We start from the raw sequence: 57671 nt of genomic DNA on the forward strand, positions 1-57671 counted from the left end.
TCCGGACACGTTGTTGTACATTAATCGTAGTGCATCCGTCTTCGAGATTTTTGCCCGATCTCGCTCTGTCGCCTACCTTCAAAGGATCCTTCCTATTTTAGGTTTGGGTTCGAAGGCCGACCTGGAAGAAGTGCTTTTAGCGTTCAAAGAACAGAAGCTTTGGCTGCCTCGCTGGAACGTCAATTCGTTCTCACCTTCATACTTGATGGGATTCGATCAATTGGGGTCCACGAAGTAACGAAGGACCGACGGAGATAAAGGCACGCAGTCCAAAGACATCAAGACCGCACTGCGCCTTGCGAGAAACGTTTCGGAGGAATTTCATGCCAAAAACAAAAACAACCCAATACGATGTCGCGGAACACCTCCGCACCCCCGAGGAAATGGCCGCCTATCTCGAGGCTTGCTTCGAAGAGGCCGATGGAGATGCCGCGTTCATCGCCAAGGCCCTGAGCGATATAGCCCGCGCCAAAGGTATGACCCAGGTCGCACACGACGCTGGACTGTCCCGCGAGAGCCTCTACCGGGCGCTGTCCGGGGACCATAGCCCCAGCTTCGACACGATTCTGAAGGTTGTCGAGGCACTGGGACTGAAGCTCCACGCAGAAGCACCAGAAGACTGAACGCGCCCGATCTCGTATGGAGTATCGATAGTCGCAAGCAGCCGATTGCTCGGTATCGTTGTGCGACGACCTACGGTTCCGCTTGTCCTGCGGACGGTTGCAGCAACTACCTGACGGGCTTCCGGTGCGTGAAGGATGTGAAATAGCCCCAACGCATGTTCCCTTCGCGTCTTCGCGCCTTTGCGTGAATCAAGAGCACTGTCACACAATGGTGTCGCTATGCAAAGCAACCTACTCCAGAACATGTGGAGAAAGCATGTTGCCCCCTCCCGCCCCGCTGTGCCACCATGAGTCTGTCCGGGGGGGACCGGACACCGCTCCCCCCGGGAAAGGAGGCCGCCATGCGCGCCAAGTCTTTTCTCTCTATTGCCCTGCTCCTCGCGACTCCCGCGTTGGCCGATCCCTGGCAGGACGCCGATCAGAACGGCGAGCAGGCGCGCCAGGCGTTTCTGGCCTGTTCCCGCTTTGTCGATGGCTGGCTGCAGCACGCCGACCCGGTTTCGGGGCTGATCCCGCGCAACCTCGCGAAGGACTTCTATTGGAACGCGCGGGACGCGGCGGCGGACAACTATCCGTTCATGGTGCTGTCGGCGTTTTACACCAACCGCGCGCTTTTCGACGGGCGCATGCACGACATGCTGCGCGCCGAGCAGCGGCTGACGAACCGCGTGGGCGCGCTGCCAGACGATTTCGTCTTTGCGACCCAGTCCTTCCGGACGGAAGAGCCGGACATGGCCGCGGTCATTTTCGGCGCGAGCGAATACGTGAAGGACGGGCTCCTGCCACTGAACGAACTCCTCGGGCCGAGTCCGTGGACGGACCGGATGATCGAATTGCTGGACGGCATCTGGGAGCACGCGGAAATCGACACGGAAGTCGGGAAGCTGCCGTCCACATCGCACGAGGTGTGCGGGGAACTGATGCAGGGCTACGCGCGGGTCTACTGGATGACCGGCGAGGAAAGATACCGCGACCGGGCGTTCCAACTTGCCGCCTACTTCCTCGATCACCACTCCCCCATCGAGGCGGAAGCGCTGCGCCTCGATGATCACGGCTGTGAGGTGATTGGCGGGCTCTCCGAGGTGTATTACATCGCCTCGAAGGAAGATGCCGAGCGCCACGCGCGCTGGAAACCCGAGATGCACCGGATCCTCGACCGCATCCTGGAGGTCGGACGCGATGCGCACGGGCTGCTCTACAACCGCATCGACCCGCGTGACGGGAAAATTCTGGACGAGGACCGCACGGATAACTGGGGCTACAACTACAACGCCTTTCTGGTCGTCGCGCAGGTCGATGATGCGCCGCGCTTCGAGGAGGCGGTGCGCTTCACGCTGCAGAACCTTATGGCGAACAAAGATTTCCCCTGGGAGGGCGACATCGCCGACGGCATCGCGGATTCGCTGGAAGGCGGGCTGAACCTGATGAACCGCCTGCCGGAACCCGCCGCGGCCGAGTGGGCGGACTACATGGCCGTCCGGCTGCTGGCGAAGCAACGCGACACCGGCGTGGTGGCCGGCTGGCACGGCGACGGCAATTTCGCGCGCACGGCGCTGATGTGGGCGCTGTGGAAGACGCAAGGTTGCTACCTGGAGCCCTGGCGCAATGATTTGCGTATTGGCGCGGTACCGGATGAAAACGGCGGCCTGTACCTCGCGGTCTCCGCCGACTGGCCCTGGGAGGGAACGATACGCTTCGATATCCCGCGCCACAGCGAATACTTCGAGATGCCAGACGACTACCCGCGCCTCAATCAGTTTCCCGAATGGTTCACGGTGGCGGAGGACGCCCAGTATACGGTGGATGGGGCCGCCACGACCGGCGCCGAACTACGCGCCGGTTTGCCGGTGACCGTGGACGGCCAGACGCCGGTGCATATTGCCATCGCGCGCCAGCCATAGGCGTTACAGGGACGGCAGGGACATCAGCGACGGCAGGGACGGAATCGGACAGCGCGCTGTTAACATTGCGTTGGGAGCCGGATACGTCCCTGTTGTCCCTGTTGTCTCTGCTGTCTCTGAAACCCCAGCCGTCCCTGCTGTGCTGGACAGGCGGGACGCCCGCCCTACTCCTTCACGGCGAAGTAGAATCCCCAGCCGCCGCCGATCTGGTCTATCTTGAGCAACACCGTGTTCTTCCCCTTCTTCAGCGGCAGCGTCACGTGCTCATCGCCGGGCCGCGCGGTGCGGCTGGCTTTGTTCTCGAGGAGCAACGCGCCGTTCAGCCAGAGCTTGATGCCGTCGTTGCTGCCGAGCGCCACTTTCAGCGCGGTATCCTCCTCGACGATGAATTCGCGGTAGGCGTAGGCGACGCCATCCTCGCTGGGCTGCATGATGCGCGCCAGATCGACGTATCCCGTGCGGCCGGGCTTTAGCGGTTGCCAGCGGACGGTCTGGCCGCCCACACCGGTGTACGTCTTTTCCAGGGCGATTTCCATCTCCGGCGGATAGGCGGTGTCGAAGCCCGCGCGGTCCTGGTTGTCGAAGGGGCCGATCACCCGCCAGTCCGTGATGTATTCCGGCGCTTTTTCCACCTCGGCGATGAACGCGGCAATCGTCTCGGCGCCGAATTGTTCGCCGAACTGCCCGATCTCGTGCTCCGCCATAACGCGCTTGAAGGTCGCCAGGGTCCCGGGCATGGCGTCGCGGCTCAGGTAGTCCGCACCGCCGACCGCGTAAAACTGGAGTCGCGCGTAGTGGATCGGCAGGTGGGCCAGCTCCACGCGCTTGAGCAGCGCGGGATCGCCCTGGGCCGCATCCAGCGCCTTCGCAAAGTGCGCGTCGGCGCTATCCAGGAAGGCGGGCGTGAGGTAGGCCATCTGATCGAGGCTCGCGAAGATGCTGAAGCGCATGTCCGCAGGCTTCACGGCTTCGTGCGCCTCGCGGATGTAAGCCGCAATGTGCGGCGCCGCCGGGCCGTAGACGTTGGTGACAAATTCGTCGATCAGCGCGCGGCCATCCTCGTACGGGTCCCACATGAGCTGCGCAAAGATCCACGCGCGCAGCGCGGAGAACTCCCCGCCGCCGTGCGGGCGCACGTTGTTGCCCTGCGCAAAGAGCCCGATGCAGTTGCGCTCGGCGTAGAAACGCGGGTGCGCAATGACCGATTCCAGATTCGGATAGGGCATCAGGTAGTGGCGGAAGTTGGTGAAGTAATCCCAGATGGTGATGGAGTCCGTGATTCTGCTCCAGCCTTCGAGCCGCTCCACGAACACCTCGTGGTCGTCGCACTGCCCGATCGGATGCGCCTGGCAATACTCGTAGTGGCACATGCGGATCGTGACATTGTCCCGTGGCCGCACGTGCTTCGGCGGAATCTCGGAGTAGACATAGGCCAGGGTCTGGAGCTCCACCCCCGGATGCTTCTCCGCCACCACGTCCGCGATCTGGTTCACGAAATGCAACAGCGTGCCGGCGTGGCTGCCCTCCGCCTCGTCGATCGCCGCGCAGTTGTCGCACTCGCAGTAGCCGTAACCGTCGTTCTGGTCGACGGAAAACAAATCGGCCTCGGGATGTTCCGCAATCCACTGAAGCACCCGCTCCGTCGCGATGCGCAGCACATCGGGATTCGTCAGACACAGCTGCACCCGGTTGCCCTCGCGCTGCCGCTCGCCGTCCACGAGCGAGAAGTACTCGGGGTGCGCGTCGAAGTACTCCTCCGGCGGAACGAGCTGATTAAAGGTGTGCACGAAGGGATAGATGACGTAGCGACCGCCTTTTTCCTCAGGAATGGGAACCATCGAGGGGTTGATCCGGTTGAACACCGCAAAATCCACGTCGTGAACTTCGCGGTACCATGGCTCGCGGTTGACGAAAGCCGGTTTCTGGCGGTCGGGAAGCCCGTCCACCCGCAAGGTCATCATCTCGGGAACCTTCGTCACGTCGCGCGTGTACCACCGGCATCCAAAATGGTCCCGCAGCAACCCGATCACGCCGTAGAGCGTGCCGCGCGGTGCGCCCCCGGCGATGAGCAGGGCATCACCCACCTGTTGGATGATGTACTCCTCCTTGCCGAAGCTGGCGGGGTCCAGATCGCCGATAAGCGATGCGGGCGCGCCGTCAAAACCCACGTAGATGACCTTGCCCGCGTCATCCGCCTCGCGTACGAGAGGCAGGCGCGCGCCGCTCATGCGCTCCACGTAGTCCCGGAGCACGGTGGCCGCGTACTGTTCCGGCGCGCTCGCGGCGGGCGACGAGTAGATCGCGTAGCCGCTCTTGCCGCCGTCCACCAGCACCAGCGGCGCCGAGGCAGCCTGAAGCCCGCCCACACACGCCAGAAAACACACCACCCCGTACCGTCCCATGCGAAACATGGCGTCCCGCTCCTTTCCGAGAAAACTTACAGCCCCCAAAAAATAATCGCACCGCGTTCGCGCCGACTCCATCAGTCCTTCCGGACGTAGATCTCTCCGATCGGATAGTCCGGCGAGGGCGTCAGGGCCTCGTCCATGTAGGAAAGCAGCTGCCGGACCACTTCCGGGTGCTTCGCCGCGAGATCGTTGGTCTCGCCGGGGTCCTTCGCCAGGTCGTACAGTTCCAGGGCATTGTCCACGCCGTTGCGGACGCCCTTCCAATCCCCCGCGCGCACGGCCTGCATGAAGACCTCGCGGCAATGGCCGTAATCCCAGTACAGGTAGGTATGTTGCGCAACCTGCTCCTCGCCGCGCAGGGCGGGCAGCATCGACAGGCCATCCACGTCCGCGGTTGGCTCCAGGCCGGCCAGTTCGGCCAGGGTCGGCAGGATGTCGTAGTGCGCCCAGATCTGATCGCTCACCCGGCCCGCGGGCACCTGGCCCGGCCAGTGCGCAATCATGGGCACGCGGATCCCGCCTTCATAGTTCTGGCGCTTGTGCCCGCGAAAGACGCCATTGCTGTCGAAGAACTCCTCGTCGTGGCTATCCGTGGGATCCGGGCCGTTGTCGCTCGTAAACAGGATCAGGGTGTTACTCTCCAGGCCCAGTTCCTTCACATGCGCGGCGATACGGCCGACATCGCGATCGAGCATGGTGACCATCGCCGCGAAGTTCTTTTCCGTCTGCGGCCAGTCCCGGTCGCTGTAGGGCGCGTCGGACGGCACGATCTGCGATTCCGGCGTGTCCTTCGGGAAGTCGGACCAGTGCGGCAGGGTGTAGGGAAGATACAGGAAGAAGGGATTGTCGCGGTTGGTCTCGATAAACTCGAGCGCCTTTTCCGTAAATAGATCCTGCGTGTACTGCCCGCGCTTCTCGGCGCGGTTTCCGAAGAGCAACACCACCCGGTCGTTCTCCATCAGGTGATCCGGATAGTAAAAATGCGCCTGGTCCTGGTCCAGGTGGCCGTAGAAGTAGTCGAAACCCTGCAGGTGGGCCATGCCCCACGAACCCGGGTTGCCCAGGCTCCACTTGCCGATCGCGGCCGTGGCGTACCCCGCCTGTTTCAGCACCTCCGCCACCGTCACGTCGTCCGGCCGCAGAAAAACATAGTGCGGGATGTTGTCGCGGACCCGATTGTTCCCGTTGTGCATCCCGGTCATGATCGACGAACGGCTCGGCGCGCATACCGATGCGCCGGCGTAGCACTGGGTGAAGCGCGTGCCCTCCGCCGCGAGCCGGTCGAGGTGCGGCGTCTGGATCACTTTCTGGCCGTAGCTCCCCAGATCGCCGTAGCCCAGGTCGTCCGCCATAATCAGGATGATATTGGGCCGGGCGCCGGGCCCCGGGAAGGACGCCGCTTCGGCCAGGGCCGCGGGCAAGATCGCCGCCAGGACAACGGGCAACATCAAACAGGAACGCATGACACATCCTCCCGGATTGCGGTTCGTTAATCTCGGGAGTATGGCAGTGGCGGGCGGCGCCGGTCAACGGGCGAATCGCCTGCTTGTCACGCGCGGGCGTTGGTGTTACCATGCCCGCATCTACCCCCAACCACCCACGACCGGATGCGCGCCGCCATGGATCACATCGAACTGCTTGCCAGCCCGTCCGTTGCATCCGCCGTGCGGCTGGGCGATCCCTGGGAGACGTGGAACCTGGTGGTGGAGTCTGTCTCGGGCCCGCCGGATCCCCACGTGGTGTTTCAGCGCGCCGATAGCGCGCGGCCGGGCAACCTCGTCCAGCGCTGCGCCACGCCCCGCCTCGATCCGTACGACCGCTTCGTTGTGGCGGTGGAGTTGCGCGCATCGGGCGGGGGCGCGGCGGGCCTCAATGTCTACCTCCACCCCGACGCGGCGGAGGAGGCCCCGCACCAGGTGTTTCAGTTGGCCCACCCGGGCGACGGTGACTGGCATGTGCTCACCCGGGAGATTCCCATCCCCGAGCCCCGGCCCGATCACGTGCGGCTGATGATTGTGCTGCGCGCCGGCGAGGCGCCGATCGCCGTCCGAACGCTTTCACTGCGGCGCGAGCGCGCGGCCACCGCACCCGCTCCCGATCTCGACGCGCTGCACATTACGCCCGCGTACCATGCGGCGGTGCGCGATTTGGTTGACCGGCACCCCGCCTCGGGCGACCCGGTCTTCCGCGATCATTTGTTCCGATCATTGATCGGCGGCAACCGCAAGGGCATCCGCACGGTTCAGGCGATCGCCGACCGCCTGCGCGGCGCGGGCAAGAACATCGCGGGCGGGCGATTTCTGGATCTCGGGTGCGGCACGGGCGGCGCGCTGGTTGGCGCGCGCAGGCTCGGGGCGGCGTGGTGCGAGGGCTGGGAGATCAACGCGGAAAAAAGGGCGCTGGCGCGGCTCAACCTCTCCAGCCTCTTCGGCGAGGATGCGGTGACCGCGGTCCGCGACATGAATATGGAAGATACCGACGCTACCGCGCCGCCGTTCGAGCCGTATGGTCTGGTGTTCTGCGAAGAGGTACTGGAGCATGTAAAGGACCTTGATGCGGCCCTGGCCACGCTGGCGCGGTGTATCGATCCCGATTGTGGCGCCGCCCACGTCACCATTCCCGCCGGGTACGCCCTGGCGCACGTGCTGCGGGATCCGCACTTGCAGCTGTTCGGCATCACGCTGTTGGATCGTTTCGAGGCGCAGCCCATCGCAACCGCGCTGAAGAACCACACGCACTACGCCGCGATGATGGGCGCGTACCACCCCTGGAGCGTCTATCTCGCGATCTTCGCGCGCCACGGGCTCGCCTGCATACCGGTCGAGCCGCCGGACGTGTCCAACCGCGCGATCCGGGCCGCCGCGAACCAACTCGCGGAGATCCGGAAGCAACGGGAGGCGCTTGTGGACGCGTGGAGCGCCAGGGTGGACAGCGCAACCATCGCGCTCGTTGCGGAACGGGTGGACGGCTACGTGGCGGGCGCGGAAACCGCCCTCGAACAGGCCCGCGCCGCCGCGAGCGACGCCCCGGAGCGCCGGCAGTTCGTCGAGGACTACGCGACCTCCCACATCGATCTAATCGTCGCTCCGGCGGGAAGCCCCGTGCTGGCGCGATGATATGACGCGGTTTGGCGCGGCCGGCTGGCGGCGTTGGACCGCTCCAGTCCATAATACGGGCATATTCGCCATTTCCCGCCGAACCTGAGGGTTGTTTCCCATGTTCCGAATTCTCCTGCCGCTCTACCTGCTCGCCATTGTCTCCAGCACAGCCCAGACCACGATCGGCATTCCGCTGAAGCCGGATCCGCCCATTGCCGTGGACGCCGCGCTCGGGGATTGGTCCGCCGTGCCGGGCGCGATCACCATTGACCAGCCGGAGCAGGTCGCGCACGGCGTAGGGGCGTGGGCCGGCCCGGAAGACCTCAGCGGCGTTGTGCGCCTCGCGTGGCGCGCGGAATATCTGTTTCTCGCCGCCGAGGTGACGGATGACGCGATCGTGCAGGGCCAGCGCGCGTCCGGCATCTGGCAGGGCGACCATATCGAACTATACATCGATGTAACGCCCGACGCCGAACCGGATCGCCCGGACTTCGGCGCGGGGCAGTTTCACCTGGCGCTCAGCCCGGGCAACTTCCAGAGCACCGGCGACGCCCTCCTGGACACGCGTCCGGAGGCCTTCTGCTACACGCCGCGCGGTCTCGATACCGGCGGCGTCCTGGTGGCCTCGGCCCAGACGGCGACCGGGTGGATACTCGAGGCGGCCATTCCCTGGGCACTCCTTGGCCTGCCCCCGGAGGCGGGCGCGCCCCTGGGGATCGAGATCGGCCTGAGCGACACCGATGGCGGCGAGGCCCGGCAGGAGACCATGCTGACGATAGGCAGCGCGGCCTGGTCCCACGCGCGAGACCGTCTCCAGCCGATGGCGCTGGCCGGGACCGATGGCGTCGCGGCGGAGCGCGCGGTGTCCTTTCCTGTTTTCGAGGCGATCGAGCTCGCGCAGGGCCAGTCCGAGACGATTATGTTTGAGGCGCCGCTCGTTCCGGAGGGGCGTCAGGCGGTCCTTCGCCTCCTGGCCCGGCTCCACTTCGATCAGGTCGCCGGATACACCCAGGCCCTTCGGCTCGTGCTCAACGATCAGCCGATCGCGGGCAATCGCCTGATGAACAAGGATCTCCGCGAGACCTCGCGCGGGGGCGCGGTCTATTCGATGTATGCGGGCGACCAGTTCTCCACGTACTACAGCCCCGATTTCGACGCGCCCAACACCAACGACTTCTATGGGCTCCAGGGCGGCGTTGTACCCTGCCTGTTCGAGCTGGATGTCACCGATCTGTTGAAAGATGGCGCGAACACGCTCGCCGTGCGGCACAGCGCCGATGAACGCATTCAGCAGGTGCTCCACGCCGCAAACGGCTCCCTCGTGTTCCAGACCCCGCCGCCGCCGGAACAGGCCAAGGCCGGCCCCCCGACCGGCCCCCTTCCCAATATCGCGCCGCGGCGGGATTTGCGCGTCGCCTACACCGCCGAGGCCGGTCCCGACGCCACCATCGCCCTGGCCTTCGGCGAAGCGCGCGTCACCGTGCAGAGCCGCTTCTCCACGCCCGCGCCGGCCTGGGTCCACGGTTCGAACGACTACTTCCGACACCACCGCCGTATCGAGCAGCGGGGCGAAGGCGTCGCCGTGTTTGACACGTTCACCAACCTCACCGAGGAAAACCTGGGGATCATGCACCGGCACGAAGCGTCCCTCGGCGACAATCTGAAACGCCTCTGGATCGCCGGCCTCGAACAGCCGGGCGGAAGCGGGAGCACACACACCCCGGCGAACTGCACGACCTTCGCCGCGGCCGGCGGCTGGGGACTGGGCCTTATCGCGGCGGACGACGTCTTCCGCGTGCACAGTACAAACTACGGCATCGACGGCGTCATCGGCGTGGCGGACAACCAACTCGTGCTGCCGCCGGGCGAAAGCTACACCGCCGAGTGGCGCATCGTTCCGGTGGACGCGCCGGATTACTACACGTTTATTAACAGCGCGCGGCGCTTGATGGACGCGAACTTCACCATTGACGGCGGCTTCGCCTTCCTGCGCTCCGGACCGCTGACGGACGCCTGGTCCGACGAACAGGTGAAGAATTTTCTCGAGTGGAAGGACCCGGAGTACGTCTGCGCCACGATTTTCTCCAACTACCAGGGCCGCTACGCGCACGGCACCGCATTCCAGCAGGTCGAGCACGACTCCTACGTGACCTCCTTCGCGCGCTGGCGCGGGATGTACGACGCCACGTACATGATCTATTTCCACTGCTTCCTCGACGTCACGGACGAGGGGCCGGAACGCTTTGCGGACGCGCGCATCCTGCGGCCCGACGGCAAGCAGGCGGACTACGGCAAGGAGGACCAGCGGCTGTACCTGCCCATGACCGGCAACCGCTACGGGGCGGAGGTTCAGAAGAACGTCGATGTCATCCTCGACAAAATCGGCGCGGACGGCGTCTACTGGGACGAGCACCAGTACAGCAGCGCGCAGTACCACTACGGAGAGCCGTGGGACCGCTTCACCGGCGACATCGACCCGAGGACGATGCAAGTACGGCGTCTGAAGTCCTCGGTCACCCTGCTCACGGAGGACTGGCGGGTGCGCCTCGCGAAGTACATCCAGTCTCGCGGCCCCCTCGTTGGCAACGGCGCGCCGTACACCCGCGCGATGGCCGAGCTGAACTTTCCCTGCTTCGTCGAAACGGGCAGCATCACCAACTGCACCCTGTCGCACCTGTATTCGCCCATCGCCCTCGGCGACCACCTGACCGAACACAGCCAGCAGGACGCCTATGAAACCATGCTCGCCGCGCTGGACTACGGCTGCGTGTACCACTGGTACAACGACATGACCGTAACCCCGACGCACAAGACGATCACCTCCTGGATGTTCCCGATCACGCCCCTCGAGCTGCACGCGGGATACATCATCGGCGAGGAACGGATTATCACGAAGGTCAGCGGCAAATTCGGCTGGGGCGACGCGTCGCAACACGAAGTCCACGTCTTCAATGATCGCGGCGAGGAGGTCGCCGATTTCGATGCGCCCTTCACCACGGAAAATGGCCAGACCTGGACCGAACTCCGCCTCGCGGAGGACTGGTGCGCCGCCATCGTGCGGCGATAGATCCACCCAGCCGCCGCCCCATTTCCCGCAAGGCTGTAAATGCTCATCTACACGGTTGTCTTCATAGCCCTGTTCCTTGGCTGCATGGCGCAGTCCGCGGTCGGTTTCGGCTCGATGCTGATCGCCATGCCGCTGCTGACCTTTGTGCTTCCGCTCCAGGTAGCCGCGCCTGTTCTTGCGCTGATCGGGCCGCCCACCACGATCTACATCTTCCACCTCAACCGCCACGGCGTGGATTGGCGCGAGGTGGGCCGGATCATGGCCGGTGCGCTGGCCGGCGTGCCGCTGGGGCTCTGGGCGCTGGAAAGCCTGAATCCCGCCTGGATTATGCGGGCCGTGGGCGCGGTGCTCGTGGCGTACGCCGTCTATGTGGCGGCCATTGAACCGCGACTGCGGCCCCGGGCGAACATGCGGTCAGGCAATATCGCGACGAGCCTGGCCGCCGGGCTCTGCACGGGCGTGCTTGGCGGCGCGTTCAATACCGGCGGCCCCCCGCTCATTTTGTATGGGGACTGGCTGCGCTGGCCCCGGGCGCGGTTCAAGGCGATCCTGCAGGCGGTGTTCCTGGCCAATGGCACGCTGATCATTATCGGCCACGCCCTGGCGGGAAATGTGCACACCGGCGTGCTGCCCTATGCCGCCGCCGCCACGCCGGGCGTGATAGCGGGGCTTTACGCCGGGCGCCACATCGATCGCCTGCTCAGTCCGGCGCATTTCCGCTACGCGGTTCTCGGCATGGTCGCGCTCCTGGGCCTTTCCCTGATCGCGCGCTGACGAGCCGGGATCAGCGCCCAAGTAGCGATTGAATGCGCGCCGCCAGCTGGGGGTTCCCGCCCGAACGCGCCTGCTCCAGCGCGCGCTCCAGGTAGGGAATCGCCTTCTCCATCTCGCCCCGCTCGTAGTAGTACGTGCCCGCCTTGTATTCGGCGGAGGGCAGAGAAGGCTCCAGCCGCGCCGCCTCGGCGTACTGCACCATGGCCGCCTCCACCTCACCCAGTTGCAGGAGGGCCTGGCCCCAGTTGTATCGGGCCTCAAAGGATTCGGGCCGGAGTTCGAGCGCCTTCTCGCAGTGCGGGATTGCGTCTAGCGGGCGCTTGAGCTCCAGGTAACAGCCCGCCAGGCCATGGTGCGCGGGCTCCATGGTCGCATCCAACTCCAGCGCCTTCTGGAAGAGCGGAATCGCCTCTTCGTAACGGCCCTGCCAGTAGTAGTTGTTGCCCAGGTTCAAGCTCAGTTCGCCATCCCGCGGCGTGTTGCGGGCCGGCAGCGACACCGCCTTCTCCAGGTAAGGCGCGGCCTCCGCAAAGCGGTCCATCTTCTGAAGCATTTCGCCCAGTTCCGAGTTTGCCTCGAAGTTATCCGGGTCGAGCTCCAGAGCCCGCCGGTAGTACGCCACCGCCTCCTCGGGCCGTTTCCGGTCGTTTGCGTGAAAGCCCTTCGTCAACAACTGGTCCACGTGAAAGCAATACCGGTCCAGGCCATCCACCCAGGGATCGGGACTCGCCTCGAAGCGGCCCAGCAGATTGGTCGAGGCCAGCGCGCGCTTCTGCTCCTCTTCCTTGCCCTGCGCCTCGTACACCGTCGCCAGCAACCGGTGGGCGACGCCAAACTGGGGGTGGGCGCTCAGAAGCGAACGCAGGTGCTGCTCCGCCGTCGTCCAGTCCTCGGCATCCTTTGCGACCCGCGCAAGCCCCAGCCGCGCATACGGATTGTTCACGTGCAGGTCGAGACAGCGCGCGTAGTCGGCCTTGGCGCCTTCCCCATCGCCGGCCTTGTAGCGGTTGTCCGCCCGCCGGAGAATTGCCGGGAGATAGGTCCCATCCAGGGCGATTGTCCGATCCAACAACGTATCAATGTCCCGCATGTCGCCTTTCATACTGCGAACATACGCCAGGAGATACGGCCATTGCGCTTCCCGCGGGTCAAGCGTCATTGCGCGCTCGTAACAGGCCGCCCCCTCATCGTAATAGTAATTGGCCTGGTAGATGCGCCCGAGCTCGCCCACATTCTCGGCCGACGGGTCCGCCTGAACGCGCGCAATCGCCGAATCCAGCAGGGGCGCGAGTTTCTGTCGGCTCGCATCCAGTTCCGGCCGCTCGGGAAGCCGGGCGAGGGTCTCGGCGGCCTCTCGCCGGGCCTGCGTCACGCGCCAGGCGGCGGCGGCCAGGGCAACCAGGACGGCCGCGGATAAAACGGCTATCACGCGCCCGCGCAGCGTAGAAGAGGCGGGCTTCGCACCGGCCATACTCATGGAGCCTCCCCGGACTCGGCCGGTGAGGCCTCGCCCCAGTGGTTGCGCCAGAGCGAGATTCGATTCTCCCGATCATACGGCTGTGCGGTGGGGTAGGATCCCGTCACGAAGTCCACACGCCCGTCGCCATCGATATCGCCGGGCGCCATAACAATCAGATGGGCCGGATAGCGCGTAATATCCCGCCGCGTGAAATTCATTTTGCCGTCGTTCTCGAACCAGATGATGCTGGCGTCGGTCGAGCTCTCGTCCTGGCCCAGCGAGCTGGTGACGATGATATCCAGGTCGCCGTCGTTGTCGATATCCACCGCGTGCCCCGAAGCCGCCCCCGCGAAATCATCGATCCGGTGGTACTCGAACTCCAGGTTGCCCTTGTTTTCCAGCCACTGAATTCCATGCCACGGTCGCGGGCCCGGCGGTTGATAATCGAACGAGTCGCCATTGGTAAACAGGATATCCAAGTCGCCGTCGCCGTCGAGGTCGGCCAGGTTGAGCCCGCTGCTCCCGAAATCCTCATTGGTGGATCCGAAAACCCGGTGCGCGGTGAAATTGGCCTTGCCATCGTTCTCGAAGATGTACACCTCTTCCCATTCCTGAGATACCAGGGCCACGATGTCGAGGTCGCCATCGCCATCCATGTCGGCCACGGGCGTATGAATCGTGCCGGAGAGATTCAGTAGGTTATGGCTCCGATAGAGCCAGTCCTCATCAAGTTTTTCCATCCATCGAATCTCGCCGCGCTCGTAACCAAACTGGCCCACGACCAAATCCAGGTCGCCGTCGCCGTCGAAATCGCCAGCGCGCACGTCCGTGACACGCGCGATTCCCTCCGCGAGATAGTGGACGGTGAACCGCTGCTGGCCATCGTTCTCAAGCACCACCACCGCGCCGATTTCTTCATTGCTGGGCGGCACGATACCCATGGAGGCCACAAGGATATCCAGATCACCGTCCTGATCGATATCCACGGCGCTCAAGTGGGTGGGGCCCTTGATGTTCTCCGCAAGAACGCGCTCGGTGAAGGTCCCCGCTGGCTTCTGCTGCAGCCAGCAGACCGTGTTGGTATTCGCATCGGAGAAAATCACGTCCGGCAGGCCGTCTTGATCGAGATCGACGATGTCCAGATGCGTGATCATCGCCAGGACGCCCTCCGGAGGCGGATTCCCGATGCGCTCGTACTTCAGGAAGTCGATCTGGGGGGCGCGCGCGGGTTTCGCCGCCTGGCGCGCGGCATCGGTATCCAGCGTTTCGGTCTCGGACCCCGCGCAACCGTGCAGGACGCAGGGCATCAACAATAACAGGGCGGCAGGTTGGCGAAAAAACAATCGGCGGAAGGTCTTTAATACAGCCAAGGTTTGTCTCCTCAAGAAAAAGACCCAAGGTCGCCGCCAGTCTAGCATGCGGCGGCGGAAATCCGCCAATCCCGGCAGGGGCGCCTACATCCCGTAGTCCCGCAGTTTGTAGATCAGGTTTCGGCGGCTGATGCCGAGCAACTGGGCCGCGCGGGTCTTGTTCCCGCCGGTCTTCTCCAGGGCCTCCAGGATGGCCTGGCGCTGGATGGCCTCCATATCGCCCACCAGCACGCTGCCCGGGGTGCGCGCCTCGTTCTCTCCGCGGCGTATCGCGTCGGGAAGGTCCGACGCCAGGATCTGCTGGCCCACCGCCAGAATCGCCGCGCGTTCCAGCGCATTTCGCAATTCCCGAACGTTTCCGGGCCAGCCATGGGCAAGCAGGCAGCGCTCGGCGGCTGGCGCGAGCCGCTTGCCATGGGGTTTCAGGAACCGTGCCGCCAGGGGCAGAATATCCTCGCGCCGCGCGGCCAGCGGCGGAACCGTCAGGGGAAACACGTTGACGCGATAATACAGGTCATCCCGGAAACGGCCCGCCTTCACCTCCGCCTCGAGATCCCGGTTGGTCGCCGCAATCAGGCGCACATCCGCGCGCCGCTCCTCCGATCCGCCGATACGGTGGAAGCGGCCCGATTCGAGCACGCGCAGCAGCACGGGCTGAAGCGGAACCGGAAGCTCTCCGATCTCGTCGAGAAACAGCGTGCCGCGATCGGCCTCTTCGAAGCGTCCCGCGCGCTGGCGATCGGCCCCGGTGAACGCGCCTTTCTCATGGCCAAAGAGCTCGCTCTCGATGAGGTTCTCGGGGATTGCGCCACAGTTCACCGTGACGAAGGGGCCATCCCGGCGGAGGCTGTGCTGTTGGATGAACTCGGCGATCACCTGCTTGCCGGTTCCGCTTTCGCCCGATATCAGAATGGCCGCGTCGGTTCCGGCGGAGCGCAATGCCTGCTGAAACACCTGGCGCATGGCCGGGCTTTCCGCCACCACGCCCGGCGGCAGCGTAACGCCCTCGGGGCCGTCCAGCCCATCGCGCGGGGCGCCGAGGGCATCGTCCACCGCCGCGATCAGTTCGTCGAGATCGACGGGCTTCTCCAGGTAGTCCAGCGCGCCCTGCTTGATCGCCGCCACAGCGTCGCGCACATCGATGTAGGCGGTAAGCAGGATGACCGGCAGGTCGGGGCGCATGACCTTGACTTTCGCCAGCACCTCCAGGCCGCTCATTCCCGGCATGCGCACGTCGAGCAGCATCAGATCGCAGCGGTCCGCGGTCGCCAGGCCCGCCGGGCCATCCGCGCAGCAAACGGTGTCGAAACCGGCGCGCGCCAGGGCGTTGTCCAGCAACTGCCGCTGGCCCGGGTCGTCGTCCACAATTGCGATTCGTGCGCGCTCAGCCATGGGGAGAGTGTACCTGTTCCAACCCGCGCAGGGTTACCGCCGCGCCCGCACCGGGCGTGGAATCGATCTCCAGCGACCACCCGTGGGCCCGCGCGATCTGTTCCACGATGCTCAGGCCCAGCCCGCACCCGCCTTCGAAGCGCGTAAAATAGGGCTCGGTCACCCGCGGCAGATCTTCGGGCGCAATGCCGCATCCCGTATCCCGCACAGCCAGGTCGATGCACTCGCCGCGGAATGTGGCGGCTATCGTTATCCGCCCGCCCGAAGCGGTGGCGTGCAGCGCGTTAATAACGAGATTCAGCAAGGCCTTCCGGAGCTGTGCCGCATCGGCGGAAACGGCCACTTCCGGGGATTCGACCGACAATTCGACCCCGCGCTGGCCCGCCTCCCCCTCGACCAGCCTGGCGAAATCCGCGAGAAACGCGCGCAGGGAAACGGTACCGGCTGCGATCTCCGGCGGGCGCGCCAGCCCGAGAAATCCGTTGATATGCCCCACCGTGCGATCGATCTCATCCACAATCCGCGACGCTCGCTCCCGATTTCCGGCGGAATCCGCCGGGGCGTCCGCAATCAACTGCGCTTCGCCGCGCACGATGCCGAGCGGGTTCTTCGTCTCGTGCGCGAGGCCGGCCCCGATCTGTGCGAGTTGCGCCTGGTGCGCCGCCAGTTCCCGCGCCACAATAAGGGCGGTCTGCAACCGGCGCCGCCGCACCGCCCCCAGCGCCACAGCCGCACCCAGGATCACCACCAGCGCGGAGCCCGCCAGCGAAACGCCAAACCGCACCCGATCCCCCTGGATCTCCGCGCGCATGCCGGCGGTATCCATCGCCACCGACAGGACGTAGGGCCCGTCGGGCATGGCCTCCGCCGTGTCCGGTTCCGGGCCGAACGCGGGGCCCTGGAAGCCGCGGCCGCGCCCCAAGCCCGGCCCGCCGCCGAAGGTGATGTCGAATGCCCGGCTCACTTCAAGCACTTCCGGCAGCCAACGCTCCCCAGTTGATGCGGTCCCGTCCATCCGTGCAGTCTCCCCGCCCGAAGCCACCACAACGCCATCCACAGCGCGCAACACCACGCCGGACACATCCGGCGCCGCCGCGAGCTCTTCGAAGATGAGCGAGAGGCGGTCGTGACGGTAGCGGCCCATCCGGCCCTGCGCACGAATACCGGCGGCCAGGGCGTCAAGCGCGGTCTGCGCGCGCGCCAGCATTACCCGCCGGTGGTTTTCCGCCTCGGACCGGTAATCGGCGTGGAGCAAAACGGCGCTGGCGGCCATCGCCAGGATGGCCGCCAGCGCAACGGTTACGGTGGTCTTGTCGGCGTTCATCGCGGGTCCCCGCCCGACATTACCGGGCTGGTGCATTGTACCACGGGCTGCCCGGCCAGGCGCCCGCGCCCGGACCCGCGCCCAGGCCACGGCCCGCGCCGTAGCCGCCGCCGAGCCCGCGCCCCGCGCGGTACCGAAGCCGCCGTTCAGGCCGCGCCCCGGCCAACGCCCGCGCCGAAGCCGGCGCCACGGCCCCGGCCATAGCCCGCGCCCATTCCCGCGCCACGCCGCGCCGCGCCGGGCACGCCGTAGTAGCACGAACCGCGGCCGAATTCATCGACGCTCGGGTTCAATCCGTTCTCGTAGTCCACCAGCCGCTGGAAGGCCGGCAAGTGGTGCTCCATGGTCGCGAACTGAAGCGCCTCGAAGACGCTGCGCACCTCCGGATTCGTCACGTTCTTCAACAACTCGTCAAAGAGCGCGCCGTTCTCGGTTTCGGCGGCGACCGCCGCCTCCGCGGCCTCCTTCAACGAAGCGTACGCGGGAACCTTGTCGGCCCAGGTGTCTTCCGGGACCGGGACCCCATACCGTTCGTGAAGCCAAACCAGCGCCTCCACATGGCGATCTTCCGCGTTGATGATGTTCACGAACGGCCGCACGTCGCCGAAGGTGTCCAGAATCTTCTCGTAGGTGGCCCGGGCCTTGTACTCGTCCTGGATCGCGTCGTTCAGCGCCGTCTTTTCGGCTTCGGTCAGCGGCTTCGCCGGCGCGGCGTTGGCCCCCGGCATGTACAGATAGCAGTTGCCGCGCGGGGCGGCGAACCGCGGTTGCGCCACGGCCTGCACCGCCCCGAACACCAGGGCCAAGCCTACGACGGCAAGTATGCTTTGGATGTACCGTGTGCGTTTCATGGTTCTGTTCCTTTCAGGCCGCCCGCACCGTCGGGCGACCGGTTGTTTCATTCAACTGCCGGTGTCACCTGTAGGAACGCATAAGACATGCCATGAAAAGGTCCGGAATTCTTCCCCCGCCCCCTGCAAAACGCGCGCGCTCGCCCCACAACTGTGCAAACTTTGCAGCCTTCGCGCCGGGCGGCCTCCTCAGCCCCCCAGCTTCGCCTTCAAGACCGCCATCGCCTCCCGGTAGATGGACAATACCTTCTCCCGCTCGGCGTCGTTCGTGTATTCCCCCGTATGCCGGATCGTCACCATGCTCGAGCGCAATTCGGCGATCAGGCTCTCGGCCGCCTCGGGTATGAACAACGGCGCGCCGTCCACATCAATATAGACGGGGCTCGTGTGCGCGAAGAGGGGCTTGCCGTACTCATTGAAGTTCACGCCCAATACTTCCGGGCGATCATAGCTCCCGCGAAACGGCGTGATCCGCGCGGCGATCCACGCGGACCCGTCCACCGGAACCTCAACCTCCGCGGTGGCGGCAAAACCACCGTCGGTCGCCTCGGAAGCGGCGCCGCCCACGATGCGGCCGTTCACCACAAGTTCAACGCCGAGAAAATCGTTCCGGCCCGCCGCGGCCGCGCGCACCTTCACCGTGTCGCCATTCGCGCGCGCGAGGCGGGCGCCCGGCGCGGCGTCATCAACCGAAAAATCGAGCAGCGTGCCGTTGGTGATCCACGATCGGCCCGCGCGCAACGCCGCGAGCCACGGCGCGGTCGCGGCCTCGCCCTCCAGCGCCACCATCGTCATGGCCATATCGTTGATAAACCAGTCCGTGCCCATGCTGATCGGAACGGGAATGCCGATGTTCAGATAGCGATAGAAGCCCGACGCATAGTCGCCCGTCGCGCCGCTGTCAAAGATGATCTGCCCATCGATCAGCCCGGCGACCCAACTTGGGATGTCCTCGTGGCCACGGGTATTGTGGCACCACAGCACGGTGGCTTCCTGTTTTCGCGCCGCTTCGATGCCGGGGCGCAGGAGGCCACCGTCGTTGCCGCGTTTCGTGATCGCGTGGCCGAGACTCGCCGGCAAAATGAGTTCGGGCAAATCAAGAAACATGACGTGCCCGTAGCCCGGCGCCCCGGGAAAGTTGTGCCGGTATTCCTCGCCCCAACCGTACCGAATGCCGGACTTCGATTCGAATCGATCCAGATCCGCCCGGGTGAATCCGTTCGATATGTAGGTCGCGTCCGCCCCGGCGCGCTCCAGGTACGACAGAAACACCAGGTCCAGCCGGTCCGCCATCGCCACCTCAGTCACATACCGCTCGGCCTCGGCGTGATTCATGTCCTTGAGGTGCAGATGCACGTTACCCGCCACCCACCTGCCCGACAGCGCGGGCGCCAGGGGCGCAATCGGAACCGCGACTTCCGCAATGCGCTTTCCGCGTAAATCGACGGTGATCTCCGACCGACGGCTGGCAATGCCCGAGAACGCCGCTATCACGATTTCTTCTGCTGGCACGTCTATTGTGCGCTCGCCCGGCAACACATACCACCGGTTCATCCAGCCATGGGCCGCGGCGCCTTCGGATCGCTCCGAAAGCGCGGCTGTCCGAGGCAGCAGCGCCGCCGGACGGATGGTCTGGCCGGACGCATTCACGAGTTGCACAAGCCCGGGAATGGCGTTGCCGGCGGGATCGACAAGCCGCAGGGTGAGGGCGCATACCGCGGCGTCAGACTGCACCGCGGGCGTGTCCTCGGCCTGCGCGAGCCGGGGCGGCTGGGGAAGCGGCGTGTTCCGCCCATCATGCGCTTGGGCCGAGAACATACATGCGGCGAGCGCCAGCACCACGGAAAAACGCGCAACCGGACCGATCATGGCGACAACCCTTTCTCTATGAGTCTTCTTCATCTACCGCCGGCGCGGTCGGGAATTGCAGGGCGCGCTCGTACACGGGGATCAGGTGCGCGGGCCATTCCAGCGATTCGTCGAGCGCATAGTTCTGCGCCAGCCACGCGAGCCATTCCCGGTTCAATCCGTCGTCATACCACAGCGCGATGGTCCCCAGCAGGCCATCGCCGTAGGTGATACGAATCAATGTGCGCACGTTGCGCGCGTATTCCTTGTCGGCTTCGCTCGCTTCCGGCCCGATTACCGCCGCGGCGAATTCCGAGCGCGAAATGAACCCCGCATAGTCCGCCTGGTGCACATACTCGTGCAGGATCGTGTCGTCGCTGAGCGGCGGCGTGACGATCACCTGTTTCTCCCAGGGATAACCGAAATAGACGCCCGCCAGCCGCGACCCCAAATCGTCGCCCACCGCCAGCCCCTCCACAGTCTCCGTCAGCGGGCCCACGCGAAGCGGCACCGCCTTCAACACCTCGGCCGCCTCCGGGGTGAAGTAGGTTTCGAGAATTTCATCGCGCGCGGCGTTCGCTTCGGTATAGGACGCCGCGCAGCCGGCCCCCAGGACCGCGAGCGCGGCGACAAAGGCCAGGTGGATGCGGTGAGCGGTCATGCGGACAACCTCCATGATTGAAGTCGCAAGTTCGGGCCAGGGGCAGCATAGCGGCCGGGCACGGGGGCATGCAATCGCCGCGCGCGCCTTACCTACCGGGCGGTACGATCGCCCGCATTTACCGGAACAAATTCCCGAATTGCTTTCTTTTCCACGCCAACTTGTGACACAATACGGCCCACCTTCCCGCACCTTGCCACACATCGCAGGCCTCTGGCATGAGGTTGTCACAACCCGCGCGGGCACAGCACGAAATCCCTGGGAGACGCAGAATCATGATTCATGCCCGAATTATCGGAACGGGCCACTACCTGCCCGAGCGGCTGGTAACCAATGATGATCTCGCTCAATTCGTCGAAACCTCCGACGAGTGGGTGCGCCAGCGCACGGGCATCGAGCAGCGCTACTTCGCCGCAAAGGAACAGGCCGTTTCGGATCTGGGCACGGAAGCCGGAAGAAAGGCCCTGGCCGACGCCGGCGTCACCCCCGAGGAAGTCGACTACGTCATCTGCGCGACGCTGACGCCGGATTTCCTTATGCCCTCCAGCGCCTGCGTCATCCAGCACAACCTCGGCTGCGCGCGCGCCGGCGCCAGCGACCTGAACGCCGCCTGCTCGGGCTTCGTATACGGCCTGCAGCATGCCGACGCCCTCATCCGCGCGGGCGTGCACAAGACCATCCTCGTCGTCGGGGCCGAAAAGCTCTCCGACCAGCTCGTCTGGGATAAGCGCGACACCGCCGTCCTCTTTGGCGACGGCGCGGGCGCCGCGGTGTTGCAGGCGCGCCACGGGGAGCACGGCGTCCTCTCCACCTACACACGATCCGACGGCAGCGCCGCGGAGATCCTCTCCGTGCCCTCCGGCGGCTCGCGCCAGCCCATCCGCCCCGACAACGTGAACGACATTGAGCTCGGCGTCGCGATGAACGGCCGCGAACTCTACAAGCGCGCGATCGGCGCCTTCGGCGAAGCCATCGAAGTGGCCCTGCACCAGACCGGCCTGAAAGTCGACGAGATCGATCTCTTCATCCCCCACCAGGCCAACAAGCGCATCATCGATTCCGCCGCTAAGCGCGTGGGCCTCGCCGAGGAAAAGATCTACCTCAACGTTATGAAAGTCGCGAACACCAGCGCCGCCTCCATCCCCATCGCCATCGACCAGGCGCGCGCGGAAGGCCGCCTCAAGGAAGGCGACACCCTCCTCCTCGCGGCCTTCGGCGGCGGGCTCACCTGGGCCTCCGCCATGATCCGCTGGTAGCGACAGGGCCTCCCTACCCCCGGAAAGCATCCCGGTACAGCGTAATTTCCGGCGCGCCGTCGTCGGGCATGATGATCGCCACGATATCGAAGCGGTAGTAGAGGGACTCATCGCCGTAGCGGTCAATGTAGCGCTTGGCGGCGCGGCGGATCTGGCGCTGTTTGGCGGGTCCCACGGTATCCTCGGGGAGCACGCCCGACTTCGACTTGCGCGTGCGCACCTCCACGAAGGCGATGGTGTCCCCTTCCAGCGCGATAATGTCGATTTCATTGCGCCCGAGCACGCGGTTGCGTTCGAGGATCCGGTAGCCCTGGCGCTTGAGGTAGCGCGCGGCGGCGTCCTCCCCGCGCTGTCCGAGCGGCTTATCGGCCCCGTCGGACGCCGGGATCCACCCGCGGAGCCATCGCCCCAGACGCGCGAACGGGCCCGCCGGCGGGCCGCCGTCAGGCTTCCCCCGCGCCCACCGCATCCAGCTCGGCCTCGTAGCCATCGTCGTCGAGGACGCCCTCGCCCGCTTCCCGCTCGCGCGCGAAAATGCGGATGTCCCCGTAAGTCGCGTGCTGGTGGAAGCGTATGCGGCGCATCCGGCTCAGCTCGAGGATCGCGAGGAGGCAGCAGATCAGGTGCACGCGCGCGGGATTGGCCCGCCGGAGGTCCTCCCAGGTGAGCGTGCTCTTCTCCAGAAGCATTTCCTGAATGTGCGCGATCTTCTCGTCGACGGAGGCGCCCTCCAGCTCCACCTCGTGGAACCGGTTTCCGGTCACGTAGCGCAGGATGGACCGGATCGCCTTCATCAGGTCGTAGAGCGTGATGTCCAGCAGCTCCGCCTCCTCGTCCGGGTCCTCCTCGATCTTCGGTTTCGCGGATCGCGGGAAGAAGTCCTGCGCGCGGTCGCCCTGGCGGCCCAGGAGCTGCGCCAGGTCGCGGTATTTCCGGTATTCCAGCAGCTTCTCCACCAGCTCCAGCCGCGGATCCTCCTCCTCGATCTCCTCCTCGTCCTCCTCGTCGGCCAGGTCGATCGGCAGGATCATCTTGGACTTGATCTGGATGAGCGTCGCCGCCATCACGAGGAAATCCCCCGCCGCGTCGAGGTTTTCCCCCTCCATCATCTCCAGGAACCGCAGGTATTGCTCGGTCACCTTCACGATGGGAATATCGAAAATGTCGATTTCCTGGGACTTGATCAGGTAAAGCAACACCTCAAAGGGCCCCTCGAACTTGTCCAGCTCCAGGCGCAGGACTTCATCGGGGATTTCGTCTTCGATGCCCTCCACCACAATCCTGCCTTCGGAATCGGGCTGGATGGATGGGCCGGCATCCTCGGGCGAGGACGCATCGCTCTGTTCGGGGGGCTGCTTGCTCAAACAATTCTGCCTGGGTTAAGGTGGGAATAGCGCGCCCGCACATGAAATCGAGGTGGTACGGGGCAGGCGCTGGCCTGCGATTACGAATACGCGGCTCCATCTGGAATTGCCGCAGGCGGGTCAACGGCCTCCGCCACACCCCGGTGATCGTAGCGCGTCGGCCCCCTGGATCGCAACCGTTCGGGTAGCGCCAGCTCCCTACTCAACGCGCCGCGCGCCTGTGGCCGTAGCGCCGTTCCCGGCTCTTCGCAAGCCGGTAGGCGGATTCCAGGTTCAGCCAGTATTGGGCATCAAGGCCCAGCGCCTCCTCAAGCCGGAGCGCTATGTCGGCCGTAAGCTGCGCCTTACCGTCGATTAGACGCTGCACGTATCCGGGCTCGCGCCCGATCGCCAGCGCGAATTCCGACAGCGGGAGCTGACGCGCGTCCAGTTCATCCTGAAGGTATTCACCGGGAGGAAAGGCTTCGGCGGGAACTCGGCGCGCGGCCAGTGTTTGGTTCGTTTTCACTTAGTGATAGTCCTCTATGGCCATTATTACTACCGTCTTGGCCGCCGTGTCACCTTCAATGCGCAGTATCAATCGAAATTGGCTATTGAGCCGCATGGAGTGCTGTCCAGAACGATTTCCCTTGAGCTTTTCATAGCGCAGGCCCTTGCTCAGCCGGAAAATCCGTTCATCTGGTGCGCTGCGTATCATATTGAGGCATTTTCGATAGGCGCGAACGACGCCAGGTGGATACTCCGCACCGGACGCCGGATCGGTCTCAAGCCGATCCAGATCCTCGTCGTCAAAAGCCACATTCATGTCCTATCGATTATAACCAATGGCCGGAAAACCGGCAACCCCACCAGGCGCATTGTCTTTTCGCCAGGAAGCCCGCCGGTGGGCGTCCCCCAGCGGGTCGCCATTTCGTTTCGGCCATGAAAGCGCATCTGCAAGTTGCCTTCCTGTAAGCCCTCCTGCTAGTATCGCGTCTGGTTGAACATGGTGTATACCCGGCGCGACCGCTGCTGGTTTTCCGGCTGGGCGCCCTGGACACGCGCCACACGGCCAATGGCCGTATATGGCAACAGGAGAGTTCCTGCATGAATTTGCGTAAGAGCGCGGCCCTTATGGGCTTGCTGGTCCTGTGCCTTGGCAGCCTGGACACCTATGCCCAGTGGACGTGGACCCCGCAGACCGGCCGCTGGGTCAATCTCAAGCGGATGCCGAAGGAAACGCCCCAGCTCCAGCTTGAATATGCGCGGAGCCTGCTGCTCGAAGGCCAGTACCAGAAGGCCTGGCGCGAGACCCGGAAGTTCACGAGCTTCTACGAGGGCAGCGAGTACGAGGACGACAACCAGTTCCTGCGCGGCGAGATCAAACTGGCCCAGGGCCAGTGGCTCGACGCGGCGAAGGAGTTCCAGAACCTGATCGCGAACTATCCCGACACCGACCACTACGACGCGGCGATCGAGAAACAGTATGAAATCGGTGACCGTTACTTCGAGCGCGGCCAGAAGAAGATGGGCGAGCGCTGGGCGCTCTGGAAGCGCCGCCCCCTCAAGCGCGCGGTGGAGGTCTACTCCATGGTGATCGAGAACCAGCCCTTCACCGCGAACGCGGCGCGCGCGCAGTACCAGGTGGGCCTGTGCCGCTACACGAACGAGAACTACCTGGAGGCCGCCTTCGACTACCGGCGGGTCATCGAGGACTATCCGGGTTCGGACTGGGTGGACGAGGCCAGCTACGGCCTCGCGATGTGCTACTACGACATGTCGCTGCCGCCCGATTATGACCAGACCCCGAGCCAGCTCGCCATCGACGCGATCAACAGCTTCGAAAGCCGCTACCCCGGCGACGAGCGCGTCGCGGAGCTCCGCGAGAAGCAGTCGGAGATGCAGGAGCGCATCGCACAGCAGCAGCTGCTCAACGCCAGGTTCTACGAGAAGCGCCGCCGTTTCGCCTCGGCGAAGATCTATTACGAAGCGCTCGTCGAGAAGTACCCCGACAGCGAGGCCGCCGTCGAAGCGCGGGCGTGGCTCGAACAGAACACCGGCGTTCAACACATCGGCAGCCCGAAGCCGGACGTGGTGGCGCTGCAATGATTCGAGCGTTCCTGCACGGCGTAACGTGCGCCGTCGCGGGCGCGCTGGTGGCCGGCTGCGGATACTCCACGCAGAGTTCGCTCCCGCCGGAATACCAGACGATCGCGGTGTCGCCATTCTACGATCACACGCCGGAATTCGGGCTCCAGGCCCCTCTGACGAACGCCGTCACCCGCAAGTTTATCCACGACAGCCGCCTCGAAGTCGTCCATCCCGACCAGGCCGACCTCCTGCTTGAGGGCGTCATCCTGAATTACCAGCTCAAGGGCCTTACGTACGACGAGAATGACCGGGTAACGCAGTACCTCCTGGTGATTACGGCCGGCGTGCGCGTCACGGACCTGCGCAGGGGCGAGGTCCTTTGGGAGGACGAGCTGATGGCGGGTGAAACGAGCTACTATACCCGCGCCGCCGGCCAGTCCTCCGACCGACTCCGCGGCAATGCCGAGGTGTTCCTGCCCACCGTCCGCTCCTTCGCCAGCGACGAGGAAAACCGCGCGGCGGCCGAGGCCCTGGAACAGCTCGCATCCGATATTTTTTACCGCACGGTGGAGCCGTGGCCCGCGTCCTGATCCCCCCCGGGGGCCGCGGGCGGCGCGCCGCCGAAACCTCTCCACGGAAGACCCATGGACGTCCATAGCCTGATCGCCCAGATTGGCGCCAAGCCGCTTCCGCCCGTGCTGTTCTTCGCGCCGGGAAAGGCCCCCTTCAACAAGGAGCCCTGGGAGCCGGCCCTCGCCGAACGCGCCATCCAGCGGATTACCGCCGCCTGTGTGGATCCGTCCATGCGCGACCTGTGCTACAGTGTGTTTCACGCGGACGAGTCGAAGCCGGGCGAAATCGTGCTGGAAGCCCAGACCCTGCCCTTTCTCGCGGAGCGCCGCGTTATCGTGATCCGCAACGCGGACCACTACGACCGCATGAGCGGCGACAAGAATTCCGCACTCTACCCCCTTATCCGCTACCTCGATGACCCCGCGGACACCACCCTGCTCTTGATCATCGCCGGCAAGGTCGACAAGCGAAAAAAATTCTTCAAGGCCTGCCAGAAGGCCGGCGCCATCGTGGAATGCCCCCAACTCGACGACCGCGCCCTGGGCGCCTGGATCCGGGACGAGGTCGAGACGCGCGGCAAGAAGATCGACGCCGGGGCCGTCACGGAGCTGATCAGCCGCGCGGGCGGGCGACTGGGCGACGTGAACAACGCCGTCAATCTGGTCACAACGTACGTGGGCGACGCCCCCCGGGTTACCGAGGACGACGTCATCGCGGCCTGCGCGGACGTCGCCGAGGAGACCGTGTGGGCGCTGACCGACGCGATCGCCGCGTCCAACCCGGAGAAGGCGCTGAGCACGCTCTTCCAGCTGGCGGATATGGGCAAGAAGCCCGACGAAATTCTCGGCCTGATCAACTGGCTCCTGGACAGCGCCTACCGCGCGCTGCCGGAAACCGAGGCGAAGCTCGCCAGCCGCTTCGTGGGCGATAAGGTCATGCCGCTCGCGCGAAAGCTGGGCCTCGCCAAACTTCAGCGCGCCTTCGCCCTCTGTACGGAAACCCACCTGCAAATCCGCAGCACCGGCACCGACGAAATGCTGGCGCTGGAACTGCTGGTTATCAAGCTCTCCGCCCCGCGCGGGCGCGCCGCCCGCGCCTGATCCGGCGGCCCGCCGCCAGTCCCCGCGCCCGAATGAAATTGGACCCCCGCATGTATTACCGTAGGGGCGGTTGATTTTCGCGCAAGCGCGCCGGAAGGGAGCCGTGCGATGGTTCAATTGGACAAACAATTCGAATGCGAGCAATGCGGGGCCGCCCTGGAGTTTCAGCCGGGTTCCCAGGCGCTGGCATGCCCCTACTGTGGCCACGAAAACGCCATCGCGGCGATGGAGGCCGCCGTGGAGGAGCTCGACTACCACGCGGCGCTTGCCCGGGCGGCGGATACCGCCGATACGGAGGAACGCCTTGAGGCGCACTGCACGTCCTGCGGCGCCCTCTCCACGCTGGGCCCCAACGTCGCGGCGGATGAGTGTCCGTTTTGCGGCACGCCCATTGTCAAGGCGGCCGAGACCCACCGCGTATTGAAGCCCGGGGGCGTGCTGCCTTTCAAGATTCGCCGGGAAGACGCGCGCGCGGCCTTCCGGGACTGGATCCAGGGCCTCTGGTTCGCGCCGAATACCCTGAAACGGCGCGCGAAACAAACGGAGCGCCTCCAGGGGGTCTATATCCCCTATTGGACGTACGACTGCCACGCCGGAACCCGCTACACCGGCCAGCGCGGCGAGCATTACTGGGTCACCGAAATGCACCCGGTCACTGTGAACGGGAAAACGCAGATGCGCGCGCGGCAGGTCCGAAAAACGCGCTGGTACCCCGCGAGCGGGCATGTCCAGAACAATTTCGACGATGTCCTGGTCCTCGCGAGCGAATCGCTTCCCAAGGCAAAGACCGACGCCCTGGAGCCGTGGGACCTGAAGAATGTCGCGCCCTACCAGGACGACTACCTGAGCGGGTTCAAGGCCGAAAGCTACCGCGTGGGGCTGGAAGCCGGCTTCGAGCACGCCAAATACCGCATGGACCCCGTCATCCGCGCCACCATCCGGCGCGACATCGGCGGTGACGAGCAGCGTATCCACCAGTGCTCCACGCAATACAGCAATATCACGTTCAAGCACATCCTGCTGCCCATCTGGATCAGCGCCTACCGCTACCACAACCGGATCTACCGCTTTCTCGTGAACGGGCGAACCGGCGAGGTTCAGGGCGAGCGCCCGTGGAGCTGGGTCAAGATCACATTCGCGGTCCTGGCGGGGCTGCTGATCGCCGGCGGTATCTACCTCGCCACGCAGATGTAGCGGCGGCCTCATGAAGCCGCACTGATGCGCTCGCGGCGCGCGATCCCCGAATGCCTACAGCCGGTCCGCCAGCCAGGGAATGGCCTCGTCCACCCAGGCGGACGGCAGCTTGTGCCCGGCGTCGTATTGGACCAGGCGCGCCGTTTCACCCGCGATCAGCGAAAAGAGCGCGTTGGAGTGCGCCTCGTCGCAAAGCGGATCCGTCTTGCCCTGCAGCATCATGAACGGGCGCCCGCCGATCCCGCGCAAGTAGTTCGCCGGATCGAGGATCGGGTCCTCCCGCCACGTCACCGGCACGACGCAGCCCGCCGCCGCCTGGATCCGCGGCTCCACTGCCGTTAGCGCCACGGCGTGAAAGCCGCCCATGCTGTAGCCCACGGCGCCGATGCGGCCCATGTCGATGTCCCCGCGCGTCGCGAGATAATCCAGCCCCCGGCGGTAATCCAGGATGGTCTGCGTGATGATATCGCGCAATGTGAACAGATTCTTCCGCGGCGGGTCCCCGGGATCGCTGTAGTCGTTGACCAACGCGTACCCGTTCTCCGCGATGCGATCGCCGTGGGCCTGGGCGTCCAGCGCAAACACGGCGAATCCCCGCTCCAGCAGCGCGCGCCGCGCCTCTCCCCCGTGAATGTATCCGCCGTCCCGCCACCAGTTCTCGCGCCCGCCCGACCAGCCGTGCATGAGCAGCACGCAGGGATACGGCGCGGGCGCGTCCGCCTTCACTTCCAGGTAGCCCGGGACCAGGTACCCGCGCGCGCCACGGAACACGATCTTGCGCCGGATCGTTCCCTCCTCCTCCTTGAGTTCCACCGCGCGCGCCTCCAAGGGAATATCGACACCGTAGTCATACATAGACTCCAGCAGCGCGTAAGCTTCCTCGCCCACCGGTTTCGGGTAGTCAATCGCCTCTTCCGCGCGCGCGGCGGACCCAAAGACAAGCAGAAGCGACAGCAAGGCCGGGCTGGTTTTCATGGTCGGGTTGCTCCTTGTTGATTCGCGCCTCCGGCGCGTTGCGGGCGGGCCGTCCACCACGGCGCATCTTCGACCCGCGCTCCCATTCGTCCGCACTTCCGCTGCAGTGCGGGATTGTGTCGTCGAGGAATCAAGCCAGCTTCATTCCGCTGAAGTATTACCCATTTCTTTAGCACCGAAGGTGCGGATCATATCAGCCTGGGCCGGTGGCCCAGGTAAATTGGCTCGGCCAGGGCTGAAAGCCCGTATCATAACTTCCCTACAGTCTATGCGCGGCAATGTTCAGAACTTCACCCATTGTCTATGAAGCCGTGGCCGGCGCGCCCGCGCTCGCGAGATCGGCGGCGTGCTGCTTCTCAAGAAGCCGGTGGTTGATAGTCTTCCGTGTCTGCCGCCCATTCATTACGCCGGCCAGCTTGCCTTCCTCCCGCGACGTAATCACGATGAACTCGTCCGCGCCGGTGGCCCGCATGCGCTCCAGCACCTCCGGAAGCGGGTCCAACGGCGTCACCAGATCCCGCATGCGCACCGTGACATCGCGCGCCACCAGCCACTCCCACGTATCCTGGCTCGCGAAGATTTCGCGCAGCTTGTCGAGCGTCACCACGCCGGTAACGACGCCCTCGCGATTCACCACGGGCAACTGCATGTGGTCCTGCGCCGCGAACTCCTCGAACACCCGCGTCAGCGGCTCGCCCTCCTGCAGCGCCCGCACTTCCTCCAGCATGACATCCCCCACCGTCATGGAGGCGATCAAGTCTTCCTCCGTCACGTCCCGCCCGATCTCATCCGCCTTCATCACGGAAAGCCGGATCAGCGCGGGCGCCGCCAGCTGGACGATAAAGGTCGTGGCCGTGATTGTAACGATAATCAGATCGCCCAGCATCAGGCCTTCCGCGAGCGGCACGTCGCCCAGGTGCGAGGCCGCCATCATCGCCAGGCCCACCGCAATGCCGCCCTGCACCAGCAGCCCCATGCCGGCATACTTCCGCACGGGGGCCGGGGCGCCGGTAATCCGCGCGCCCAGGTACGTGCCGGCAATCTTGCCGCCGCACATCGCCACGATGAACACCACCACGAGGAGCCACATCCAAGGCGGCATGTTGCCCAGGGCCATCCGGGCGCCCGCCAGCACAAAAAACAGCACGTAAATCGGCGTGGAAAACGACGCGACCTTCTCAAACAGGTCGTGGCTGCGGCGCGGGAGCACGTTGGTTAACACCACGCCCATCATCATCGTCGTTATAATGACGTCGATATGCGCGGTCACGCAAATCCCCATGATCATGAAGATCAGGCCCAGCGCCACCGCCAGCGCGTGCTCCAGCAGGCGCAGCCGCCGCAACAGCACCACCATGATCAGGCCGGCCACCGTCCCCAACAACAGCGCGCCGCCCAGCTCGATACCGATGGTCTGGAGCTCGTGCCCGATCGTCACGCTCTGCCCCGTGAGCATCTGCGCAAAGCTCGCGCCGAACGCATAGAGCGCCATCGCCAGCGCGTCGTCCATCGCCACCACGGCCACCAGCGTCGTCGTTACCACGCCCCGCGCCCGGTTCTCCCAGAGCACGCCCATGGTGGACGCGGGGTCCGTGGCCGACGCGATCGCGCCGAACATCACCCCCGCGGCGATGGATCCCGGCAGGTTCCCCACCGCCAGATAAACGAGAATGGACGTCGCCCCGCCCACGATCACGAACGCGCCCACCCCTTCGAAAAGCAGAATCGCCACGAGCTGCGACCCCCGCGATTTAAAGACGTCCCACTTCAGCTCGCTCCCCACCAGGAACCCGATAAGCGCCAGCGCGAACAGGTTGAACATCTGCAGGTTCGCCACGTCCTCCTGCGTCGCCCACCGGAACCCGCTTTCGCCGATAATCAACCCGACAATGATGTAGCCCGTGACCAGCGGGATCCGAAAGCGCTGGAAAAAGCCCGCGCCCAGCACCCCGGCGAATATGGCGGCGCCCAGAATCTTCAGAATGCCGTCGTCAATGCCTTCCATCATAGGCCATACTCCCCGTAGTCTCCCCGGATCCAGCGCGCGGCCGAGAGGCCTTCCCCGGTCCCCGGCCGGCAGCGCAATGCCCGGCAGTATATACCTCTCAGCGAAATGTTGCCAATCATGCCCCCGGCGTACATGATTGTCGACGGACCCGCGACGTCACGCATCGCGCGGCACGGAAGGTTGGGATCCTTGCCTGACCCGTCAGTGGCCTGAGCTCTCGGTGGCGCGCGTTGCCGCTCCAGCCGCAAAATGCGCCTTCGCCACCCGCAGAAACTCCGGAACGATCCGCCAGAGAATCCATGCGTTCGGGAACAGCGATATCCACACGATTCCCTGTATGGCCCAGGAAGGCCCCGGCATGTGGGTAACAAACCCCCACCAATCGCCATCGTCGATAAGGCCGAGCAGAAGCCCGGGTGTTATCACGGACGGGATGAGCGCCATCGCCAGCACCGCCGCGTAGTACAGGCTGGGCGCCGGATACGCGTGCCGGAGCCGCCTTCCCGCGGGTGTGATCCAGAGCAGGTACAGCAGCCACCCGGCGAGCGTAGGCCCGATGAAGCCGCCGCCGGAGATCAGCCCCTGTTGCCAGGGCGCGAGGGCGACGCCGGGCTTGCCACCGGAGTGCGGGCGACCGTGAATGCCCCAGAAATCGGAACTGGCCAGGTCGAAGCGCCCGAACGCCAGTTCGGCCAGCGCGTGACCGCCCTCGTGAAAAAACAGGTACATGAACATGGCCAGAAACGCCATGGAAAGCATCATCGCCACCTGCCGGCTCAGAACGCGGTTCCGCGCGCGCTCGGAACGCCGCGCAAAGAGGGCCCAGAGCGCCGACGCGACCACCAGGCCCAGGAAGACGCGCGAGTAGACCTGCCAGCCCGTAATCCGTTCCACAACCCCCCGATCGCTGATTACGGCATACCCGCCGTGCGCGCCGCTTTCCTGCCGCAGGGTCGCGATGTAGTTTCCCGGCGGTATATCCCGCCCGCCGCCATAGCGCGTGGTGCGGTTCAGCGTCGCGCTGCACACGAGCTCCCCGCGCGTATCGTGCACCAATACGGACAGGCGCTCGTCTTCCGCCACCACACGGACGCCAATGTGAAACACCTCAATGGCATTGGGCAGGGTGAAGGCCCGTGAGACTTCAGTCTCGCCCGGCGCCAGCTTCAGTTCGCAAACAGCCCGCTCCGCCAGCGCATCAATCTGTCTCGATTCGCCTTCACGCACCGCCCAGAACGACAGCCCTCCACCACACACGGCCGCAATAACCGCAAGTGAGTACGTGACAGGCTTCATCATCGTCATTCCCTCGAATGCGGATGACAGGAATAACCCCGGGATGCGCGGGAACATGCCGCGATTCCGAACCCCTGGCGTCAGTATAGCGCGATCGCTTCAGTCTGGCAATCGCTCTGAAAAAACGTTTCGGTCCCTACGCCAGGATCTCCCGAACCACGTGCGCCGGCTCGACGCCGGTCAGCCGCGCGTCGAGGCCCTGGAAGCGGTACGTGAACCGCTCGTGGTCGAAGCCCAGCTGGTGCAGGATGGTCGCGTGCAGATCGTGGACGTGGACCTTGCCGTCCACCACGTTGAAGCCCAGTTCGTCGCTCTCGCCATGCACCACGCCCGGCTTGAAGCCGCCGCCCGCCATCCACATCGTGAACGCGTTCGGGTGGTGGTCCCGCCCGTCGTCGCCGTCGCCCTGCACCATCGGCGTGCGGCCGAACTCGCCGCCCCAGATCACGATCGTGTCCTCCAGCAGCCCGCGCTGCTTCAGATCCTTCACCAGCGCCGCGCAGGCCTGATCCGTGTCGGCGCAATTCTTCTTCAGGCCGTTGCGCAGGTCGCCGTGCTGGTCCCACGCCTCGTGGTACAGCTGCACAAAACGCACCCCGCGCTCCACCAGCCGCCGCGCCAGCAGGCAGTTGTTCGCGAACGACGGCTCGCCGGGCTTCGCCCCGTACAGATCCAGAATGTGCTGCGGCTCCTGGCCCAGATCCATCAGCTCCGGCGCGCTCTTCTGCATGCGGAACGCCAGCTCGTAGGAGTTGATGCGCGTCGCGATGTCCGGGTCGCCCATGATGTCGTAGCGGCGGCTGTTCAGCGCGTTCAGCGTGTCCAGCGTGTCGCGCTGCGCCTGATCATCCACCCCCGGCGGGTTCGAAAGGTACAGCACCGGGTCCCCGCTGGTGCGGAACAGGACCCCCTCGTGCACCGTCGGCAAAAAGCCACTGCTCCAGTTGCCCGAACCGCCGCTGGGCCCTTTGCTGCCCGAGCTGAACACCACAAAGGTCGGCAGGTTCCGGTTCTCGCTCCCCAGGCCGTAGCTCGCCCACGCGCCCATACTCGGCCGCCCGAACTGCTGCGATCCCGTGTTCATCATGATCTGCGCCGGCGCGTGGTTGAACGCATCCGTCACCATGCTCCGCACGATCGTCACATCGTCCACGATCTCCTGGAAGTGCGGCATCAGCTCCGACACCCACGCCCCGGATTGCCCGTACTGCTTGAAGTCATACACCGGTCCGAGCAACCGCGAATTCGGGTTGATGAACGCCGCCCGGTAGTTCTCCAGCAGGCTCGCCGGCGGCAACGTGCCACTGAACTTCGCCAGCTCCGGCTTGTAGTCCAGCATCTCCAGGTGGCTCGGCGCGCCCGCCATGAACAGGAAGATGACGTTTTTCGCCTTCGGTGCAAAGTGGGGCCGCTTCGGCGACAGCGGATCGTTCAACGCCGCGGACGCCACGTTCGACGGTCCGAGGAGCTGCGCCAGCGCCGCCGCGCCGAGACCGACGCCGCACTGCTGCAAAAACCAGCGCCGCGCCATATTCGGGCCCGTATAGGGCATGCTATGGTTGCAATTTCTCGCCATGCGTACTGCCTTTCTCGCTGCCTGCGAAATGCTCAGTGGACACTGTGGACCAATTCTACGCGATCTCCCGCCTGTTGTCATCCCCGGCTACTGCCGCACAATCGTCTCGTCTAGATTGAGCAGCACCCGCGCCGCCAACGCCCACGCCGCCAGGGTGGCCGGGTCGTCCTCCCAGGCGCTTCCCGACACGTCCAATATCGCGCCGGGCTCCAGCTCACCCGCCGCAAGTCGGGCCCGCTGCGCCTCCAGGAAGGCCAAAACCGCCTCCACCTCCTCGGCCGCGGGGGCGCGCGTCACGCAACGCTGGAACGCGTACTCTACCCGGTCGCGGTCTGTCGCGCCGCCCTCTTCCAGCGCCAGCTCGGCGAGCTTCACGGCCGACTCGAAGAAGAGCGGTTCGTTCAGCGAGGTCAGGGCCTGCATCGGGCTGTTGCTGCGCTCGCGGCGGGTGCACGGGGCCTCGCCGGAGGGCGTGTCAAACACCTGGAGCGCCGGGAAGGGCACGCTGCGGAAGCGGAAGGTGTAGAGCGCGCGGCGGTACTTGTCCGCGCCCTCGTCGTAGTCCCAGGTCTTGGTCCCGTAACTGGCGGGCGGCAGGAAGATGTCGTGGGGGGCCGGTGGATATACGCTCGGCCCGCCGATGGCCGGCGTCAGGAGCCCGCTGGCGGCCAGGGCGATGTCGCGGACCGTCTCGCCCTCCACGCGGAAGCGCGCCCCGCGCGCGAGCAGGCGGTTGTCGGGGTCGCGCGCGAGCAGCGCCGGCGTGACCGTGGACTCCTGCCGGTAGGTGGCGGAATGCACGATACGCCGGTGCAGATCCTTCACGTTCCAGCCGGATTCCATGAAGGTCGCCGCGAGCCAGTCGAGCAACTCCGGGTGCGCGGGCGGCTCGCCCTGCATCCCCAGGTCATCCGTCGTCGCGACGATGCCTTCGCCAAAATGGCGCTGCCACACGCGGTTGGCGTAGGCGCGCGCGGTCGTGTGGGCGTCCGGCGCCACGAGCCACCGCGCAAAGGCGAGGCGGTCGCGCCCGGCGTCCGGGGCCATCGGGTGGAGGAAAGCCGGCGTCGCGGGTTCCACGGCCTCGCGCGGGCTCAGGAAGTCGCCGCGGTCGAGCCGGTGCGTCACCCGGGGTGTTTCTCGCGGCTGGAGCACGAGCTGGGACGCGCCCTCGGGGTGCGCCTGCCAGAGGCCATCGATCCGGCTGTTCGCCACGTGGAATTCGGGCTCGCTCGCGCGCCAGTAGCTGAACAGCGCGTCTTGCTGCGCGGGCGACCGCGCTTCGCGGGGCGTTTCCAGGATGGCCTTGATCGCTTCGGGAATAACGCGCGCGGGCAGGGCCTCCGAATCGGTCACGCCAATGCGGAAGCGGCCGATGTTGTTGGTCTGTTTGTCGTTGTTGTTCCAGCCGCCGTGGTTCTGCTGCAACTGAAAACCCAATGTCATCCCCGGCGTCACCGGCAGGGGCTCGGCCAGCTTGAAAATGGCCGTGCGCGGCTGGTTGCGGCGCCCGGGATCGATGTCCGAGGTCCAGGCCGTGTTCCCGTCCCCGTCGATGGCCAGCTCGATTGGCCCCGTATACCGGATCTTGTTCTCCCTGTGCGGAAAATCGGGCCCGAGCGGGCGCTGCGGCGGGTTGAGATCGGCTATTGCGGAAGCAATCGGCGCGTCCGTCCACTTTTCGTAATCTTTGGTTTCAAGCCCCTCCGCCGTCGTGCGCAGGCGCACTTCGGAAAGGGCGAAGCCGCCGTTCTTCGATCGCCCCGGGCCGCCGCGCGGCAGGTTGGGGTCCGTCAAAAAGTCAATGCGAATCGCGGTGATGGTTTCCAGTGTGCTGGTCCCGGTCATTTTTGGGGAGGTCCCGGCGGGAGAAAAGCCCTGGCCGAGGTAGGAACCGTCCTCCTGTGGGAGAAACTTCTGCCCGCCGGTCGAGTTGTCGTCGAATGTGAGCACGAGCACCTCCCATTCCGGCTCGGGCTCCCCGCGCAGGGATTCCTCCCACGCCGCCATCCGCTCGGGCCAATCCGTGTGCTCCGCCTTGATTTCCGACTCGATTTCGGCGATCAGCGAAAAAAGCGTTGTCCGCTGGGCCTCATCCTTCGCGGAATACACCGGAATGTTCCCCTCGTCCGCGTCGTTAAGGAACGCCAGCAACCCGTAGTATTCGGTATGCGTCAGCGGGTCGTACTTGTGCGTGTGGCACTGCGCGCACGCCACCGTCAGCCCCAGAACGCCGCGCCCCACCAGGTCCATCCGGTTGAATAGCGCCTCCATCCGGAATTGCTCCGGATCGATGCCCCCCTCCTCGTTGATCATGCTGTTGCGCAGAAAGCCCGTCGCCACGCGCTGGTTCTGCGTTGCCGTGGGCAGGTGGTCCCCCGCGATCTGCTCGATGATGAACTGGTCGTAGGGCTTGTCCTCGTTGAACGACCGGATAACCCAATCGCGCCAGGCCCACACCTGCCGCCGGGCGTCCTTTTCGAAGCCGTCGGAATCGGCGTATTGCGCGGCGTCGAGCCAGTGCCGCGCCCAATGCTCCCCGTAGTGCGGGGACGCCAGCAGCCGCTCCACCAGCGCCTCATACCACCCCGCGGAAGCGTCGTTCAGAACACGCGCGATCTCATCGGGGGAAGGTGGGAGCCCGGTTAGATCCAGGCTCAGGCGCCGCAACAGGGTCAGCCGGTCCGCCTCCGGGGACGGCGTCAGCCCTTCGCGCTCCAGCCGGGCGAGAATGAAGGCGTCGATGGGGTTCCGCACCCAGCCGCCATCGGTCGCGGGCGGCTCCGGACGCCGCGGCGTCTGAAAGGCCCAATGTTGCGATCGCGGCGCGCCCTGGGCGATCCAGGCCTCGATCAGCGCGGTCTCTTCCGCGGTCAATGGATCGCCCGCTTCGGGCGGCGGCATCCGGTCGGCCGGATCCGTCGCGGTGATGCGGCGAAGCGCCTCACTCGCTCCAGGATCCCCCGGCGCGATTGCGGTCTGGCCCGGCTCGGCTATGTCCAGGCGCAACCCGCCCTTCCGCGACGATTCGTCGGGCCCGTGGCAGGCGAAGCACTTGTTGCTCAGCAGCGGCCGGATCTGCCGATCAAAAGAAATCGGTTCGCCCGCATACACGGGCGCCGCCACAACCCACACCACGACCGCCCATTGCCATGCACGTCCAATCACGATAATCCCGGGCCTTTCCGCGCGACTCACCACGGCGCTGCGATCAGTCTAGCGGAGCGGCATCCGGGCTGCAAATTGGAATTCCTCGCGAGGGCCGCGATCAGTGCTGGCTAGTCAGCAGCCGGATCTCTTCCCGCTGTTCCTCGGCTAGCAGGTCCTGCAGAACTTCCTGCAAACCGCCCGCGCCCGCCTGGCGCAGCAGCATCTTGTAGATCGCGATGAGGCTTTCGTCGATCGCCACCGCCTTGTCGATGATTTCATCGACCGTCGCATCCGGTTTGAATTCGAATTCTTCCGGGAAATGCACGGCGCGCAGGTCCGGGGCCACCTTGAACCAGGCCTCGAGAACGTTCGGCGGCGCGTCCTCCTCGTAGGCCTCAATAATCCGGGCGAGAGCGGCTTCGTGGCGCGCCAGGTACTTCAGCAGCGTTTCCACTTCGGGAGACAGCGCCTCGCGGCTCCGTATGTGGTAGAAGTCCTGCAGGTCCTTGTGAAATTGCGCGGCCCACTTGAGAAAAAAAATGAACTGTCGCGGCGCCATGGCGGGCTCCTTTCATCCCGGACCGGCCAGGGACCGGCCCGAACAATATGCCAACCCGCCAAGGGCTGCCCAGCCTTGAATCCACGGCCAACCCAGGCCGGTTGGACTCCAGGCGTTGTCCGCCAATGCGAACAAGCTCTACAGGTATTATGGCCCCGCATCGGGATTTTGTAAAGGGTTTCGCGCGGCCTCCGGACAACACCGTCCGCGAAGCGGATGGCGCCCCCCCCCCAAAAAAAGGGCGCCACGCCATCCGCCACGCGGTCCGCGCGATCAGCCGCCGCCCGAACAGCACGCCTCCGCCGGTTCGGTCTCGTAGCGGTCGTGGTGGCGCATCCAACTCATGATCCCGTCCTCGTTCCGCCCCTTCGGTGTCATGTCCAGGAAATTGTGCGCGCCAATCAGGATGTCACCGCCGCGCGCGTACGTCGAGTAGGTGTGGTACACCGCCCCGGACTCATCTTTGTAGAACACACTCACGCCATGCGCCTCCCCCTCGTTGTCCGTCGTCTTCGGCGCAAAATTAAAGAAAGCCGGTCCGCGCGCGAGACTCTCCTTCGTGAACGACACATCGTAATCGAAATTGAAGTCGCTCCCATGCGACGACATCCACTTGAACCGCCAGCCCATCCGCTTCTTGAACGCCTGAAACTCCGCAAAGGGCGCGCGCGAAACCGCCAGCAGCGTCACATCGTGGTGCTTGAGGTGCAGGTTCGCGCCGTCGATGTGATCGCTGATGAACGAGCACCCGCTGCAACCTTCCTTCCAGCCCGGACCGTACATGAAGTGGTAGACGATGAGCTGGCTGTTCCCGCCAAAGAGCTCCGCGAGCGTCTCCGCGCCGTCCGGCCCTTCAAATTCATATTCCTTCTCCACGCGCACCCACGGAAGTGCGCGCCGCGCCGCGCAAACGGCGTCATACTGCCGCGTGAGTTCCTTCTCGCGCGCGAGCAGCGCCTTCCGCGCCGCAATCCATTCCTCCCGCGACACAACAGGGTGCGCCGCAACCGATTCCGCTATCTGGCTCATGGTGATTCATCCTCTCTTCGTGTTGAAGCCGCGCGCTGGACCGCCAGCGCCGCACGGCGCGAATGAGCAGCCCGGCCAGGGCCCCGGCGCATAACGCCAGAATCCCGTAGCGCAGGCCCGCCGCGACGGGCAGCGCCAGACCGATCCCGGTCCACGCCGCCACATAGCCCGCCAGGCACATGGGGCACTTCGGGACCAGCGCGAGCCCGACCCCGGGAGCCGCCCAGGGAAGAATGCGCCGCAGTCCCGCAATTCGCCAATGCCTGCCGGCCATGCCGCCGCTCCTCGTTTCACTGCCCGGCCCGCCGGAGCCCATCTCCGGCGCGCTCTACCAATTCAACGAACGGCGGGGCCGGAGAAGGACAGGGCCTGCGCCCGGCGCATCAGGTGGGTGCGCCGCCGAGGGCTATCCGCTGGAACAGGTGATGGAAGACGCTGATTTGGCCCTCGATGCTGGCGGGTACCTCAATCCCTGTGGCCTCCGCCCAGCGTGCCCGAAGAAGTCGCTCCAGAAGCGGACGAAGCGATTCCGCATCCTCCCGATCCAGTCCCGACACGCCATCGCCGCCCAGAACCGCCCACGCCGTCTCCGCGGCACATAGCAACAGCGGCCAGTTGACCCAGTTGAATTGCTCCGTGATATCCCCCACGAGCGCCGCGCCACCCGGCGCCAACCGGTACTCCCGTTCGCGCGCCGCGCGGCTGGAGACAACCGCCCCGGCGCATTCGAGGTCAGCCAGGACCGCGTGCACGGACTTCTGCGAGAAGTAGATCTCGCGCGCGATTTCGCAGGGGTGGCCCGCGCCCCGCAACGCCAGGTAAATAAGCGCGTCGCAGCGCGCGTTCACCCCGAACAGCGCGCGCAGTTGAAGCAGGCGCGCGGCGCTGGCATCGGCGGAAAAGACCGAGGACAGGCCCCGGACTTCCACGGGGGACCGTATAAACCCTTTCTCCAGAAAGAGCGGGTCCAACGGCCCGATTACGGGCAGCGCGCGGCCATCGGGCAGCATGAACAATGGAACCGCATCGCGGCCGGCCCCGTACTCCTCCCCCGCCTTCACACCGGATTCCCGCGCACGCGGCATCCTCCCCCCCGCGCGGTATCCCGCACTATCGGCCAAGCGACGCTCCGGAGCTTGCTGGAGGGCCTCGGAAAGCCGCTTCCACTTTGAGGCCGCGCCGCGCGCCGCCATCCAACCGGCAACGGCGGCGAGGACCGGTCCCCCTCGAAACGGCTCTGATCGCACGATGTTTGAAAGCCGCTGGATATTAATAAACCGCCCGTTGAGGCGGAGCCAGTCAAGCACTTCGTCAAACAGCCGGGGATCGTGGCGGCCAATCGAGCAGGTCAGCAGCAGCAGCGCTTCCGGATCCGCCACCATGCGCCCGCGCTGGTGGCCCGCAACACCGATGGAACTCCAGGATTGCCACAGAAACTGGAGCAGGGTGTTCAGGTACTCGTGTCTAAAGTCGTTCGGCGGCGCCATGGTGGCCCAATTCCTGGAGGAGTTGCTTCAACATCCCGCGAAAACCGGGGGAAACATCGTGGGTCATCGCCCACCGGCCAGCAAGTATCAATTCTTCGTCCGTTGGTCGAAGTGCTTCCAGATCGCTGATGTGGTATCCCCCGCGATCAACGGAGGCGTAAAGCTTGAAGTGAATCTGGTCGAGCCGGCCAACGAAAGACACGCCCAGGCGATTGCCATAATCACGCCGGATTAGTCGAAACATCAGTCCGCCGGGAAGCCCCATCTGAAAGAGGCCCCCCGAATTACTGCTTGGGCCGTTGTTGAGCCAGCCTGCTGGCAGTTGCAATTCGCGCCCGACAGTCTTCGCCGCAAGAAGTAAATGCTCCGGCAGCGGTTCTGGATCGAGCAGACGATCCGCACCGTCGTAAAGAGCCAGGATGTCCACATCCAACGTCGTTCGAACGTGAAGGCCTGTCGCAATGAGCGCCGCGCCCCCACACACCACCAAGCCTGTATACGGGGCTTGCGCCCGCTCGAGACATTCGCCGAGACGGCCAAGGATACCGTCGAGTGATTCATCGGGATGAGACGGGTCGAGCATGAAAGCGCCTTCTGATTGAGTGGATTACCATACCATAATCTACACCCGCGTCCGAATCGCTTCCTCCACCACGGCCTCCAACTGCGCTCCCACCGCGTCCGGATCGTGCTCCCGCTGGATCCTGGCGCGCGCCGCCGCGCCGAGCGACCGCCGCAATTTCGCATCGCCCATCAGCCGGATCAACGCCTCCGCGAAGGCCCGCGGGTCGTCGTCGTCCACCACGATGCCGTCGACGCCATCTTCGAGCGGGTACGCGGCGCTGCGGCAGGCCACGATTGCCTGGCCCGCCGCCATGCCGTTCAGCAGCTTCACGGGATATCCCGACCACGAGACCCGGGGCAGCGCCAGAACGGCGTCGCGCGCCAGGATCTGGTGCAACGCGTCGAAGCCCTTCACCGGCACGACTTCGGCATCCGGAAACTCCGCGTCCTCCGCCGTGGCGATCAGGAGCCGCGCCTCGGGGTAGCGCTTGCGCACCCGCTCCATCGCGGCGAAGAGCAGGCCCAGATTCTGGTAGGCGTCGAGGTTGCCGGTATACAGCACCGGCGGCAGGCCGTCGCCCGGCGCGCAGGGATCGAAGTCCTCGGCGCGCAGGGGCGGCGGGACGATCGCGATGCGCGCGTGGTCGCAGCCGCGCACCACGAGATGCCCCGCCAGGCGCTGGTGCGGCACGATCACGTAGTCCGCGCGGCGCGGGAAGGTGCGATCGAGCCAGCGGCCAAGTTTCGCCGGCCACCGCGACCAGCGAAAGTAGTAGGGCAGCTCGTCGGACATCGCGTTGTGCGCGTGGTAGATCAGGGGGCGCACCCCGGCCAGCAGGCACGCCAGCAGGGCCTCGTAGTTGTGCGCGATGACGGCGTCGGCGCCGTATTTCGCGACCACCGCCCGGATTTTTGCCGCGAGCGCCAGATCCTGAAAGGGTTTTGCCAGCGAAGGCCCCGCCGCGGTCTTGCCCTCCCCGGGAATGCGGCGGCAGCGGTGCACCGGCAGGCCGCTCGTGTCGGGGCCGGCCCCATACCCGTACACCACCAGCCGCACCTCGTGCCCGCGCGCCGCGAGCGCCAGCGCGTGATCCCGCAGGAAGACTTGCGACCCCTGCGGCACGGGGTACGGGCACGCGCCGGCGAATACAATGCGGTAGCTCATTCGAAGTAGCCCAGGGCGCGCATGCGCGTCGCGATGATGGCCTCTTCCTCGGGGGTGTAGGGCGCGGCCCAGGCCGGACGCGCCGCCGCATCGCCCGCCGCCGCCGCCCCGATCAGCGGGCGCCCGTCGAGGGGCGGACAGGACGCGCCCAGCACCGACAGGACCGTGGGCGCGATATCGGCGAGCGACGCCGACTTCGCCGCGACCGGCGACGACAACAACAGCACCCCGGGATCGCGGTGGGTCCCGTTCATGCCACGCTCCTTCCCGCCAATCGCTTCCTCCGGGCGAATGCGCCGGAAGGCCGGTCCGCCGGGCGCGCTCCGCAGACAGGAATGCGAATAGCCGTCCTCCAGCGCCAACTCCAGCACGATATCCGGCGCGCGATCAATCTCCGGGCCGTCGTACAGCGCGGCGCGCGGCCACGCCCGGGCGACCGGGGCCCATTCCTCCAGCGCCGCGCAGAGCCGGGCCACAAACGCATCGTATTCCGCGCGCGGAACCTGCCCCAGCGGCTCGCGCCCCGCGAGGTTGACCCGGATCGACGGGAAGTAGTTCAGTTCCTCCGACCACGCCGTCGTGTGGCGCCAGTCGATGCGCCCAAAGCGCGATCGGGACTCCGCGCGCGCCGCAAGCCCGCCAAAGCGCCGGAAAAGGCCGCCGCGCCAGCGCTCCGGCGTCAGCGACAGCGCGGCCCGTTTCAGAAGGCTGTCGCGCCCGCCCGGCTTCCACGCCAGGTAGCCGTGTTCCGCCAGCCAGTTGTTTAAATGCGCCACGCCCGTGCCCGCACCGCCGAATCCGTGGTCGGAAACCACGCCCACCACCACATCCTCCCCCGCCGCCGCCACGAGACGCCCGACCGCCGCGTCGAGGCGCTCGTAGACCTGCCGGATCGCGGTTTCGAAGCCGGGGCGGTGGCGGGGCGACTGCGGATCGTGAAACAGCCAGAAGTGGTGCGACACCGTGTCGGCCTCGCCGAACACGGCCATGAAGAAATCCCACGCCTCCTCCCGGAGCAACCCCTCCGCAATCGCCGCCTTGCGGTCCGCGCCGGCCAGCAGCCGCGCCAAGGCGTCCGCGTGCCACCCCGGTCCGATGTCGTGCTCCTGAAAATCCGCAAACCGCCAATCGCGCACCGCCGTGTAGCGGGAAGGCGGATAAACAAACGAGCGCTCCACCGCCGTGGCGACGGGCGAGTCGAACCCCGACACCATCACCCCGTTAATCGGCTCGGGCGGGTAGGTTCCCGGGACCCCCAGCACGCATGATCGCAGGCCCGCATCATCCAGCAGGTTCCAGATGGCGGGCGCGGCGCGGCGCCCCCGGTTGACGAAGCGGATCGCGTAGGAGCCCGGCTGCATCTCGGTGAAATCAAAGATCCCGTGGCGGCCCGGATTCACCCCCGTTACACAGGTGGTCCACGCCGGAAACGTCACCGGCGGGCGCGTGCTCGAAAGCGGCATGAAGGTCCCGCGCGCGCGCAACGCCGCCAGGTGCGGCAAATGCCCCGCATCCATCCACGGCCCCAGGAGAGACGGCTCGGCGCCGTCCAGTCCAATCAAGAGAAATCGCGCCATGCCCCGATCCTAACACAAGCCACGGGACCGGTTCGGTGATCGCCCGGCTAACGCAGGGCAATCGCAATTGAACTTCCAACTCGAGCCGAGCGCCACATGGACCACCTTCAATGTTAAGAAGGGCGCGTGTTGGAGCGCTGGCATTTCGCCTGCGGCGAATCCCCGACCTTGCCGGCACAGATGCCGGCGCTCCAAAACGCTCACTATCGTTGATTCAAGGTTCCAAATCGACTCAAATTTACGCCGATATACCGAGATCGAGTCCAAATGCGATTATCCTGCCGCCTACCGCGACCAGATCACCGGACAGCGATCCGTATCGCCGATGAACGCGGCCAGCCCGCGGGCTTCGCCCCCCGCTGGGGTCGATTTTTCCGTGCGCAGGTGAATCGCCAGGCTCAGGCGCGGCGCACCGCTGGTGTTCGGCCCGCTGGCGTGGAGCGTCAGGCGGTGATGGAAGCTGACGCCGCCGGGCGGCAGCGCGCCCGACGCCTCCCGCCATTCCCGCCCCTCGGGAACCGCGATCTGCCCGTCCAGCTCCTGGCCGTAGAAGTCGCCCTGCCCCAGCAGGCCCCACGTGTGCGACCCCGGCACAAAACGCATCGCGCCGGCGGCCTCGGTCACGTCGCTCAGCGCGAGCCATGCCGTGAACACCTCGCTGCCCGGCGCCCAGCAGTCCCAGTACTGAAAATCCTGGTGCCAGCCCACGTTGGTTCGGAACGCGTTGCCTTCCGCCACCGGCGGCTTCATCAGCAGCTGCACCCACCACACCTGAACCATCGACGCGCCCGTAATCTCCGCCGCCGCCTCGCCGAGCCGCGGACTCGCCACCGCCGCCCGGATCGCGCGGTTACACTGCTGCGGCATCTCGATCTTTACCAACTTGCGCGGGTCGTCCCCCGGCGTCCACGGCGAATCCTCCGGCGGGACGCCCGTCTCGTAGCGCCCGTCGCGCACGTCCTCCATCCCCCGAACCGCGGCGGCTATCTCGCCGGGTTCCAACACGGGGTCCGTGTTCAGGTAATAGCCATGCTCGTCGTAGAATACACTGGCGTGTTTGGTCATCAACATAGGGGTCGCCTTTATCCCCGATCCGGCTGTCTGGCGCGGCGGGCGCCCGTCAGCGGACCAGGTAGGTGTAGTTGTAGGTTATTTCGCGTGTTTCGCCCGGCGCGAGTTCCAGTTCCCAGGTCAGCTTACTGCTCGGGTTGAAACGGCCCGCGCCCTGCGCCCCCACCGTAATCGCGGGCTCCAGGCTTGATGCGCCGAATTCGCCGGTCAGTTCTTTGTGAATGATCACGGAGATCGCCGTGTCGCGGAGATTCTGAAGCGTAAGCGCCCCGGATATCTCGCTTTTCATCGCGCCCATCGGGCCGGGCCGGAGTTCCGCGCGCCCCGGCGCCTCCTGCTCCGACGCCTTGACGCGCACGCTCAACGCCTTGTTCACATACACCAGCGTGGATTCGCCCGGATTCGCCCACGCGCTGGTGCGCGCGCCCAGAAACTTGCCGTTCCGAACGACTGCCGCCGGGGCCGTGGTCATGGGGAAGGGAAACGGATTCTTAAAGCGCACCGCGTCCCAGATATCCGCCTCTTGGCGCTCCGCCGCCGGTGGCCCGCCATAGGGATGGCCCGTCCCGCGCGTCTCGGGGATCGTCCACTCCACCACCAGTTCGTATCCCGCCGCCGCGGACGCCACGTCAAACGCCAGCGACGCGTTCAGGCCCAGGTCGCGTTCGCCGATCGGGTGATAGTAGAGGTCCGCCCCGTCATCGCCCGCGGGCGCCGCCGGGAGCGCGCCGCCGCCCAGGCCCCCGCCCGCCACGTTGGCGAAGGCCATCTGCGCGGCCAGTTGCGCCTGCTCGCGCGGGTCCCGGCCCAGCGCGTCGAAGAACGCGCCCCAGCTGGTCTGCGGCGAGAAGGGCGATAGCACATGCGCGTGCTCGATGCTCGGGTACCCGGAAATCAGCGAGAGCGCCGCGCCCTCCAGCGCCTCCAGTTCGTTGCGAATCACCGCCGACTGCGCGATCGACAGCTGCCCGGGCTCGGAAATGTCCAGGCGGTAGCTCGGCGCCCACGACAGCCCGCGGGCCACGCTCGTCACGCGCACCGCCAGCGGATATGCCGCGTCCGCCGACCCCTCCAGGTAAAGCGCGGGCCGCTCCTCCAACGCCACGCCGGGGGCCTCCAGCGCGCGCACAAAGGCCACCAGGTCCGGCTGGATGTAACTCGCCGTTCCATCGTCCGCCACCACCACAAACAGGCTCGATGGCGCGCGAGCGGAGATCGCGGCGTTCAAATACATTCCGCGGCTATACGGATCGAAATTCGGCGCCGGTGATCGCGGGATTTCCTTTAGTATGCCCTCGAAAACCCCCGCGTCCTCCAGCCGCAGGCCAATCTGCACCCGCTTGCCCACCAGCGCGCCATAGCCGGGCGCGCTTTCCGTCTCCATCTGCTCCATCGCCGCGCGCGCGGTTATCCCCGGCGCCCCCTCAATCCACATCGCGCCGTGCACCATGGCGCCAATCCCTTCGAAGCGGTGGGCGCCCGGGCCGGGCAGCGTGTATTCGCGCGTCACCACCGCGAGCCCGTTCTTGAAAAGCCCCGCCGACACCACGCGTCCATCCTCCGCCCCGGCCACCGGCATCGCCCCCGCAACCAGCATAATCGCGACAAACCATTTGTGATGCTGTCTCATTGGTGTACCCCTTTTGATCGTTGAAGCCGTTCCTCACGTCACACACCCCAGTATACCTTGAACGGACCGCGCGGGTAACGTACCATGTGCGTTGTGGAATTCTCCGGGGGGATGTTCCGCAATGGGGAATCGATCAATTGATATACTACACCTTGGACGCCGAGGATACGATTGTCGACGTGGGCGGTGACTGGGACCAGTTCGCCCTGGAGAACGGCGGGGCGCATTGCACCCGCGTGAAGGTCGTCGGAAACCTCCTCTACCGCTATATTGCCGGCCCCGATGTGGTGGATGTATACCGCGTGCTGTTCGCCAGGTCGCGACGCACCCGCTCCCAGATCGAACTGGACTTCCGCTGTGATGCGCCCGCCTTCCGCCGGAAAATGCGGATGCGTATTTCCCCAGAGGATCGCGGGCTGCTGACCGTTACAACAGCGCTTCTCGACGAGGAGCCACGCGCCGAGGTTTCTCTGCTGGACTCGCATGCGCCGCGCGGTAGTGAATTCATATCGATTTGCTGTATTTGCGGCGACGTCTGCTCGGAGAACGGCGAATGGGTCCCCGTGGAAGTGGAGTGCCAGCGCCGGCGTCTGATGGAACACGCCACCGTGCCGCGCCTTTCGCATGGGTTCTGCCCCGAGTGCCTGAGCTCACAACTGGCCGAACTGGACGCGCGCCGCTGATCATCGCCGGCTTCGCCGCCTTGACTGCGCCCCCGCCCCCGGTTACCATCGCAGCATGTTTTGGGAAGCACCGCAATGCATTCGGGAGTATCAGACGATGGCACACGGTATCGGAAAACACGCGTTCACAGCCGCCCTGGCGGCGCTCCTGGCCACGGTGGCGTCGGCCGGCCCAATCGAGATCGGCGCCCGCCTGGAGCCCCTGGTGGACCGCCACCTCATCGAATCGCTGGACGGGACCGAACTCCGCCTGCACCAGCCGGTTCCCCGCGAAATCGCCATCACCTACGACGCGCCCTGGGAGGGCAACACGAGCTGCTACGTCACCGTGTTTCAAGACGAGGGCCGCTTCCGCATGTACTACCGCGGCTCGGGCTACAACCTGGAGGACGGCTCCTACTCGAAGCAGTTCGTGTGCTACGCCGAGAGCCAGGACGGCGTCACCTGGACGAAACCCGAACTCGGCCTCATCGAATTCGAAGGCTCCAAAGCCAACAACATCGTATGGGACGGCATGGGCGTGCACAACTTCGCGCCCTTCAAGGACACCAACCCGGACTGCAAGCCCGAAGAACGCTATAAGGCCCTGGCCGGGGGCGAGAAGAAGGGCCTCGTCGCCTTTACGTCCCCCGACGGCATCCACTGGAACCTCGTGAGCGAGGAGCCCGTCATCACAAACGGCGCCTTCGATTCGCAGAACCTCGCCTTCTTCGACAACACCCGCGGGCGCTATGTGGACTTCCACCGGGGCTTCAAGGACGGCGTCCGGCATATCATGACCTGCACCTCCACCGACTTCCGCACCTGGACCGAGCCCGAGTGGGTCGATTTCGGCGATACGCCCGACGAACACCTCTACACGAACGCCACCACCCCCTCGCCCGGCGCACCGCACATCTTCCTCGCCTTCCCGAAGCGCTTCATGCCCGATCGCCAGTCCGCCGTCCACCCGATCAAGGGCGTTTCCGACGGGGTTTTCATGACGAGCCGAGACGGGATGCGCTGGGACCGCTGGCGCGAGGCGCTCATCCGCCCCGGCGCCCAAGACAGCCGCTGGGTCAACCGCAACAACATGATCGCCTGGGGCATCCTGCCCACCGCCGCCGCGCTCCCCGATACGCCGGACGAATGGTCCATCTACGCGACGGAAGGCTACTACGTTGGCCCGTGCCACCTCCGCCGCTACTCGATCCGCCAGCATGGCTTCGTGTCGGTCCACGCGGGCGGCGAGACGGGTTCCTTCGTAACCAAACCTATTGTCTTCAGCGATGATCCCGCCGTCTCCATCCCCGTACCGGGCCAGGAGACGCCCGCGAAAACCGCGCTGCTGCTCAACTTCGCCACCTCGGGCGCGGGCGTTATCCGCTGCGAAATTCTCGACGCCAACCACGTGGCCATCCCCGGCTTCCGCCTGGACCAGTGCGACGAGATCTTCGGGGATTCGCTGGAGCAGGCGGTCACGTGGAACGGCGGCGCGGAATTGAAGTCCCTCGCGGGAACGCCGGTGCGGTTGCGTTTCGAGCTCTTCGACGCGGACCTCTACGCAATCCGGTTTCAGTAGCGGCGGGTTCCGGCTTTGAATACTAACGAATTCTCCACGAACGCGTGAACCATAGGAATAGCCAAATCCGTCATCCCCGCGAACGGGACTGTCGGTTTACTTAACTCACCCTACACTATGGAAGGAATGAGAAGATCCGTCATCCCCGCGAACGCGGGGATCCAGCGACGCGATCGCGCAAACCTCCGAATTCCACTGGATTCCCGCTTTCGCGGGAATGACGCTGTAGGGCGCTAGCACAGAATTGTAGGTTTTGAGGCATCCGCACCAGTTAAACCGACAGCCCGGAACGCGGGGATCCAGCGACGCGAACGAACAAACCTCCAAATTCCACTGGATTCCCGCTTTCGCGGGAATGACGCTGTAGGGCGTTAGCACAAAATCGTAAGGAATGCGCTCACCGCACACGTTAAATCAACAGCCCCTACTCCGACGACAGATAGGCGTGAATGGCGGACCGCACCCGCGTGAACTCATCTTCCGCCTCCGCAATGAGGCCATCCGCCATGGCGGAGTCCGCCGTCTCAAGCGCTCCGGCGATTTCGTGCAGGCGCGCCGTCCCGATATTCGCGCTCGCGCCCTTGATCGTGTGCGCCTCGCGCCGCAACTGATCGGCGTCGCCCGCCGCATGCAGACCCCGCAATCCGGCCACGCGCCCGCCGCAATCCTCCACATACGCCTCGAAAAGATCCCGCTCAAATTCCCCATCGCCGCCCGAGGCCTCCCGGATCCGCGCAAAATCCAGCGGCGGGCTGTCGAATTGTCCTTCGCTCGGCATCACGAACCCTTTCCGCGCCGGCGGCGCACACCCGCAGTCTAGCCTCCCTTCCCGCGCGGTTCAAGCGCGGGAGCCGAAAACGAGGACCAAAACCGCTCTCGCCCGCGCTGTCCGCCTCGGGCGCATCTATCGGCGAAGTTTTGGGAAAACGCCCCGAAGGGGTACGGCAGCTTCGAGCCCCGGGCAACGCCTGGGGTTAACGGGATAGGTTTCCTGTAAGCCCTGAAAGGGCGGCGGAGTTCATGCTCCTAGGCTGAACTGCGCTGCCCTTTCAGGGCGAATAAAAACTACACCACGCTTCCCCTGGGCGTTGCCCAGGGCTCGAAGCTGCATTGGCCCTTCGGGCCGGAAGAGCGGGAAACCCGAGTCTACTACATTCATCACTGGCGCCTTGAACCACCATACAATCCGCGTTCATTCGTGTTCATTCGCGGTTCAAATTTATTCTTCGCGACCTTCGCGCCCTTCGTGGTGATCATTTCTTTCGTTGCGGCCAGAGGCGGCCACGCTCAAAAGATGAAGTCCGTGGAAAGAAATCCCGAATGGCGCTCCCGTACGATTCCATTGATGATCCGCTTGTTCAACGCGCCCTCCTTCGCGGCCACGAGCGTCCGGATCGAGAACACGCGCAGCGCGTCCGACACCGAGAGGGTCCCCTCCGCCGAGTCCTTCCGGCCTGTGAACGGGAAGGTGTCCGGACCCCGCTGGCACTGGCTGTTCAGGTTCACGCGGCACACCTGGTTCGCCAGGACATCCAGCAGCCGCGCCACGGCCTCCGGATCGGACCCGAACACCGCCGCCTGCTGGCCGTAGGGCGAATCCACCACGTACCGGAGCGGCTCTTCGAGGTCGTCGAACGCTACCACGGGAACCACCGGCCCGAACTGCTCCTCCGCGTACACGCGCATACCCGGCGCGGCGGGATACAGGATCGCCGGCGTGAGGCAGGTCGCGGCGCGCTGGCCGCCGCCCGCATTCACCACCGCGGCGCCCTTTTCGATCGCGTCGCGCACCAGGCTTTCGAGGTACGGGGCCTGGTCCGGATCCGCCAGCGGGGTGAGTTGCGCGCCGTCCTCCCACGGCATCCCGAGGCGCAGCGCCCCCACGGCCTCCGACAGCCGCGCCAGGAACGCGTCCACGATCGACCGGTGCACAAACAGGATCTTCAGCGCGGTGCAGCGCTGGCCGTTGTACGACAGCGCCCCCAGCGCGCACTCCCTCACGGCCAGATCAAGATCCGCGTCCGCCAGCACAATTGCGGGGTTCTTCGCCTCCAGCCCGAGCACGCAGCGCAGGCGGTGCGGCTTCGGGTGCTGCGACTTCAGAATGCCCGCCACGCGGCTGGACCCGATGAAGGCGAGGCAGTCCACGCGCCCGGACGCCATCAACGGCCCGCAGACTTCCCGCCCGTCGCCATATACCGTGTTCACCACCCCCGGGGGAAACGCCTGTTGAAAGGCCTCCAGCAGCGGGCGGTGCAGGAGCACGCCCAGCTTCGGCGGCTTGAAGATCACCGTGTTCCCCATCAGCAGCGCGGGGATCAGCGTCGTGAACGTCTCGTTCAGCGGGTAGTTGTAGGGTCCCATGCACAGCACCACACCCAGCGGCGCGCGCCGGATCTGCGCAATCACGCCCTCCTCGATCTCGAAGCGCGACGCCGCCCGGTCGAGGTCCTTATACGCCGCAATGGTGTCGCGAATATAGACCAGCGTCCGGTCGAATTCCTTCGCAGCGTCCGCCCGGTTCTTGGCTATCTCCCACATGAGCAGCGCCACCGTCCGCTCGCGCTGTTCCGCCATCCGCCCCAGGAAATCCTCCAGGCAGGCGATACGCTCCGACACGGTCATCATCGGCCAGGCCCCGCGCCCGTGCCCGTAGGCCGACGCGGCGGCGTCCAATGCTTCCAGGGCCTCGTGCTCGGTGAGCAGCGGATAGTGGCCCAGCCGCACCGGCTCCAGGGCCCCGTCGCGCGCGGCGCACACCGGCGAAAACACCTCCTGAACGGGGCCCTTCCAGGTGCGGATCTCCCCGTTGATCAGGTAATCCCGCTGCTCCAGCGGGATGGCCGCCCGCATGGACTCCGGTATCGCGGACTCCTCCGGAAACGGGTGGCCGGCTTTCATGGACACGGTCATGGCGATTCTCCTTCTATTGGCTGGGACAACGCGTTGACCCCGACAGCCCCGGGCATAATCCTGCCCAACTACGCGCCCGGCGCGCAACTGACCGCGCCGGGCTTGTAATCCGGCGTGGAACGTGGTAGCATTGTGGAAAAGGTGAACCATGTTTTTTAATTCGAAGCACCAATTGGAACTGCGTCTCCCACGCCTCCTGCTGCTGGAGGTGCGCAGGTCCGTTGTGCCTCGAATTCTTTATTGACACTTCCCCGTAACGGGTTACGTCAGAGGCCGCGGGCTAACGCTCGCGGCCTTTTCGTTTTTGTGATTCTAAAGCCGCCTGAAGTAGTCACCCTCGTCGCACCCAACGGTGGCAGCTCTCGGTGATCGAAAACCGTCATCCCCACGAAAGTGGGGATCCAGAGACCATGCAACGTTAACCTCGCAAACCCTCTGGATTCCCGCCTTCGGGGCTGTCGATTTAACGTGTGCGGTGAGCGCATTTCCTACAATTTTGTGCTAACGCCCTATGGCGTCATTCCCGCGAAAGCGGGAATCCAGTGGAATTCGGAGGTTTGTTCGTTCGCGTCGCTGGATCCCCGCGTTCGCGGGGATGACGGATCTGCTCATTCCTTCTATAGTGTAGGGTGAGTTAAGTAAACCGACAGCCCCCTTCGCGGGAATGACGAATACATCCAGTGTACGTACGGCATCTCGTATCGGCGAACGCCTTACGTCAGACGGCTAAAGTATTACTTGTTTTTTGTCCACACTACTCAACGCCAGAAAGGAGGGCTGTGAAATGGATTTGGGACTGCGATGACCCGGATCTCCCTGCTGCGCGCCCCGCTCAACGGATAACCCCCAACAATACCCAAAAAAAAACCGAGAAGGGCGCAACCCATGCGGAAGATCCGAATCTTAGACACCACACTCCGGGACGGCGAACAGACGCCCGGCGTACACATGAACACCCGACAGAAACTGGTGATCGCCGGAGAACTCGAAGTTCTCGGCGCAGCCGCCATTGAAGCAGGCTTCCCCGCATCCTCGCCGGGCGACGCGGAGGCCGTCCGCGCCATCGCGGAGGCCGTGCGCGGATGCGAAATCGCCGCGCTGTCCCGCTGCGTTCCGGGCGATATCGACGCGGCCGGCGCGGCGCTCCGGCCCGCGGCCGCCCCGCTGATGCACCTCGTAATCGGCGCGTCCGACATCCACCTGGCGCACAAGCTCCGCATGTCGCGCGCGCAGGTGCTGGCGGCCATCGACCGCTGTACGCGGCAGGCCCGAAACTGGGCGGACGCCGTCCAGTTCAGCCTGGAAGACGCCACCCGGAGCGACCCGATCTTCCTCCGGCAATGCGCCGCAACCGCCGTCGCGGTCGGCGCCACCCGCATCAACATCGCGGACACCGTCGGCTGCGCAACGCCGGACGAGTTTCACCCGCTCATCGCCGATATGGTCCAGTTCCTGGGGCCGGAGGTCATCGTCTCCGCGCACTGCCACAATGACCTCGGCCTGGCCACCGCCAATGCCTGCGCGGCCATCCGCGCGGGCGCGCGCCAGGTCGAAGCCACGGTCAACGGCATCGGCGAGCGCGCCGGCAACACGGCCCTGGAGGAGATCGCCGTGATCGCGGCGCTCAAGCGCCTGGGCGACACCGGCATCGCCCTCAACCGCCTCACCGCGATCAGCCGGATGGTCGCCGAGACGGCCGGCGTGCCTGTGCAGCCCAACCGCGCGATCGTGGGGGCCAACGCCTTCACGCACAGCTCCGGAATCCACCAGGACGGCATCCTCAAGGCCCCGGAGAACTACCAGTACGTCGCCCCGGATCTCGTCGGAAAAGCCGGCCACGACTTCGTGCTCACCGCCCGCTCCGGGCGCAACGCCGTGCTCCACGTCGCCCGAATGCGCGGCCACACCGTCGAGGGCGCCGATTGCGACCTGCTCTACGAGGCCTTCGTGCGCTTCGCCGACACCGTGCACGGCGCGGTGGACGGGGCCGACCTGGACGCCATCGCGGCGCGCGTCGCGGACAGGCTTCCGGCGCATGCGTAATGCGATTTCGGGGCCGGGCGGATGTGCTATGATCCCGCCCGGCCCCGATTTCCAGGATTCAGGCAACCGGAAGGACACACGGCAATGGGTCTCAAGGTCTACACCTACAAGAACTGCGGAACCTGCAAGAAGGCGGTGAAATGGCTCGACGCCCGCGGTGTCGCCTACCAGGAAATCCCCATCCGCGAGACGCCGCCCGGCATCCCGGAACTCCGCAAGATGCTCAAGGCCATGAACGGCGACCTCAGGAAGCTCTTCAACACCTCGGGGATGGACTACAAACAGTTCAACCTCAAGGAACTGCTCCCCGCCATGCCCGAAGACGAGGCCCTCGGCCTCCTCAGCACCAACGGCAACCTCGTCAAGCGCCCCTTCGTCATCGGCAAGGACATCGCCACCGTCGGTTTCCGGGAAGATACCTGGGAAGAACTATTTCCCTGAAACCACCGAGCCGCAGAACATGACCGCTCACCCTATTGAGGGCACAACGGCGGCCGTGAAAGGGAACCCGTGTAGCTTGCTCGAGGCTTTTCTTCTGGTGACTGACGCGCCGACAGGTCACGAGGCGCCATGAATCTCGCGGGGTTTGATAACCCGTTACCTGGCGGGAACACCGTATTCCGGCGCACGCTGTCGGCCCGAAGGTCCAACGCAGTTCGACTTCAGCGTGGCTGCATGCGCGCAACTCGCTGCGCTTACCCTTTCAGGGCGGAGAAAGGGGTGTTCCCGTTTTCCCTGGGCGCTGCCCAGGGCTGGGCGCTGCACTGGCCCTTCGGGCCGCAAAACCGGCCGATTCGATTCCACCATCAGAGGCCCATACCGGCATCTATTGGCGACTCCAGAATGATTCGCGCGCCGGAAAACCGTCTATGAACACTCCCGTGCGCTCAAATCGGATGGGCTGTGAAGACTTTCCCCGCGATCATCCCCCACGGGGCGCCCAGAAGAATACAAACGCCCAGAAGCACCCGCCACGCCTGGATGCCGTGTCAGCGTTTATTCATCGTCCGCATCGTATCCGGGGACCTGGACGGCCATGGTCTTTTCGGTGGACATCCAGTCCTTTGTCTTCAATAGCCGTTCGAAATCATCGCCCATTTGACTATTAATTACCATATTGTCTTCATTAAACGCATTAATCGTTACATAATCCAGGATCAGCTTCCGCCCGCGTTCATTGCAGTGGTACAAGTACTGGATATGACCGTCTACCTGCATCGTTCCCGCTGCCTGCATCAAAATGTCGCATAGGACCTCTCGGGCCGGGGCCGCGTCCCGCGACACGGCTATCGGTGTCTCCCCGGTCAATACGTCCGCGGGGCGCATCAACACGTCCACCCCGCCAAACGTGATTAACAGCGGTCGCCTGTCGCTACGGGGTACAGCATTCGCCTCGTTCACGGCGCGGGCCAGTGCGCTGACCGCTTCCCACACCGAGGTGGCCTTGATGTCGACGGTTACAACGGTGTCCAGCAGGTTCCCGTGCCCTTCCAGCGTACTGTTCGGGCGCAACACCGGCACGCCGTGGATTTCCTCGAAAAGCCAGCGCCCCCCCGATGCCGCCTCCAGGCGGGCGATGGCCGCATCAAAGCGCTCTCCCTTGTGGATCGCGAAGGGTCCCGGAGGCGCTTCGCGCTCCGTTGCGCCCGCACAATGTTCCGGCAGCCCCTCGCTGGCAAATTTCAGACCAAAGCAACGCTCGATAGCCCGCTTGAGATCGTACAGACTTTCCGGCTCATCCAGGCTGACCGCGCGGTGTGCTACGCGTTCCCGTAACGGCGATTTCGAATCCTCGCTGGAACTATCCCGCACCCCAGCCTGCGGCCGGCCAACCTCGTCTTCCACGCCGGGCGCCATCGCCGCCGTGTTCCACGCTATAAGAAATCCGGGCAGGAGGGTGGCAGCGAATAAATGGCGGAAGCATAACATCGGAGACTCCTTCGAAGTCTGGACACGGTTGCACTTAGAAACTTGGGTCACCCGGCCCCTGAACACCGCTCTTCTTGACAAAAACCAACTTGTAGTGCCCGCTTGATTCCATGGTAACCTTGTACTCGAGTTCGTGGGTGACGAACCACGGGCCTTCGTTGTTCACACTGACACAGCCCACCACCCGCATTCGCTGTTTAAGCTTGAACACATCACCAACTTCCATGCTACTCCAGACGGATGCCGAGATATTCGGGTTGAACCCGTGGTCATCGAACTTTTTGCCGTCGGGATCCCCGTCCAGGTCGGCCCGGTAGTTGTTTCCGTCAATCTTCCAACTGCCATCCCAATTCATCTGAAACTGCTCTTTTTGTTGTTGACTAAGCGTCATACTAGTCCCACTCGTATCCATTTCGGACGGGAGGAAATCTTCGTTGATGGTAATGCCTTCGAAGCTATAATCCGGGTCTGAACTCAGGGAAACCTTGTGCCAGTAGCGATCTCCCAAGTGGGGACTCTGCAAATGCTCCTCCCAGATTGTCGACTCTTCGTCCGGGACCACAACCTTTTCAAACACCGCGGTCGCCGTCGTATTCTGCGTTAGCTCGAAGTCCGGATGGCTCGTCTCCCGCCAGCCATGGATATCGCTATCTTCATCACTTTCCCAGCGAACAAATCGGTACTGGGACGGGCAATTCACCCGGTGTGTGGGAGCGTATTCGGTGTACGCGTCATAGGTCCTCACAATCGGATCGGTGGACCACCCGGTCGTTTCCGGCAGATCCAGCCGCACTTCGCAGGTGGAATCGCCGCCCTGTTTGTTCACGGTGAGGGTTTACTGGGGCGGCGGGTCTGGCGGTTCCGTGGCCCGGGCCGGATTTTCAACCAGGGCGATAAACGCGCCGATCACGACGGCGGACAGTGCGCACCCGGCGGCGAAATTGCCGAACATGGCGGATTCTTGCGGAATGCGTTTCATGATTCTACCCCCTGTCACTCGTCCGCCGCGCGGGCGCCGGCTTCGGCTATGGATTCGATGGAGGCGTCCAGATTGGCGGCGAGGGCCGACCCCGGAACGCGATGCGCCAGGCGCCGGAGCAATTCGGCGGCGGCATCGGGGCGTCCGAGTTCGGCAAGCCGATCGGCGCTCTGCTGCGTATGCAGCATCACCTCTTCGTAGTTGTTCCGCTCGTAAACCAGCGGGATCTCGGCATAGTCCAGCAGCGCGTGGGCATCCTCCAGAATGGTGGCCGCATCGCCCCCGGCGCGCGCCAGGCCCAGCCGAATCGTGCGCGCGCGGAAAACCGGGCGCGGGTCCCGGTCGCGTGCGATGGCTTCCGACGCGGCCGCCCACATGCGGTCTCCCGCCAGGGCCGGATCCAGGTCCGCGATGATGCTGAGCGCCGCGTATTCCTGCTGCCAGTCCGCCGCCGACGAGGCGGCGCCGGCCAGCTCCGCCGCGAGTGCGGCGTCGTCCTGCTCGCCGCCGCGCGCGTTGAGGTGGGCGTATATTGGCGCGCCGATAGCGTCTTCGCGGAGGCGCACGCTGTGCGCCCGCAATTCCCCAAACTGGTCCGGCGCGTTGAACATCCGGTTCAGCCCGCCGGGGGATCGGTCCGCGCGGTAGAACACGAGCCGCTGGGCCTCCACGGCCAGCGCATTGTCCGGGTAGTCCTCGATAATAAGGTCGCGCGCCCGCCGGGCCCAGCCGGTGTCGTGCAGGAAGTAAGGGCTCGACATGGTAAAAAGGGCGCCAAGCCGGGCGACCCCGTGATCGCCCCGGGTCAATTTGTACAGGTCCTTCACGCACCGCTCCGCCTCGTCCACCGTCATCGTCAGGTCCTCCGTATACCGCATGAGCGTGGCGAGGAGCAGGTCCATGGGCTGGTTCACCTCGTCCAGGGTATCCGCGTAGAAAGCCTCGCGTTCGTGCGGGTGCATGAGGTCTTCGGTATTGAAAAGCAGCGCCTGCGCCAGGCCGACGGCCCGCGGCGCGAGATCGGTTCGATCCGGCGGTATCGCGCGCAGGGCCTGCAACAGCCGGGTGGAGGCTTCCACCCGGTGGCCCTGTTGTATTAATGCGTCTGCCCGACGCCGCTCCTCCCCGATGCGCTCCGGGGAA

The 57671-nt window shown here is 65.3% G+C and carries 47 protein-coding genes (1 of these 47 running past the window's edge); 15 read left to right on the forward strand and 32 right to left on the reverse strand.

Features of this window, described 5'->3' with window-relative positions:
* The 3 genes from KF886_15930 to KF886_15940 form a co-directional block, all read left to right on the forward strand.
* The coding region (locus KF886_15930) for a hypothetical protein (protein MBX3178844.1) at nucleotides 1-238 on the forward strand (238 nt) is incomplete at its 5' end.
* A gap of 85 nt (nucleotides 239-323) precedes the next feature.
* Nucleotides 324-623, forward strand: coding sequence for a putative addiction module antidote protein (locus KF886_15935; GenBank protein MBX3178845.1), 300 nt, complete (start codon nucleotides 324-326; stop codon nucleotides 621-623).
* Nucleotides 624-964: 341 nt separating this feature from the next.
* Nucleotides 965-2524 carry a hypothetical protein gene (locus KF886_15940; protein ID MBX3178846.1) on the forward strand — a complete coding sequence of 520 codons (1560 nt, stop codon included), beginning with the start codon at nucleotides 965-967 and terminating at the stop codon, nucleotides 2522-2524.
* Between the two features lie 164 nt (nucleotides 2525-2688).
* On the opposite strand, the gene KF886_15945 is transcribed toward KF886_15940, so the two are convergent.
* On the reverse strand, nucleotides 2689-4935 hold the full coding sequence (locus KF886_15945) for a DUF4838 domain-containing protein (protein ID MBX3178847.1): 2247 nt from the start codon (nucleotides 4933-4935) through the stop codon (nucleotides 2689-2691).
* Between the two features lie 71 nt (nucleotides 4936-5006).
* Nucleotides 5007-6395, reverse strand: a complete 1389-nt coding sequence (locus tag KF886_15950; protein ID MBX3178848.1) for an arylsulfatase — start codon at nucleotides 6393-6395, stop codon at nucleotides 5007-5009.
* Nucleotides 6396-6551: 156 nt separating this feature from the next.
* Here KF886_15950 and KF886_15955 point away from each other — a divergent pair, with 156 nt between their 5' ends.
* The 3 genes from KF886_15955 to KF886_15965 all read left to right on the forward strand — a co-directional run bounded on the left by KF886_15955 (nucleotide 6552) and on the right by KF886_15965 (nucleotide 11871).
* Nucleotides 6552-8048, forward strand: a complete 1497-nt coding sequence (locus KF886_15955; protein MBX3178849.1) for a methyltransferase domain-containing protein — start codon at nucleotides 6552-6554, stop codon at nucleotides 8046-8048.
* A gap of 100 nt (nucleotides 8049-8148) precedes the next feature.
* The gene (locus KF886_15960) at nucleotides 8149-11097 is read left to right on the forward strand and encodes a hypothetical protein (GenBank protein ID MBX3178850.1); all 2949 of its coding nucleotides are present in this window, start codon (nucleotides 8149-8151) and stop codon (nucleotides 11095-11097) included.
* A 39-nt stretch (nucleotides 11098-11136) separates the two neighbouring features.
* A complete protein-coding gene (locus KF886_15965) occupies nucleotides 11137-11871 on the forward strand; it encodes a sulfite exporter TauE/SafE family protein (protein MBX3178851.1) in 735 nt (244 codons plus the stop codon).
* 10 nt (nucleotides 11872-11881) lie between these two features.
* Here the strand turns inward: KF886_15965 and KF886_15970 are convergent, their stop codons facing one another.
* The 7 genes from KF886_15970 to KF886_16000 form a co-directional block, all read right to left on the reverse strand.
* On the reverse strand, nucleotides 11882-13348 hold the full coding sequence (locus KF886_15970) for a tetratricopeptide repeat protein (protein ID MBX3178852.1): 1467 nt from the start codon (nucleotides 13346-13348) through the stop codon (nucleotides 11882-11884).
* Nucleotides 13345-14700, reverse strand: coding sequence for a VCBS repeat-containing protein (locus KF886_15975; protein ID MBX3178853.1), 1356 nt, complete (start codon nucleotides 14698-14700; stop codon nucleotides 13345-13347). The genes KF886_15970 and KF886_15975 overlap by 4 nt, the downstream gene beginning before the upstream one ends.
* A gap of 84 nt (nucleotides 14701-14784) precedes the next feature.
* Nucleotides 14785-16092, reverse strand: coding sequence for a sigma-54-dependent Fis family transcriptional regulator (locus KF886_15980; GenBank protein MBX3178854.1), 1308 nt, complete (start codon nucleotides 16090-16092; stop codon nucleotides 14785-14787).
* On the reverse strand, nucleotides 16085-17416 hold the full coding sequence (locus tag KF886_15985; protein ID MBX3178855.1) for a hypothetical protein: 1332 nt from the start codon (nucleotides 17414-17416) through the stop codon (nucleotides 16085-16087). Before KF886_15985 ends, KF886_15980 begins: the two co-directional genes overlap by 8 nt.
* A 146-nt stretch (nucleotides 17417-17562) precedes the next feature.
* Nucleotides 17563-18111 carry a DUF2202 domain-containing protein gene (locus KF886_15990; GenBank protein MBX3178856.1) on the reverse strand — a complete coding sequence of 183 codons (549 nt, stop codon included), beginning with the start codon at nucleotides 18109-18111 and terminating at the stop codon, nucleotides 17563-17565.
* Nucleotides 18112-18456: 345 nt separating this feature from the next.
* Complete coding sequence (locus tag KF886_15995; protein ID MBX3178857.1) at nucleotides 18457-20136, reverse strand: CehA/McbA family metallohydrolase; 1680 nt, start codon at nucleotides 20134-20136, stop codon at nucleotides 18457-18459.
* Nucleotides 20137-20152: 16 nt separating this feature from the next.
* Entirely contained in the window at nucleotides 20153-20776 is a 624-nt protein-coding gene (locus tag KF886_16000; GenBank protein ID MBX3178858.1) for a hypothetical protein, read from the reverse strand.
* A 275-nt stretch (nucleotides 20777-21051) separates the two neighbouring features.
* Between KF886_16000 and KF886_16005 the strand changes: the two genes are divergently transcribed.
* Nucleotides 21052-22032 (forward strand): ketoacyl-ACP synthase III, encoded by a 981-nt coding sequence (locus KF886_16005; GenBank protein ID MBX3178859.1) that lies wholly within the window; start codon nucleotides 21052-21054, stop codon nucleotides 22030-22032.
* A 13-nt stretch (nucleotides 22033-22045) separates the two neighbouring features.
* On the opposite strand, the gene KF886_16010 is transcribed toward KF886_16005, so the two are convergent.
* The 4 genes from KF886_16010 to KF886_16025 form a co-directional block, all read right to left on the reverse strand.
* Nucleotides 22046-22501, reverse strand: coding sequence for a YraN family protein (locus KF886_16010; GenBank protein ID MBX3178860.1), 456 nt, complete (start codon nucleotides 22499-22501; stop codon nucleotides 22046-22048).
* Nucleotides 22476-23396 (reverse strand): segregation/condensation protein A, encoded by a 921-nt coding sequence (locus tag KF886_16015; protein MBX3178861.1) that lies wholly within the window; start codon nucleotides 23394-23396, stop codon nucleotides 22476-22478. Before KF886_16015 ends, KF886_16010 begins: the two co-directional genes overlap by 26 nt.
* 202 nt (nucleotides 23397-23598) lie before the next feature.
* The gene (locus tag KF886_16020; protein MBX3178862.1) at nucleotides 23599-23904 is read right to left on the reverse strand and encodes a HigA family addiction module antidote protein; all 306 of its coding nucleotides are present in this window, start codon (nucleotides 23902-23904) and stop codon (nucleotides 23599-23601) included.
* On the reverse strand, nucleotides 23905-24201 hold the full coding sequence (locus tag KF886_16025; GenBank protein ID MBX3178863.1) for a type II toxin-antitoxin system RelE/ParE family toxin: 297 nt from the start codon (nucleotides 24199-24201) through the stop codon (nucleotides 23905-23907).
* A 281-nt stretch (nucleotides 24202-24482) separates the two neighbouring features.
* Between KF886_16025 and bamD the strand changes: the two genes are divergently transcribed.
* From bamD to KF886_16045, 4 genes are all read left to right on the forward strand, one after another.
* Nucleotides 24483-25484: an outer membrane protein assembly factor BamD gene (gene bamD / locus KF886_16030; protein ID MBX3178864.1), complete on the forward strand. Its 1002-nt coding sequence runs from the start codon at nucleotides 24483-24485 to the stop codon at nucleotides 25482-25484.
* Nucleotides 25481-26056, forward strand: coding sequence for an LptE family protein (locus KF886_16035; protein MBX3178865.1), 576 nt, complete (start codon nucleotides 25481-25483; stop codon nucleotides 26054-26056). The genes bamD and KF886_16035 overlap by 4 nt, the downstream gene beginning before the upstream one ends.
* A gap of 54 nt (nucleotides 26057-26110) precedes the next feature.
* Complete coding sequence (holA, locus tag KF886_16040) at nucleotides 26111-27139, forward strand: DNA polymerase III subunit delta (protein ID MBX3178866.1); 1029 nt, start codon at nucleotides 26111-26113, stop codon at nucleotides 27137-27139.
* Nucleotides 27140-27247: 108 nt separating this feature from the next.
* Nucleotides 27248-28333 carry a hypothetical protein gene (locus KF886_16045; protein ID MBX3178867.1) on the forward strand — a complete coding sequence of 362 codons (1086 nt, stop codon included), beginning with the start codon at nucleotides 27248-27250 and terminating at the stop codon, nucleotides 28331-28333.
* Nucleotides 28334-28387: 54 nt separating this feature from the next.
* On the opposite strand, the gene KF886_16050 is transcribed toward KF886_16045, so the two are convergent.
* From KF886_16050 to KF886_16110, 13 genes are all read right to left on the reverse strand, one after another.
* Nucleotides 28388-29308, reverse strand: a complete 921-nt coding sequence (locus tag KF886_16050) for an alpha/beta fold hydrolase (GenBank protein MBX3178868.1) — start codon at nucleotides 29306-29308, stop codon at nucleotides 28388-28390.
* A 301-nt stretch (nucleotides 29309-29609) separates the two neighbouring features.
* Nucleotides 29610-31316 carry a cation:proton antiporter gene (locus KF886_16055; GenBank protein ID MBX3178869.1) on the reverse strand — a complete coding sequence of 569 codons (1707 nt, stop codon included), beginning with the start codon at nucleotides 31314-31316 and terminating at the stop codon, nucleotides 29610-29612.
* A 201-nt stretch (nucleotides 31317-31517) separates the two neighbouring features.
* Entirely contained in the window at nucleotides 31518-32615 is a 1098-nt protein-coding gene (locus KF886_16060) for a hypothetical protein (GenBank protein MBX3178870.1), read from the reverse strand.
* A 133-nt stretch (nucleotides 32616-32748) separates the two neighbouring features.
* Nucleotides 32749-34188, reverse strand: coding sequence for a DUF1501 domain-containing protein (locus tag KF886_16065; protein ID MBX3178871.1), 1440 nt, complete (start codon nucleotides 34186-34188; stop codon nucleotides 32749-32751).
* An 87-nt stretch (nucleotides 34189-34275) separates the two neighbouring features.
* The gene (locus KF886_16070; protein ID MBX3178872.1) at nucleotides 34276-37362 is read right to left on the reverse strand and encodes a PSD1 domain-containing protein; all 3087 of its coding nucleotides are present in this window, start codon (nucleotides 37360-37362) and stop codon (nucleotides 34276-34278) included.
* 94 nt (nucleotides 37363-37456) lie between these two features.
* The gene (locus KF886_16075; GenBank protein MBX3178873.1) at nucleotides 37457-37897 is read right to left on the reverse strand and encodes a hypothetical protein; all 441 of its coding nucleotides are present in this window, start codon (nucleotides 37895-37897) and stop codon (nucleotides 37457-37459) included.
* 273 nt (nucleotides 37898-38170) lie between these two features.
* Nucleotides 38171-38926, reverse strand: a complete 756-nt coding sequence (locus tag KF886_16080; protein ID MBX3178874.1) for a thioredoxin family protein — start codon at nucleotides 38924-38926, stop codon at nucleotides 38171-38173.
* A 383-nt stretch (nucleotides 38927-39309) separates the two neighbouring features.
* Entirely contained in the window at nucleotides 39310-40413 is a 1104-nt protein-coding gene (locus KF886_16085; GenBank protein ID MBX3178875.1) for a hypothetical protein, read from the reverse strand.
* On the reverse strand, nucleotides 40391-40996 hold the full coding sequence (locus KF886_16090) for a hypothetical protein (GenBank protein ID MBX3178876.1): 606 nt from the start codon (nucleotides 40994-40996) through the stop codon (nucleotides 40391-40393). Before KF886_16090 ends, KF886_16085 begins: the two co-directional genes overlap by 23 nt.
* Nucleotides 40997-41035: 39 nt before the next feature.
* Nucleotides 41036-42142, reverse strand: a complete 1107-nt coding sequence (locus KF886_16095; protein ID MBX3178877.1) for a glycosyltransferase family 4 protein — start codon at nucleotides 42140-42142, stop codon at nucleotides 41036-41038.
* Entirely contained in the window at nucleotides 42139-43719 is a 1581-nt protein-coding gene (locus KF886_16100) for an alkaline phosphatase family protein (GenBank protein MBX3178878.1), read from the reverse strand. Before KF886_16100 ends, KF886_16095 begins: the two co-directional genes overlap by 4 nt.
* Before the next feature lie 285 nt (nucleotides 43720-44004).
* The gene (locus KF886_16105) at nucleotides 44005-44790 is read right to left on the reverse strand and encodes a phytanoyl-CoA dioxygenase family protein (protein MBX3178879.1); all 786 of its coding nucleotides are present in this window, start codon (nucleotides 44788-44790) and stop codon (nucleotides 44005-44007) included.
* A gap of 49 nt (nucleotides 44791-44839) precedes the next feature.
* Nucleotides 44840-46420 carry a hypothetical protein gene (locus KF886_16110; GenBank protein MBX3178880.1) on the reverse strand — a complete coding sequence of 527 codons (1581 nt, stop codon included), beginning with the start codon at nucleotides 46418-46420 and terminating at the stop codon, nucleotides 44840-44842.
* 137 nt (nucleotides 46421-46557) lie between these two features.
* On the opposite strand from KF886_16110, the gene KF886_16115 reads away from it, so the two are divergent.
* Together KF886_16115 and KF886_16120 are read left to right on the forward strand one after the other, a co-directional pair.
* Entirely contained in the window at nucleotides 46558-47103 is a 546-nt protein-coding gene (locus KF886_16115; GenBank protein ID MBX3178881.1) for a hypothetical protein, read from the forward strand.
* 97 nt (nucleotides 47104-47200) lie between these two features.
* Nucleotides 47201-48664 carry a hypothetical protein gene (locus tag KF886_16120; protein MBX3178882.1) on the forward strand — a complete coding sequence of 488 codons (1464 nt, stop codon included), beginning with the start codon at nucleotides 47201-47203 and terminating at the stop codon, nucleotides 48662-48664.
* 424 nt (nucleotides 48665-49088) lie between these two features.
* Here the strand turns inward: KF886_16120 and KF886_16125 are convergent, their stop codons facing one another.
* Complete coding sequence (locus KF886_16125; protein MBX3178883.1) at nucleotides 49089-49442, reverse strand: Hpt domain-containing protein; 354 nt, start codon at nucleotides 49440-49442, stop codon at nucleotides 49089-49091.
* Between the two features lie 509 nt (nucleotides 49443-49951).
* The gene (locus KF886_16130; GenBank protein ID MBX3178884.1) at nucleotides 49952-51577 is read right to left on the reverse strand and encodes an NADP-dependent glyceraldehyde-3-phosphate dehydrogenase; all 1626 of its coding nucleotides are present in this window, start codon (nucleotides 51575-51577) and stop codon (nucleotides 49952-49954) included.
* An 885-nt stretch (nucleotides 51578-52462) separates the two neighbouring features.
* Between KF886_16130 and KF886_16135 the strand changes: the two genes are divergently transcribed.
* Together KF886_16135 and KF886_16140 are read left to right on the forward strand one after the other, a co-directional pair.
* Complete coding sequence (locus KF886_16135; protein MBX3178885.1) at nucleotides 52463-53620, forward strand: 2-isopropylmalate synthase; 1158 nt, start codon at nucleotides 52463-52465, stop codon at nucleotides 53618-53620.
* Between the two features lie 84 nt (nucleotides 53621-53704).
* Entirely contained in the window at nucleotides 53705-54061 is a 357-nt protein-coding gene (locus KF886_16140) for an arsenate reductase family protein (protein ID MBX3178886.1), read from the forward strand.
* A gap of 555 nt (nucleotides 54062-54616) precedes the next feature.
* On the opposite strand, the gene KF886_16145 is transcribed toward KF886_16140, so the two are convergent.
* The 4 genes from KF886_16145 to KF886_16160 form a co-directional block, all read right to left on the reverse strand.
* Entirely contained in the window at nucleotides 54617-55477 is an 861-nt protein-coding gene (locus KF886_16145; GenBank protein MBX3178887.1) for a hypothetical protein, read from the reverse strand.
* Nucleotides 55478-55583: 106 nt separating this feature from the next.
* The gene (locus KF886_16150) at nucleotides 55584-56375 is read right to left on the reverse strand and encodes a hypothetical protein (protein ID MBX3178888.1); all 792 of its coding nucleotides are present in this window, start codon (nucleotides 56373-56375) and stop codon (nucleotides 55584-55586) included.
* 9 nt (nucleotides 56376-56384) lie between these two features.
* Nucleotides 56385-56528, reverse strand: coding sequence for a hypothetical protein (locus tag KF886_16155; GenBank protein ID MBX3178889.1), 144 nt, complete (start codon nucleotides 56526-56528; stop codon nucleotides 56385-56387).
* A gap of 14 nt (nucleotides 56529-56542) precedes the next feature.
* Nucleotides 56543-57671: the 3' portion of a hypothetical protein gene (locus KF886_16160; protein ID MBX3178890.1), read on the reverse strand. It continues 92 nt past the right edge of the window; 1129 of the gene's 1221 nt are visible here — the last part of the coding sequence; its start codon lies beyond the right edge, outside the window; it ends in the stop codon at nucleotides 56543-56545.

It is taken from the genome of Candidatus Hydrogenedentota bacterium (assembly GCA_019637335.1).
Taxonomy (GTDB): Bacteria; Hydrogenedentota; Hydrogenedentia; order Hydrogenedentales; family JAEUWI01; genus JAEUWI01.

What these genes read in the sequence shown, in the direction of transcription:
- KF886_15935 (MBX3178845.1), top strand. Translation starts at nt 324, where the DNA reads ATGCCAAAAACAAAAACAACCCAATACGATGTCGCGGAACACCTCCGC.
- KF886_15940 (MBX3178846.1), top strand. Translation starts at nt 965, where the DNA reads ATGCGCGCCAAGTCTTTTCTCTCTATTGCCCTGCTCCTCGCGACTCCC.
- KF886_15945 (MBX3178847.1), bottom strand. Translation starts at nt 4,935, where the DNA reads ATGTTTCGCATGGGACGGTACGGGGTGGTGTGTTTTCTGGCGTGTGTG.
- KF886_15950 (MBX3178848.1), bottom strand. Translation starts at nt 6,395, where the DNA reads ATGCGTTCCTGTTTGATGTTGCCCGTTGTCCTGGCGGCGATCTTGCCC.
- KF886_15955 (MBX3178849.1), top strand. Translation starts at nt 6,552, where the DNA reads ATGGATCACATCGAACTGCTTGCCAGCCCGTCCGTTGCATCCGCCGTG.
- KF886_15960 (MBX3178850.1), top strand. Translation starts at nt 8,149, where the DNA reads ATGTTCCGAATTCTCCTGCCGCTCTACCTGCTCGCCATTGTCTCCAGC.
- KF886_15965 (MBX3178851.1), top strand. Translation starts at nt 11,137, where the DNA reads ATGCTCATCTACACGGTTGTCTTCATAGCCCTGTTCCTTGGCTGCATG.
- KF886_15970 (MBX3178852.1), bottom strand. Translation starts at nt 13,348, where the DNA reads ATGAGTATGGCCGGTGCGAAGCCCGCCTCTTCTACGCTGCGCGGGCGC.
- KF886_15980 (MBX3178854.1), bottom strand. Translation starts at nt 16,092, where the DNA reads ATGGCTGAGCGCGCACGAATCGCAATTGTGGACGACGACCCGGGCCAG.
- KF886_15985 (MBX3178855.1), bottom strand. Translation starts at nt 17,416, where the DNA reads ATGAACGCCGACAAGACCACCGTAACCGTTGCGCTGGCGGCCATCCTG.
- KF886_15995 (MBX3178857.1), bottom strand. Translation starts at nt 20,136, where the DNA reads ATGATCGGTCCGGTTGCGCGTTTTTCCGTGGTGCTGGCGCTCGCCGCA.
- KF886_16000 (MBX3178858.1), bottom strand. Translation starts at nt 20,776, where the DNA reads ATGACCGCTCACCGCATCCACCTGGCCTTTGTCGCCGCGCTCGCGGTC.
- KF886_16005 (MBX3178859.1), top strand. Translation starts at nt 21,052, where the DNA reads ATGATTCATGCCCGAATTATCGGAACGGGCCACTACCTGCCCGAGCGG.
- KF886_16010 (MBX3178860.1), bottom strand. Translation starts at nt 22,501, where the DNA reads ATGCGGTGGGCGCGGGGGAAGCCTGACGGCGGCCCGCCGGCGGGCCCG.
- KF886_16025 (MBX3178863.1), bottom strand. Translation starts at nt 24,201, where the DNA reads ATGAATGTGGCTTTTGACGACGAGGATCTGGATCGGCTTGAGACCGAT.
- bamD (MBX3178864.1), top strand. Translation starts at nt 24,483, where the DNA reads ATGAATTTGCGTAAGAGCGCGGCCCTTATGGGCTTGCTGGTCCTGTGC.
- KF886_16035 (MBX3178865.1), top strand. Translation starts at nt 25,481, where the DNA reads ATGATTCGAGCGTTCCTGCACGGCGTAACGTGCGCCGTCGCGGGCGCG.
- holA (MBX3178866.1), top strand. Translation starts at nt 26,111, where the DNA reads ATGGACGTCCATAGCCTGATCGCCCAGATTGGCGCCAAGCCGCTTCCG.
- KF886_16045 (MBX3178867.1), top strand. Translation starts at nt 27,248, where the DNA reads ATGGTTCAATTGGACAAACAATTCGAATGCGAGCAATGCGGGGCCGCC.
- KF886_16050 (MBX3178868.1), bottom strand. Translation starts at nt 29,308, where the DNA reads ATGAAAACCAGCCCGGCCTTGCTGTCGCTTCTGCTTGTCTTTGGGTCC.
- KF886_16055 (MBX3178869.1), bottom strand. Translation starts at nt 31,316, where the DNA reads ATGATGGAAGGCATTGACGACGGCATTCTGAAGATTCTGGGCGCCGCC.
- KF886_16060 (MBX3178870.1), bottom strand. Translation starts at nt 32,615, where the DNA reads ATGATGAAGCCTGTCACGTACTCACTTGCGGTTATTGCGGCCGTGTGT.
- KF886_16065 (MBX3178871.1), bottom strand. Translation starts at nt 34,188, where the DNA reads ATGGCGAGAAATTGCAACCATAGCATGCCCTATACGGGCCCGAATATG.
- KF886_16075 (MBX3178873.1), bottom strand. Translation starts at nt 37,897, where the DNA reads ATGGCGCCGCGACAGTTCATTTTTTTTCTCAAGTGGGCCGCGCAATTT.
- KF886_16080 (MBX3178874.1), bottom strand. Translation starts at nt 38,926, where the DNA reads ATGAGCCAGATAGCGGAATCGGTTGCGGCGCACCCTGTTGTGTCGCGG.
- KF886_16085 (MBX3178875.1), bottom strand. Translation starts at nt 40,413, where the DNA reads ATGGCGCCGCCGAACGACTTTAGACACGAGTACCTGAACACCCTGCTC.
- KF886_16090 (MBX3178876.1), bottom strand. Translation starts at nt 40,996, where the DNA reads ATGCTCGACCCGTCTCATCCCGATGAATCACTCGACGGTATCCTTGGC.
- KF886_16095 (MBX3178877.1), bottom strand. Translation starts at nt 42,142, where the DNA reads ATGAGCTACCGCATTGTATTCGCCGGCGCGTGCCCGTACCCCGTGCCG.
- KF886_16100 (MBX3178878.1), bottom strand. Translation starts at nt 43,719, where the DNA reads ATGGCGCGATTTCTCTTGATTGGACTGGACGGCGCCGAGCCGTCTCTC.
- KF886_16105 (MBX3178879.1), bottom strand. Translation starts at nt 44,790, where the DNA reads ATGTTGATGACCAAACACGCCAGTGTATTCTACGACGAGCATGGCTAT.
- KF886_16110 (MBX3178880.1), bottom strand. Translation starts at nt 46,420, where the DNA reads ATGAGACAGCATCACAAATGGTTTGTCGCGATTATGCTGGTTGCGGGG.
- KF886_16120 (MBX3178882.1), top strand. Translation starts at nt 47,201, where the DNA reads ATGGCACACGGTATCGGAAAACACGCGTTCACAGCCGCCCTGGCGGCG.
- KF886_16125 (MBX3178883.1), bottom strand. Translation starts at nt 49,442, where the DNA reads ATGCCGAGCGAAGGACAATTCGACAGCCCGCCGCTGGATTTTGCGCGG.
- KF886_16130 (MBX3178884.1), bottom strand. Translation starts at nt 51,577, where the DNA reads ATGACCGTGTCCATGAAAGCCGGCCACCCGTTTCCGGAGGAGTCCGCG.
- KF886_16135 (MBX3178885.1), top strand. Translation starts at nt 52,463, where the DNA reads ATGCGGAAGATCCGAATCTTAGACACCACACTCCGGGACGGCGAACAG.
- KF886_16140 (MBX3178886.1), top strand. Translation starts at nt 53,705, where the DNA reads ATGGGTCTCAAGGTCTACACCTACAAGAACTGCGGAACCTGCAAGAAG.
- KF886_16145 (MBX3178887.1), bottom strand. Translation starts at nt 55,477, where the DNA reads ATGGCGCCCGGCGTGGAAGACGAGGTTGGCCGGCCGCAGGCTGGGGTG.
- KF886_16155 (MBX3178889.1), bottom strand. Translation starts at nt 56,528, where the DNA reads ATGAAACGCATTCCGCAAGAATCCGCCATGTTCGGCAATTTCGCCGCC.